Source organism: Kitasatospora sp. NPDC127116, assembly GCF_042677365.1.
Taxonomy (GTDB): domain Bacteria; phylum Actinomycetota; class Actinomycetes; order Streptomycetales; family Streptomycetaceae; genus Kitasatospora; species Kitasatospora lactacystinica.
Map to the genome: position 1 here is coordinate 15,324 of NZ_JBHXTL010000033.1, position 55,758 is coordinate 71,081.

49 protein-coding genes, 3 tRNA genes and 1 pseudogene (1 of these 53 cut by a window edge) are annotated in these 55,758 nt (G+C 71.6%); 28 read left to right on the plus strand and 25 right to left on the minus strand.

Annotated elements, in window-relative coordinates; translation table 11 throughout:
• Positions 1–131: 131 nt before the first annotated feature.
• Positions 132–1,838 carry a proline--tRNA ligase gene (locus ACFVHV_RS15840; RefSeq protein WP_380351631.1) on the minus strand — a complete coding sequence of 569 codons (1,707 nt, stop codon included), beginning with the start codon at positions 1,836–1,838 and terminating at the stop codon, positions 132–134.
• 181 nt (positions 1,839–2,019) lie between these two features.
• Between ACFVHV_RS15840 and ACFVHV_RS15845 the strand changes: the two genes are divergently transcribed.
• The gene (locus ACFVHV_RS15845; protein WP_380351632.1) at positions 2,020–2,880 is read left to right on the plus strand and encodes a class I SAM-dependent methyltransferase; all 861 of its coding nucleotides are present in this window, start codon (positions 2,020–2,022) and stop codon (positions 2,878–2,880) included.
• Positions 2,881–3,126: 246 nt separating this feature from the next.
• Entirely contained in the window at positions 3,127–3,429 is a 303-nt protein-coding gene (locus tag ACFVHV_RS15850; RefSeq protein ID WP_380351634.1) for a hypothetical protein, read from the plus strand.
• 21 nt (positions 3,430–3,450) lie between these two features.
• On the opposite strand, the gene ACFVHV_RS15855 is transcribed toward ACFVHV_RS15850, so the two are convergent.
• The gene (locus ACFVHV_RS15855) at positions 3,451–4,005 is read right to left on the minus strand and encodes an NUDIX hydrolase (protein WP_380351636.1); all 555 of its coding nucleotides are present in this window, start codon (positions 4,003–4,005) and stop codon (positions 3,451–3,453) included.
• A gap of 508 nt (positions 4,006–4,513) precedes the next feature.
• Here ACFVHV_RS15855 and ACFVHV_RS15860 point away from each other — a divergent pair.
• The 3 genes from ACFVHV_RS15860 to ACFVHV_RS15870 all read left to right on the plus strand — a co-directional run bounded on the left by ACFVHV_RS15860 (position 4,514) and on the right by ACFVHV_RS15870 (position 10,359).
• Complete coding sequence (locus tag ACFVHV_RS15860) at positions 4,514–6,088, plus strand: N-6 DNA methylase (protein ID WP_380351638.1); 1,575 nt, start codon at positions 4,514–4,516, stop codon at positions 6,086–6,088.
• A 31-nt stretch (positions 6,089–6,119) separates the two neighbouring features.
• Positions 6,120–7,250 carry a restriction endonuclease subunit S gene (locus ACFVHV_RS15865; protein ID WP_380351639.1) on the plus strand — a complete coding sequence of 377 codons (1,131 nt, stop codon included), beginning with the start codon at positions 6,120–6,122 and terminating at the stop codon, positions 7,248–7,250.
• Between the two features lie 70 nt (positions 7,251–7,320).
• The gene (locus ACFVHV_RS15870; protein ID WP_380351676.1) at positions 7,321–10,359 is read left to right on the plus strand and encodes a type I restriction endonuclease subunit R; all 3,039 of its coding nucleotides are present in this window, start codon (positions 7,321–7,323) and stop codon (positions 10,357–10,359) included.
• Positions 10,360–10,539: 180 nt separating this feature from the next.
• Here the strand turns inward: ACFVHV_RS15870 and ACFVHV_RS15875 are convergent, their stop codons facing one another.
• From ACFVHV_RS15875 to ACFVHV_RS15885, 3 genes and pseudogenes are all read right to left on the minus strand, one after another.
• Positions 10,540–11,505, minus strand: coding sequence for a pirin family protein (locus tag ACFVHV_RS15875; protein WP_380351640.1), 966 nt, complete (start codon positions 11,503–11,505; stop codon positions 10,540–10,542).
• A gap of 108 nt (positions 11,506–11,613) precedes the next feature.
• Positions 11,614–11,829, minus strand: a pseudogene (locus tag ACFVHV_RS15880) (pirin family protein); the annotation flags it as partial.
• A 123-nt stretch (positions 11,830–11,952) separates the two neighbouring features.
• Entirely contained in the window at positions 11,953–12,456 is a 504-nt protein-coding gene (locus ACFVHV_RS15885) for an SseB family protein (RefSeq protein ID WP_380351642.1), read from the minus strand.
• 213 nt (positions 12,457–12,669) lie between these two features.
• Between ACFVHV_RS15885 and ACFVHV_RS15890 the strand changes: the two genes are divergently transcribed.
• Positions 12,670–14,499, plus strand: coding sequence for an acyl-CoA dehydrogenase (locus ACFVHV_RS15890; protein WP_359898008.1), 1,830 nt, complete (start codon positions 12,670–12,672; stop codon positions 14,497–14,499).
• A gap of 282 nt (positions 14,500–14,781) precedes the next feature.
• Positions 14,782–16,089 (plus strand): M18 family aminopeptidase, encoded by a 1,308-nt coding sequence (locus ACFVHV_RS15895; RefSeq protein WP_380351644.1) that lies wholly within the window; start codon positions 14,782–14,784, stop codon positions 16,087–16,089.
• Positions 16,090–16,177: 88 nt separating this feature from the next.
• On the opposite strand, the gene ACFVHV_RS15900 is transcribed toward ACFVHV_RS15895, so the two are convergent.
• Entirely contained in the window at positions 16,178–18,013 is a 1,836-nt protein-coding gene (locus ACFVHV_RS15900; protein ID WP_380351646.1) for an NHL domain-containing thioredoxin family protein, read from the minus strand.
• Between the two features lie 7 nt (positions 18,014–18,020).
• Positions 18,021–18,617, minus strand: a complete 597-nt coding sequence (locus ACFVHV_RS15905; RefSeq protein WP_380351647.1) for a GNAT family N-acetyltransferase — start codon at positions 18,615–18,617, stop codon at positions 18,021–18,023.
• Between the two features lie 128 nt (positions 18,618–18,745).
• On the opposite strand from ACFVHV_RS15905, the gene ACFVHV_RS15910 reads away from it, so the two are divergent.
• Together ACFVHV_RS15910 and ACFVHV_RS15915 are read left to right on the plus strand one after the other, a co-directional pair.
• On the plus strand, positions 18,746–19,234 hold the full coding sequence (locus ACFVHV_RS15910) for an LURP-one-related family protein (protein WP_359898003.1): 489 nt from the start codon (positions 18,746–18,748) through the stop codon (positions 19,232–19,234).
• Between the two features lie 140 nt (positions 19,235–19,374).
• On the plus strand, positions 19,375–19,797 hold the full coding sequence (locus tag ACFVHV_RS15915; protein ID WP_359898002.1) for a DUF350 domain-containing protein: 423 nt from the start codon (positions 19,375–19,377) through the stop codon (positions 19,795–19,797).
• Positions 19,798–19,839: 42 nt separating this feature from the next.
• Here the strand turns inward: ACFVHV_RS15915 and ACFVHV_RS15920 are convergent, their stop codons facing one another.
• Positions 19,840–20,187, minus strand: coding sequence for a helix-turn-helix domain-containing protein (locus ACFVHV_RS15920; RefSeq protein ID WP_359898000.1), 348 nt, complete (start codon positions 20,185–20,187; stop codon positions 19,840–19,842).
• Between the two features lie 106 nt (positions 20,188–20,293).
• Here ACFVHV_RS15920 and ACFVHV_RS15925 point away from each other — a divergent pair, with 106 nt between their 5' ends.
• Both ACFVHV_RS15925 and ACFVHV_RS15930 read left to right on the plus strand, forming a co-directional pair.
• The gene (locus tag ACFVHV_RS15925) at positions 20,294–21,184 is read left to right on the plus strand and encodes an NAD(P)-dependent oxidoreductase (protein WP_380351650.1); all 891 of its coding nucleotides are present in this window, start codon (positions 20,294–20,296) and stop codon (positions 21,182–21,184) included.
• A 23-nt stretch (positions 21,185–21,207) separates the two neighbouring features.
• Positions 21,208–21,777 (plus strand): GNAT family N-acetyltransferase, encoded by a 570-nt coding sequence (locus ACFVHV_RS15930; RefSeq protein WP_359897996.1) that lies wholly within the window; start codon positions 21,208–21,210, stop codon positions 21,775–21,777.
• Positions 21,778–21,870: 93 nt separating this feature from the next.
• On the opposite strand, the gene ACFVHV_RS15935 is transcribed toward ACFVHV_RS15930, so the two are convergent.
• Positions 21,871–22,926 carry an aldo/keto reductase gene (locus tag ACFVHV_RS15935; protein ID WP_359897994.1) on the minus strand — a complete coding sequence of 352 codons (1,056 nt, stop codon included), beginning with the start codon at positions 22,924–22,926 and terminating at the stop codon, positions 21,871–21,873.
• Positions 22,927–23,079: 153 nt separating this feature from the next.
• Between ACFVHV_RS15935 and ACFVHV_RS15940 the strand changes: the two genes are divergently transcribed.
• From ACFVHV_RS15940 to ACFVHV_RS15950, 3 genes are all read left to right on the plus strand, one after another.
• Positions 23,080–24,033, plus strand: coding sequence for a hypothetical protein (locus tag ACFVHV_RS15940; RefSeq protein WP_380351652.1), 954 nt, complete (start codon positions 23,080–23,082; stop codon positions 24,031–24,033).
• Positions 24,034–24,115: 82 nt separating this feature from the next.
• Positions 24,116–25,192: an NAD(P)/FAD-dependent oxidoreductase gene (locus ACFVHV_RS15945; protein WP_380351654.1), complete on the plus strand. Its 1,077-nt coding sequence runs from the start codon at positions 24,116–24,118 to the stop codon at positions 25,190–25,192.
• Between the two features lie 42 nt (positions 25,193–25,234).
• A complete protein-coding gene (locus ACFVHV_RS15950) occupies positions 25,235–26,149 on the plus strand; it encodes a class I SAM-dependent methyltransferase (RefSeq protein ID WP_359897989.1) in 915 nt (304 codons plus the stop codon).
• Positions 26,150–26,249: 100 nt separating this feature from the next.
• Here ACFVHV_RS15950 and ACFVHV_RS15955 read toward each other — a convergent pair whose 3' ends face one another.
• From ACFVHV_RS15955 to ACFVHV_RS15970, 4 genes are all read right to left on the minus strand, one after another.
• Positions 26,250–27,089 carry an alpha/beta fold hydrolase gene (locus tag ACFVHV_RS15955; RefSeq protein ID WP_380351656.1) on the minus strand — a complete coding sequence of 280 codons (840 nt, stop codon included), beginning with the start codon at positions 27,087–27,089 and terminating at the stop codon, positions 26,250–26,252.
• Positions 27,090–27,170: 81 nt separating this feature from the next.
• Complete coding sequence (gene metG, locus ACFVHV_RS15960; RefSeq protein ID WP_359897987.1) at positions 27,171–28,904, minus strand: methionine--tRNA ligase; 1,734 nt, start codon at positions 28,902–28,904, stop codon at positions 27,171–27,173.
• A 265-nt stretch (positions 28,905–29,169) separates the two neighbouring features.
• Positions 29,170–29,370: a DUF397 domain-containing protein gene (locus ACFVHV_RS15965; RefSeq protein WP_359897985.1), complete on the minus strand. Its 201-nt coding sequence runs from the start codon at positions 29,368–29,370 to the stop codon at positions 29,170–29,172.
• Entirely contained in the window at positions 29,367–30,215 is an 849-nt protein-coding gene (locus ACFVHV_RS15970) for a helix-turn-helix transcriptional regulator (RefSeq protein WP_359897983.1), read from the minus strand. Before ACFVHV_RS15970 ends, ACFVHV_RS15965 begins: the two co-directional genes overlap by 4 nt.
• Positions 30,216–30,560: 345 nt before the next feature.
• Between ACFVHV_RS15970 and ACFVHV_RS15975 the strand changes: the two genes are divergently transcribed.
• The gene (locus ACFVHV_RS15975) at positions 30,561–30,716 is read left to right on the plus strand and encodes a hypothetical protein (protein ID WP_359897981.1); all 156 of its coding nucleotides are present in this window, start codon (positions 30,561–30,563) and stop codon (positions 30,714–30,716) included.
• A gap of 24 nt (positions 30,717–30,740) precedes the next feature.
• Here the strand turns inward: ACFVHV_RS15975 and ACFVHV_RS15980 are convergent, their stop codons facing one another.
• Positions 30,741–31,343 (minus strand): GNAT family protein, encoded by a 603-nt coding sequence (locus ACFVHV_RS15980; RefSeq protein ID WP_359897979.1) that lies wholly within the window; start codon positions 31,341–31,343, stop codon positions 30,741–30,743.
• A 171-nt stretch (positions 31,344–31,514) separates the two neighbouring features.
• On the minus strand, positions 31,515–32,798 hold the full coding sequence (locus tag ACFVHV_RS15985; RefSeq protein ID WP_359897977.1) for an adenylosuccinate synthase: 1,284 nt from the start codon (positions 32,796–32,798) through the stop codon (positions 31,515–31,517).
• Positions 32,799–32,924: 126 nt separating this feature from the next.
• Here ACFVHV_RS15985 and ACFVHV_RS15990 point away from each other — a divergent pair, with 126 nt between their 5' ends.
• The 3 genes from ACFVHV_RS15990 (at position 32,925) to purM (ending at position 36,860) form a co-directional block, all read left to right on the plus strand.
• Positions 32,925–33,770: a diacylglycerol kinase gene (locus tag ACFVHV_RS15990; protein WP_380351659.1), complete on the plus strand. Its 846-nt coding sequence runs from the start codon at positions 32,925–32,927 to the stop codon at positions 33,768–33,770.
• A 320-nt stretch (positions 33,771–34,090) separates the two neighbouring features.
• A complete protein-coding gene (gene purF, locus ACFVHV_RS15995; RefSeq protein ID WP_359897974.1) occupies positions 34,091–35,674 on the plus strand; it encodes an amidophosphoribosyltransferase in 1,584 nt (527 codons plus the stop codon).
• 100 nt (positions 35,675–35,774) lie between these two features.
• Positions 35,775–36,860 carry a phosphoribosylformylglycinamidine cyclo-ligase gene (gene purM, locus ACFVHV_RS16000; RefSeq protein WP_359897972.1) on the plus strand — a complete coding sequence of 362 codons (1,086 nt, stop codon included), beginning with the start codon at positions 35,775–35,777 and terminating at the stop codon, positions 36,858–36,860.
• Positions 36,861–37,039: 179 nt separating this feature from the next.
• Here purM and ACFVHV_RS16005 read toward each other — a convergent pair whose 3' ends face one another.
• Entirely contained in the window at positions 37,040–37,294 is a 255-nt protein-coding gene (locus ACFVHV_RS16005; RefSeq protein ID WP_380351661.1) for a DUF3073 domain-containing protein, read from the minus strand.
• A 384-nt stretch (positions 37,295–37,678) separates the two neighbouring features.
• On the minus strand, positions 37,679–38,836 hold the full coding sequence (locus ACFVHV_RS16010; RefSeq protein WP_359897969.1) for a Glu/Leu/Phe/Val dehydrogenase dimerization domain-containing protein: 1,158 nt from the start codon (positions 38,834–38,836) through the stop codon (positions 37,679–37,681).
• 199 nt (positions 38,837–39,035) lie between these two features.
• Between ACFVHV_RS16010 and ACFVHV_RS16015 the strand changes: the two genes are divergently transcribed.
• Positions 39,036–39,980: a hypothetical protein gene (locus ACFVHV_RS16015; RefSeq protein WP_380351663.1), complete on the plus strand. Its 945-nt coding sequence runs from the start codon at positions 39,036–39,038 to the stop codon at positions 39,978–39,980.
• Between the two features lie 487 nt (positions 39,981–40,467).
• Positions 40,468–40,674 carry a developmental transcriptional regulator BldC gene (gene bldC, locus ACFVHV_RS16020; RefSeq protein WP_014137253.1) on the plus strand — a complete coding sequence of 69 codons (207 nt, stop codon included), beginning with the start codon at positions 40,468–40,470 and terminating at the stop codon, positions 40,672–40,674.
• A 556-nt stretch (positions 40,675–41,230) separates the two neighbouring features.
• Here bldC and hrpA read toward each other — a convergent pair.
• Positions 41,231–45,211, minus strand: a complete 3,981-nt coding sequence (gene hrpA / locus ACFVHV_RS16025; protein WP_380351665.1) for an ATP-dependent RNA helicase HrpA — start codon at positions 45,209–45,211, stop codon at positions 41,231–41,233.
• 141 nt (positions 45,212–45,352) lie between these two features.
• Here hrpA and ACFVHV_RS16030 point away from each other — a divergent pair, with 141 nt between their 5' ends.
• Positions 45,353–45,871 carry a SigE family RNA polymerase sigma factor gene (locus ACFVHV_RS16030; RefSeq protein ID WP_359897967.1) on the plus strand — a complete coding sequence of 173 codons (519 nt, stop codon included), beginning with the start codon at positions 45,353–45,355 and terminating at the stop codon, positions 45,869–45,871.
• Positions 45,868–46,746, plus strand: coding sequence for a hypothetical protein (locus ACFVHV_RS16035; RefSeq protein WP_359897966.1), 879 nt, complete (start codon positions 45,868–45,870; stop codon positions 46,744–46,746). The genes ACFVHV_RS16030 and ACFVHV_RS16035 overlap by 4 nt, the downstream gene beginning before the upstream one ends.
• 127 nt (positions 46,747–46,873) lie before the next feature.
• On the opposite strand, the gene ACFVHV_RS16040 is transcribed toward ACFVHV_RS16035, so the two are convergent.
• On the minus strand, positions 46,874–47,830 hold the full coding sequence (locus ACFVHV_RS16040; RefSeq protein ID WP_359897965.1) for a LysR family transcriptional regulator: 957 nt from the start codon (positions 47,828–47,830) through the stop codon (positions 46,874–46,876).
• Between the two features lie 264 nt (positions 47,831–48,094).
• Here ACFVHV_RS16040 and ACFVHV_RS16045 point away from each other — a divergent pair, with 264 nt between their 5' ends.
• Positions 48,095–49,015, plus strand: a complete 921-nt coding sequence (locus tag ACFVHV_RS16045; protein WP_359897964.1) for a zinc-binding dehydrogenase — start codon at positions 48,095–48,097, stop codon at positions 49,013–49,015.
• Between the two features lie 98 nt (positions 49,016–49,113).
• On the plus strand, positions 49,114–50,190 hold the full coding sequence (locus tag ACFVHV_RS16050) for an alpha/beta hydrolase family protein (protein WP_380351667.1): 1,077 nt from the start codon (positions 49,114–49,116) through the stop codon (positions 50,188–50,190).
• Positions 50,191–50,215: 25 nt separating this feature from the next.
• Here ACFVHV_RS16050 and ACFVHV_RS16055 read toward each other — a convergent pair whose 3' ends face one another.
• From ACFVHV_RS16055 to ACFVHV_RS16080, 6 genes are all read right to left on the minus strand, one after another.
• Positions 50,216–50,719 carry a DUF3995 domain-containing protein gene (locus tag ACFVHV_RS16055; RefSeq protein WP_380351669.1) on the minus strand — a complete coding sequence of 168 codons (504 nt, stop codon included), beginning with the start codon at positions 50,717–50,719 and terminating at the stop codon, positions 50,216–50,218.
• 96 nt (positions 50,720–50,815) lie between these two features.
• A complete protein-coding gene (locus ACFVHV_RS16060) occupies positions 50,816–51,361 on the minus strand; it encodes a Uma2 family endonuclease (protein WP_380351670.1) in 546 nt (181 codons plus the stop codon).
• A 126-nt stretch (positions 51,362–51,487) separates the two neighbouring features.
• Positions 51,488–51,561: transfer RNA gene (locus ACFVHV_RS16065), tRNA-Phe, on the minus strand.
• A 27-nt stretch (positions 51,562–51,588) separates the two neighbouring features.
• Positions 51,589–51,662 (minus strand) — tRNA-Asp (locus tag ACFVHV_RS16070).
• 63 nt (positions 51,663–51,725) lie between these two features.
• Positions 51,726–51,798: transfer RNA gene (locus ACFVHV_RS16075), tRNA-Glu, on the minus strand.
• Between the two features lie 125 nt (positions 51,799–51,923).
• The gene (locus ACFVHV_RS16080) at positions 51,924–52,265 is read right to left on the minus strand and encodes a metallopeptidase family protein (protein ID WP_359897958.1); all 342 of its coding nucleotides are present in this window, start codon (positions 52,263–52,265) and stop codon (positions 51,924–51,926) included.
• A 70-nt stretch (positions 52,266–52,335) separates the two neighbouring features.
• Between ACFVHV_RS16080 and crcB (ACFVHV_RS16085) the strand changes: the two genes are divergently transcribed.
• The 4 genes from crcB (ACFVHV_RS16085) to ACFVHV_RS16100 all read left to right on the plus strand — a co-directional run.
• A complete protein-coding gene (gene crcB / locus ACFVHV_RS16085; protein ID WP_380351672.1) occupies positions 52,336–52,887 on the plus strand; it encodes a fluoride efflux transporter CrcB in 552 nt (183 codons plus the stop codon).
• Positions 52,884–53,282 carry a DUF190 domain-containing protein gene (locus ACFVHV_RS16090; RefSeq protein WP_359897955.1) on the plus strand — a complete coding sequence of 133 codons (399 nt, stop codon included), beginning with the start codon at positions 52,884–52,886 and terminating at the stop codon, positions 53,280–53,282. Before crcB (ACFVHV_RS16085) ends, ACFVHV_RS16090 begins: the two co-directional genes overlap by 4 nt.
• Positions 53,279–53,653, plus strand: coding sequence for a fluoride efflux transporter CrcB (gene crcB / locus ACFVHV_RS16095; protein WP_359897953.1), 375 nt, complete (start codon positions 53,279–53,281; stop codon positions 53,651–53,653). The genes ACFVHV_RS16090 and crcB (ACFVHV_RS16095) overlap by 4 nt, the downstream gene beginning before the upstream one ends.
• Positions 53,654–54,812: 1,159 nt before the next feature.
• Positions 54,813–55,758: part of a DEAD/DEAH box helicase coding region (locus tag ACFVHV_RS16100; protein WP_380351674.1), annotated on the plus strand (this coding region is incomplete at its 3' end). 874 nt of the annotated region lie beyond the right edge of the window; the window shows 946 of its 1,820 annotated nt.

The window sequence follows — 55,758 nt, forward strand, 5'->3', positions numbered from 1 at the left end:
CCCAACCCCGCCGGCCGCCCCCCCACAAAACAACACCGCGGCCTCAACCCGCCCTTATTCAGGCTCCTCCCGTGTTTGGGGGGGGGGGGGGGGGCCCCCCCCCCCCCACCCCGACGCTTTCGAGTCGAACCTCAATCGGCGGTGGTCAGCAGCTTGCGGACGTGCTCCACCGCCTGAGCTACCGGCACCAGTTGCGTCTCGCCGGTGGCCCGGCTGGTGACCTCGACGGTCCCCTCGGCGAGGCCGCGGGCACCGACCGTGATCCGGTACGGGATGCCGATCAGCTCGACGTCGCTGAACTTCACCCCGGGCCGCTCGTTGCGGTCGTCCAGCAGCACGTCCACCCGATCGGCCTGCAGCTGCCGGTACAGGTCCTCGGCGGCCTCGGCCACCGTCGCGTCGGTGACCCCCAGGACCACGACCGCGACCTCGAACGGGGCCACCGAAACCGGCCAGACGATGCCCTTCTCGTCGTGGTGCGTCTCCACGATCGACGCCATCGCCCGCTCGACGCCGATGCCGTAGCTGCCCATGGTCGGGACGACCCGGTCGCCGTTCGGGCCGAGCACGGTGACACCCAGCAGTTCGGTGTACTTGCGGCCGAGCTTGAAGATGTGGCCAACCTCGATGGTGACCACCACGTCGAGGGGTTCGCCGCAGGTGGGGCAGGGCTCGCCGGAGACGACCTCGCGCAGGTCCGCCCACCGCTGCACCGTGATGTCCCGTTCCACCGAGAGGCCCCGCAGGTGGACGCCGTCGGTGTTGGCGCCGGTGGTCATGTCGGTGCGCCCGCGCAGGGCCTCGTCCGCGAGGATCGGCAGGCCGGTGACGCCGACCGCCCCGAGGCTGCCGGGGGAGGCACCGAGCGCCGCCTGGATCTCCTCGGCGGTCGCCGGCCGCACAGCGGTGGCGGCCAGGGTGTCGATGAGCTTCTGCTCGACCAGGCTGTGGTCGCCGCGCAGGAGGACCAGGGTCAGCTGGTCGTCGACCACGTACACCAGCGTCTTGATCTGGCGATTGGCCGGGACGTCGTGGAGGCGCGTCAGCTCGTCGATGGTCCGGGCCTCGGGGGTGTCGAACCGATCGGGCACGTCCAGGCCGGGGCCGTCCACCACAGCGGCCAGGGCGGAGGTGGCCTTCTCGGTGTTCGCGGCGTAGCCGCAGCCGAGGCAGCGGACCACCAGGTCCTCACCGGCGGCGGAGGGGCTCATGAACTCCACCGACGCATTGCCGCCCATGCTCCCGCTGGACGCCTGCACCGCGATGGCGGGCAGCCCGAGCCGCTCGAAGATCCGCTCGTACGCGCCCCGGTGCAGGTCGAACGAGTGGTCCAGGCCCTCGTCGGCCGCGTCGAAGCTGTATGAGTCCTTCATGGTGAACTCGCGCACCCGCAGCAGGCCGCTCTTGGGCCGTGCCTCGTCGCGGAACTTGGTCTGGAACTGGTACCAGATCTGCGGTAGATCCCGGTACGAGCGCAGTTCCTGGGACAGGGCGGTGAAGATCTCCTCGTGCGTCATGCCGAGGGCCAGGTCCGCACCCTTGCGGTCCTTGAGCCGGAACATCTCCTCGCCCATCACCTCCCAGCGGCCGGTCCGCTGCCAGATCTCCGCCGGGTGCATGGCCGGCAGGACGAACTCCTGGGCACCGATCGCGGTCATCTCCTCGCGGATGATGTCCACGATCTTGGCGCGGACGCGCACGGCCAGCGGCAGCAGGGAGTAGTGGCCGGCCATGAGCTGCCGGACGAACCCTCCTCTCACCAGCAGGCGGTGACTCGCCGCATCCGCGTCCGCCGGGTCCTCCCGGAGAGTGGGCACGTACAGCTGGGACCATCGCATAGGACCGGAGACCGTCCTCTCGGTGAAGCTGCGGAGTGTCGCGGCGGCGCTCACGCCGACATCACGACGGGGAACGGATCCTAGTGGCGGAGCCCTGCCCGAATCACCCCATTTTGAGAAGCCCAGGTGAGAGGCGCCGTCAGGGTTGCACCTCGACACGTGACAGCCCGAACGGAGGCAGATGGCCGACAGCACAGCCGACCTGCCCAGCAGCGATCGGTCCGTCGAAGCCATCCGCCGCTACTACGACGCCCTCGCCGAGGGCGAAGAGGACCGGCTCAACAAGGACGTCGCCGGCAGAGTCTCCTTCGAGATCCACCGACGCTTCCTGCGCCCCTACCTGAGCGAAGGGCAGCGCGTGCTCGAGATCGGAGCCGGCCCCGGCCGGTTCACCACCGTGCTCGCCGAGCACGGCGCCCGCGTGGTGGTCACTGACATCTCACCCGTCCAGCTCCGCCTCAACGAAGCCAACGTGTCCGCCGCAGGAGCCGAGTACGCAGTCGAAGCCCGCCACACCCTGGACATTCGCGACACCACCCGCTTCCCCGACGACGCGTTCGACCTCGTCCTCGCCTACGGCGGCCCCCTGTCCTACGCCTTCGACCAGGAGCACCAGGCACTCGCCGGCCTCCTCCGGATCCTGAAGCCCGACGGCGTCCTAGTGGCCTCGGTGATGTCCTTGTGGGGGAGCTGGCGGGCCCGCCTCGCCGGTGCCACCCAGGTCGCGATCCGCCATGGCATCGACGTCGCCGACGCCGTGATCCGTACCGGCGACCTACGCCACGTGCCCGACGCGACCCACGTCTGCCACATGTTCACCTGGGAACAGATCGTCACTCTCATCACCGAGTGCGGCGGCACTGTCCTGGCAGGGTCAGCGAGCAACTGGGCGAGCCTCGAAGACCCAAACGTTCTGGCCGACATCGAACGATCTCCACAGCGCTGGGAGCGGTTCCTTGCCTACGAGACCGTTGCCTGTGCCAGCCTCGGTGCCCGCGATGGAGGCACCCATATCCTCGTTGCGGCACGGCCACGCGGCTGAGCTCCGGGACGGGACAGCCACCGTGGCATGTGTCGGCCGAGGACTTCTACGGCACGGCTCAGGCGCACAGCATGCTGCATCGGAAAGACGATCAACAAGCAGGGGAGTCTGGGCCTGCTGGCTGCATGGCTGCCCGCTGCCGAGGCCGAACTCCTGGCTCAAGCCGGCCAGGCAGAAGCCTGCCGACGGGCCCTGGACCTGGCAGCGACGACTCTCCCCGCCGGAGGAGCAGACCGAGATCCGGACATGTTGAGCATCTTCCTCAACGACGGTCACCTTGCCCGGTGGCGAGGTAACGTCCTCGCCCGCCTGGGCGACGACGCCGCGATGAGCGACCTGTACGACGCGCTCGGCAAAATGGACGCAACCTTCACGAGGGCGACGGCCGGCCTGCACTGCGATCTCGCCCAGGCCCACCTCGCCCGAGAGGAACAGAACGAGGCCATGAACCACAGACGCCAGGCGCGGCTCCTGGCCAACCGCACGGGGTCAGCCCGCCAACGCGCCCGAATCGACCAACTGGTCGGAAAGCTCAAAGCATCGCGGTGAGGGCGGCGATCTCCCGAGCTGTCACTGCCTACGGGAAGCCAGGACGTGCAGGAGCGCCACCAAGGTTCCCGAACCCATGAGCTTCCCCTCCGCCATGAGCATCGGGATCTCGGACATCGGCACCCACGCGACGTGGCCGGCCTCCTCACCGTCCTCGGGCGCGCCCACGAGAGTCGCCCCGTGACCGACGAATACCTCGTGCGGCGAGTCCACCATGCCGACCATCGGCTGGAAGGTGACCACGTGGTCGAGGTGACCCGGTCGCCAGCCGGTTTCCTCCTCGACCTCGCGCAGAGCAGCCCCCAGACCGTCCTCGCCGGGATCGACGATGCCACCAGGAAGCTCCCAGCCCCAGGACTGCGGTACGAAGCGGTACCGCCAGAGCATCAACACGCGGTCATCGGCATTCAGCACCGCGGCGATGGCCACACGCTTCAACCGCACGACGTGATGCTCGAAGCGCGCCACACCAGGCGGCTCAACGTCCACGAGCGCCAGCTGTACCCATGGGTTGTCATAGACCACGCGGTCGCCGTAGATCTTCCACGGCTCGAGCCCATCGGCCTGAGTGCTCATCAGCAATCACATCCTGGGAAAGCGGCAGCGGCCATAGTTGACCACACCTGCCGAGCGGGCGGCGCACGTTGAGCGCATGTGAAGCAGCCTCGTTCGTGGATGGTCGCGTGTCCGCCGCAGGAGCCGAGCACACAGTCGAAGCCCGCCACACCCTGGACATCCACCCGCTTCCCCGACGACGCGGCTGAGCTCCCAGACGGGACAGCCACCATGGCACGTGCCTGGCCGAGGAGTCCGACAGCGCGGTTCGGGCAGGCAGTGTCCTGGACCAGGAAGAAGATCAACAAGCGGGGGAACCTGGCCGCTGCTCGCTTGCGCCGTTTCTTTGTCCCAGGGGACGGATATCGTTGGCGAGTCGTTCCGCACAGGGGATACGACGCCCCGCGCAGGTTCACCCGGCAGGACACGCCCGGCGAGTACATGTCGAGCGCGCCCGAATCGGGTGACCAGCAGGAACACCACGGCCTTCGGGCCGCCGCCCTTTGACGAGCAAGGACACCCCCGACTGATGGCAGTGACCCAGCAGGAGATCGAGAACCGGCTGTGGGACGCCGCCGACGAGCTGCGTGTGGCGATGCCTGAATCGCAGTACTCCTCGGTCGTCTTCCCGCTGATGTTCTGGAAGTACCTGTCGGACACCTGGGAGCACCGCCGCCAGGAGTTCCAGGCCGAGAACCAGGGCCTGGACTACTCCGCTGAGGAAGCCCACGAGATCGAGTACCGCGACTACCAGTCGTTCGAGATCCCATTCATCCACCCCGGCACCGTCCACGAGCGTCGTTCCTCTTGGACGTCCATCCTCGCCACCGTCACCCGACCCGGCCTCGGCCAGCGGGTCCGCGCCTCCCTGCAGGCCATCGAAACGGCCAACCCTGACAAGTTCTCCCGCATCTTCGGGGCCATGACCTGGACGGCCGAAGAGGTGCTGCCGGGGGACGTCCTGGCAGCGGTCATGCAGGCGATGGACAGAGTCCCGAAGATGCACGAGGGCAACATGTCCTACGACGTGCTCGGTGGGGCGTACGAGTACCTGCTGAAGCGCTTCTCCGACGGGTCCGGCACCCGTGCCGGCCAGTTCTTCACCCCGCGCGAGGTCGTCGAGCTGCTCGTCGAGGTCCTGGACCCCCAAAACCGCGAATCGGTGTACGACCCGACGTGTGGGTCGGGCGGCATGCTCATCGCCTCCGCGAACCTCCTGAAGGCACACAACAAGCGTGGCTACACGCTCAAGCTGCACGGGCAGGAGGCCGTAGCGGACACCGCGGGTGTGGCACGCATGAACCTCTTCATGCACAACCTCACCGACTTCAAGGTTGAGGTTGGCGACACCCTGAAGGACCCGCGCTTCAAGAAGAAGTCGGACGGATCCGTCGAGCAGTTCGACGTAATCGTCGCCAACCCGCCTTACAGCCTGAAGTGGAAGCCCTGGACCAAGGACCCGCGTGCCATCGGCGGAGTCGCACCCCAGTCGTCGGCGGACTGGGCGTTCGTGCAGCACATGATCGCCAGCATGGACCCGATGAAGGGCCGTGCAGGCGTCGTCCTGCCTCACGGCGTCCTCTTCCGCGGCGGCCAGGAAGCAGCTATCCGCCAGCGAGTCCTGGACGACGACCTCCTGGAAGCCGTGATCGGGCTGCCGACGAATCTCTTCTACTCGACGGCCATCCCCACGGCGATCCTGGTGTTTCGAGCGTCCGGTACCAAGCCCCCGGAGCGCAAGGGCGGCGTGCTGTTCATCGATGCCTCCAAGCGGTTCACCAAGGCCAAGAACCGCAATGTCCTCACCAAGGTCGACATCGCCGACATGGTGCGCGCCTACCAGGCGGACTTCGACGCCGACGGCAACCCGGTGGACCTCGCCGTAGAAGCTGCTCTGCCAGCACGGTTCGTGTCCACCACGGAGATCGTGGCGAACGGGCACGACCTCAATATTGGTCGTTACATCAAGCAGTCCGCCGCCGAGCAAGAAGACCTCGGCACCCTCATCGATGCCTACAACGTCGCCCGCGCCGAACGGCAGAAGACCGAGGCTCGCATGCTCGCCGTGCTCGCCGACGCTGGGATCGAGGGTTTCGATGAGTAACGGTTACCCGCTTCGTCCGCTCGGATCGCTGATGCGCCTCGACATCCAGCGCACGCCGATGATTCCTTCAACCACCTACCGTCTGGCCGGGGTCCTGAACGCGGGACAGGGACTTGTTGCTAAAGGCGAACTCGACGGCGGAGACACAGAGTATTCGGCAATGAACGTGCTGCGCGTCGACCAGGTCGTGATGCGAAAGCTGACCGCGTGGGAAGGTCCGATCACCGTAGTACCTGCCGAGTTCGACGGATTCGTCGTCAGCAACGAGTTCCCGACATTCACGCTTGGCCCGGAACTGGTACCCGACTGGTTTAGGCACGTCTGCCGCTCACCGCGACTGTGGACAGAAATGAAGAATCGGGTGAGTGGGACAGTTCAACGACGCAAGCGCCTTAACCCAGAGCAACTGTTGCAGATCGAGCTCCCGATCCCACCCCGCGAGGTGCAAGCGGGGATCGTCCAGGTACTCGACTCAGTTGACGACCAGATCACCGCACTCGACGAAGAGGCCGATGCGCTGGACCGCGTATCGATGGCCGTTGCCGAGGACCTGCTCTCCAACGAAGCAATCGTGGCGCTCGGAACGATGCTCGACGACATTCAAGGGGGCAGGAGTCCCCAAGCAAACACAAGGCCCCCGCGCGCTGATGAGCTTGGCGTGTTGAAGGTCAGCGCGGTCACACCTTTCCGGTTCCTCGCGGAAGAGTCCAAAGCCCTTCTTCCTGGCACGTCCATGCCCCCGTCCGCGGTTGTCCAGCCCGGCGACGTACTCATCACGCGAGCGAACACGCCTGTTCGAGTCGGGGCCGTCGCGCGAGTCCCTGGCGATGTTCGGAACGGCCTCTACCTTGCCGACAAGACTCTTCGACTCATCCCGTCGTCAAAATTGGACCCGGACTTCCTCGTAGTGGCGATGGCGCTGAAGCTGGCCAGGACCCATCTCACGGATTCGGCTTCAGGCACCAGCGCCTCAATGGTCAACGTCAGCCAGGATCGCATCCGTGAGACACCGATCCCGCTTCCAGACCTGGACCGGCAGCGGGAGGTTTCCTCCGCCGTCCTGTCCGTTCGTGCGAACGCCGATGCGGTCCGTACTGAGACCGCACGCCTCCTGAATACACGATCCAGCCTGCTGGCGGGGCTGCTGGACCGCACCATCTAAATTTGAGTCTGCCGAACTGGGGGTCTGAGCTGTGGCGAAGGGCATTCGGGAGCGCGAGTTCCAGAACTTGATGATCCGGTGGTCCCTCCCTATGGGCTGGGGCTTCACCGCGGGGCGGGCGTTGCCGCGTGAGACGACGCAGACAGTAATTGCCTCTCAGCTGCGAGATGCCATCGTCAGGTTGAACCCCGGGGTGATCGGGGGGTTCGACGTGGACGCCGTGGTCGAGGAAATCGTCGCGACGGTCAATGCTGTCGAAGGCGGACTGGTTCGGGCCAACGAGCAGGTACTGCGCCTGCTGCGCGGCCACAAGGAGTTCCGGGACGCCGATGGCGTGTGGCACGCCCTGAAGGTCATCGACCTCGAGCACCCGACCGCCAACACGCTGGTCGTGTCCGACGAGGTGACCATAACCGTCCCCGGCAAGACCTCCCGCCGCTTCGACCTCGTGTACTGGGTCAACGGCCTGCCCCTCGTCGTGGTCGAGGTGAAGTCACCGACCGCAAAGTCCGGGTGGGTCGACGCCGCCAACGAGATCAACAACGTGTATGCCACCGAGTACCCCTGGTTCTTCACGCCCAACGTGTTCGCCGTCGCATCCGATGGGCTGAAGCTGCGGTTCGGTGCCGCCGGCTCGCCCACGAACCTGTGGCAGCCGTTCCGGTCCACCGCCGACGACGAGAACCTGTCCGGGCAGGCCGACGTGAAGCGCTCCGTCGAGCTGCTCATGAATCCGGCCACGATCCTGGACATGCTCGCCAACTTCGTCCTCTTCGACACGGCAGGGGGTGGGGCCGACATCAAGTACCTGCCCCGCTATCCGCAGATGGAGGCCGCCCACCTGATCCACGAGCGGGTTCTGGAGGGCGGGTCGAAAGGTCTGGTCTGGCACCACCAAGGGTCGGGGAAGACGCTGCTGATGGTCTTCGCCGCCTCGCTGCTGCTGGCCGACACCCGCACCGATTCACCCACGATCATCCTGCTCTCGGACCGGACCCACCTCGTGCGGCACACCGCCGGAGTGTTCACCTCCGCCATGGGGGATGCCTACTTCCACCGGCCCAAGACCAGCCAGAAGCTGCGTTCCCTGCTGGCCGGCGACGTGCGCGGTGTCATCTCCACGACCGTCCACAAGTTCGCCGACGCCGGCGAGAAACTGTCGACCAGGGCCAACATCATCGTGCTGGTCGACGAGGCACACCGCACCCAGTCCGACAAGGAGAAGTCCCTGGCCGGGCAGATGCGCGCAGCGCTGCCGAACGCGAAGTTCTTCGGCATGACCGGCACCCCCGTACGGAACCTCGCCACTGACACCTTCGCCCTCTTCGGCGAGGAGGCCGACCCGGGCAGGGTGCTGCACCGCTACTCGGTGTCCCGGTCTCTGCTGGACGAGGCGACCGTGCCGGTCGTGCTGGACCCGCGCCCGGTCGTCTTCGAGATGAACGACCAGGAGTTGCAGGCCGAGTTCGACCAGTTCGCCGACGACTTCGATCTCGATGACCCCGACCGTGAGACGCTGTCCCGCAAGTTCGGCCGTCTCACCTCGGTCTTCGCCAACCCCGACCGCATCCACGCGGTCTGCCAGGACATCGTGGACCACTACCTGGCCGGCGCCTACCGCAACGGCCTCAAGGCCCAGGTCGTCGCCTTCAACCGCGAGCTGGCCGTGGCATACATGGAGAAGATCAACGAGCTGCTGGCCGGCTTCGAGGCGTCACAGGTGCTCGCCAAAGTAGGGAAGCACGCCAGGATCACCGCCGAGGTGAACATCTCCGTCTCGGATGCCAAGGACGAAGTCGCCGCCATGAAGCCGTTCCAGCTCTCGGAGGCCGAGGAGGAGGAGCAGAAGCGGCGGTTCCTCTCCCCGGACGACCCGCTGTGCTTCCTGGTGGTGACCGCAAAGCTGATGACGGGCTTCGACGCCCCGAACGAGGGCGTGCTCTACCTGGACAAGCCCTTGAAGGCCCACAGCCTGTTCCAGACCATCACCCGCCCGAACCGCACCTGGGTGTCCCCGACGGGGTTCGTGAAGACCCGCGGCGTGGTCGTGGACTACATCGGCCTGGCCGAAGAGGTCCAGCGGGCCGTCGTCGACCCCACCTCGAAGGGAGCCGGCAAGGGCGGCGGATTCGTCACTGACTTGTCCGAGCTGGTCGCCGAGTTCCGCACCACCTTCGCCCGCATCGAAGACCTCCTCGCGGACGTGGACGGCCTCGACCTCACAGTCCACGGTTACGAGTCCGTACGGGCCATCAACGTCTTCCTGGACGCCAACCCTGACGCGGCCGAGGTGTTCACGAAGGACTACCGGCTCCTGGCCCGCCTGTACCCGCTCATCAACACCGACAAGCGGGTCGCCAAGTACCAGGACGGCTTCGGGCTGTTCGGATCCGTGTACACGACTCTGTTCAAGAAGTCCTCCGACGAGGAGAGGAAGGAACGGCTGGGCGAGCTGGGGCCGATGGTTCTGGAGATCATCAACGCTCACGTCCACTCCTTCTCCGTGGCCGCCTCCCAGGAGGAAGCCCTCGTCCTGGACGCCCAGGGCATTGTCATCCTGAAGGAGCTGCTGGCCCTCGTCCGCCCCAAGCCCGACAAGGGTGACGGTGAGGAAAAGACGCCGCCGTCCGCGGCGGAGATCCTGGAGCACATCAAGGCCGCCCTCGACAAGGGCGTCGAACCGGGGTCCGCGAAGTACACCGCCCTCGCGGAGCGGATAAGGCTGCTGCGCGACCGGATCATCCAGAACGCCCAGGACGCCCTGGACTTCCTGTCCGAAGCACTCCGAATCGCCCGCGCCATCGTGGACGCCGAGAAGCACCCCAACACGGCCGTCGTCGTGCTGGACGACGACCACGTGGGTGTCCTGTCACGGATCATCCACGACCACGCACCGGCCGGCCTCACAGTCACCGAGAGGAACCTGGCCGAGGAGATCGACCAGGTGGTCACCCGCACCCTCGCCCGGTCATGGGACAACGCCGACGCTCGTAACCGGGGCGCCCGCCGCGCCACCGCCGCAGTCTTCCGCCGGTACATGCTGAAGCCGGTAGGGGAGCCATATGACTCCACCGTCGCCTACATCGAGGCCCACTACCTCGTCGACTGACGAAAGCACGGCCGCCAGGAGGGCGTGGCCCACGTCATCGCCTTCCTGGTGGAGAACACCTACACCACCGGCACCGGCGTCAGCTTGATCGTGGACTGCGGAGCGTGGCTGCAGACGGCCTGAGCCGGACGTGCGAAGGGTCCGGGCCGGGTACGTCGGTCCGGACCCTTCGCTGCGGCGTCAGCGTCCCAGGTTGGTGTCGGCGGGGATGGTGCCGAGGCGGCCAGCCTGGAAGTCCTCCATGGCCTGCTGGAGCTCGCGGTGACTGTTCATCACGAACGGGCCGTAGTGGGCGACCGGCTCGCGGATCGGCAGTCCGCCGAGCAACACCAGCTCGAAGTTGGCGCTGCGCGAGTCCTGCTGCTCGTCGGCGCGGATGGTGAGCGAGTCACCCTCGCCGAAAACCACGGCCTGGCCCATGTGGAACGGCCGCCGCTCCTCGCCGGCCGAGCCGCTGCCGGCCAGCCCGTAGGCCAGCGCGTTGAAGTCGGCCCGCCACGGCAGGGTGACCTGGGCGCCGGGGTTCACCGACACGTGGATCATCGTGATCGGGGTGTGGGTGGCACCGGGGCCCTGGTGGCCGTCGATATCGCCGGCAATCAGCCGGACCAGCGCGCCGCCGTCCGAGGAGCCCAGCAGCTTGACACTGGTGCCGCGGATGTCCTGGTACTTGGGCGCGATCATCTTGTCGGCGGCGGGCAGGTTGACCCAGAGCTGCAGCCCGTGGAAGAGGCCGCCGGACAGCACCAGCGACTCTGGCGGGGTCTCGATGTGGAGCAGCCCGGAGCCGGCGGTCATCCACTGGGTGTCGCCGTCGGTGATCACCCCGCCGCCGCCGTGCGAGTCCTGGTGGATGAAGGTGCCGTCGATGATGTACGTGACGGTCTCGAAGCCCCGGTGCGGATGCCAGGGAGTCCCCTTCGGCTCGCCAGCCTGATAGTCCACCTCGCCCATCTGGTCCATCATGATGAACGGGTCGAGGTACTTGGTGTTGATCTTGGCGAAGGCGCGGCGGACGGGGAAGCCTTCACCCTCGAAGCCCTCGGGGGCGGTGGAGACGGCCAGGACGGGGCGGGCGACGGAGCCCTCGGCGGGGGCCGCGATGCGCGGCAGGATCAGCGGGTTCTCAACGGTCACGGCAGGCATGCCGGCCTCCTCAGTTGGGTTGGAATGCGATGTTCGTCCTGCGTCGCCGCAGGTCAGAGCCCTCTTGCGACTAGTCCCCCAACTGGACTAGCTTTTCGGCTCGCCGGCCGCATAATCCACCTCGCCCATCTGGTCCATCATGATGAACGGGTCGAGGTACTTCTGGTTGATCTTGGCGAAGGCGCGGCGGACGGGGAAGCCCTCGCCTTCGAAGCCCTCGGGGGCGGTCGCCACGGTGAGGACCGGCCGTGCGCTCGTGACGGCGGGGTCCGGCGTGGCGACGCGCGGGAGGGTCAGCGGGTTGTCGACGGTCACGGCGGGCATGTCGGCCTCCTTCGGGGGGTGTCTGGCCTACGTGCACGAGGTTAGTTCAATTCTCAACAACAAGCAAGTTGAAAATTGAACTAAGTAGTGACGGAGGAGCGGGGGCTCCTCTTCCAGGATGGGTCAGCCGTACATCCGGCGCATCGTGAAGTCGACCATCTGCTCGACGGCCTTGGCGTCGAACACCATCCGGTGCTCGCCCTCCATGTCCAGTGCGAAGCCGTAGCCGGTCGGCAGCAGGTCCAGGACCTCGGCGCCGGTCACGGTGAAGTGCTTGGACTCCTTGCCCGCGTAACGGCGCAGCTCCTTCAGCGAGCTGAACATCGGGATCACCGGCGTCGGGGTGTTGTGCAGCGCCAGGAAGCCGGGGCGGTCGCCGCGGGGGCAGTGCACCTTCGAGGTGATGAAGATCGCCTGGAAGTCCTCGACCGCCATCGAGCCGGTGGTGAAGGCCCGCACGGCGTCCGCGAGTGAGGGCGGCGAGGGTTCGGGGTACAGGGACTGCTGGGGGGGCTGCGACTGCCCGCCGTAGGCGTCGGGTCCGGGCATGCCGTTCATGCCCTGCTGCGGTTCCGCCTGCTGCTGGTAGGGGTCGCCCGGGTATGTGTTCTGGTCATATCCGTACACACGGACAGGCTAGCGGGAGCGCACCCTCTTGTGCTGGCATCGATCCTGACAAGGAGTGGTCGCCCCGACTGTGGGACGTGACCACGTTCATAGCGGATTCACCGGCGGGGGCTTGCCCAAGTTACCGCTGGGTAGCATCATGATGCCTACTGGTGGGTACGGGACGCCGGAACGCGGCGGTCTCCCGGAAGCGACGAACCGGAGATAACGGCCATGGGTCACTACAAGTCCAACCTGCGGGACGTGGAGTTCAACCTCTTCGAGGTGTTCGGCCGCGAGCAGGTGTACGGCACCGGACCGTTCGCGGACATGGACGTCGAGACCGCGAAGAACATCCTCAGCGAGATCGCACGCCTCGCCGAGAACGACCTCGCGGCGTCCTTCGCCGACACCGACCGCAACCCGCCGGTGTTCGACCCGGAGACCAACACCGCGCCGGTCCCGGCCACCTTCAAGAAGAGCTACCAGACCTTCATGGACGCCGAGTGGTGGCGTCTGGGCATCCCGGAGTCGATCGGTGGCCAGGTCACCCCGAACTCGCTGATCTGGGCCTTCGCCGAGCAGATCCTGGGCTCCAACCCGGCCATCTGGATGTACTCCTCCGGCCCGGCCTTCGCCGGCGTCATCGCCGAGGAGGGCACCGAGGAGCAGCTCGAGGTCGCCAAGCGGATGACCGACCGCCTGTGGGGCTCCACCATGGTCCTCACCGAGCCCGACGCGGGCTCCGACGTGGGCGCCGGCCGCACCAAGGCGATCCAGCAGGAGGACGGCTCCTGGCACATCGAGGGCGTGAAGCGCTTCATCACCTCGGGCGAGCACGACATGTCCGAGAACATCATCCACATGGTGCTGGCCCGCCCCGAGGGCGGCAAGCCGGGCACCAAGGGCCTGGGCCTGTTCATCGTCCCCAAGTTCGACTTCGACTGGGAGACCGGCGAGCTGGGCGAGCGCAACGGCGTCTACGCCACCAACGTCGAGCACAAGATGGGCCTCAAGGCCTCGAACACCTGCGAGATGACCTTCGGTGCCAAGCACCCGGCCAAGGGCTGGCTGCTCGGCGAGAAGGTCGACGGCATCCGCCAGATGTTCAAGATCATCGAGTTCGCCCGCATGATGGTCGGCACGAAGGCCATCGCCACCCTCTCCACCGGCTACCTGAACGCCCTGGAGTACGCCAAGGAGCGCGTGCAGGGCGCCGACATATCGCAGTTCCTGGACAAGACCGCCCCGCGCGTCACCATCACCCACCACCCGGACGTGCGCCGCTCGCTGCTGACCCAGAAGGCCTACGCCGAGGGCATGCGCGCGCTGGTCCTGTTCACCGCGTCCACCCAGGACGACATGATGGCCGCCAAGCTGCGCGGCGAGAGCGACGAGGCCGCCGAGCGCCTCAACGACCTGCTGCTGCCGATCGTCAAGGGCTACGGCTCGGAGAAGTCCTACGAGCAGCTCGCCCAGTCGCTCCAGACCTTCGGCGGCTCCGGGTACCTCCAGGAGTACCCGATCGAGCAGTACATCCGGGACGCCAAGATCGACACCCTGTACGAGGGCACCACGGCGATCCAGGGCCAGGACTTCTTCTTCCGCAAGATCGTCAAGGACGGCGGCCAGGCGCTCACCGCGCTGAACGAGCAGATCCAGAAGTTCATCGGCTCCGCCGAGGGCGGCGACGCCCTGGCCGCCGAGCGCGACCTGCTCGCCAAGGCCGCGGGCGACCTGGAGGCCATCGTCGGCAAGCTGATCGCCGACCTGACCTCGGTCGAGCAGGACGTCAAGAACATGTACAAGGTGGGCCTCAACACCACCCGCCTGCTGATGGTCTCCGGCGACGTCGTGGTCGGCTGGCTGCTGCTGCGCCAGGCCGCGGTGGCCCTGGCCAAGCTGGAGGCCGGCGCCTCGGAGAAGGACGTCCCCTTCTACCAGGGCAAGGTCGCGGCGGCCCGCTTCTTCGCCAAGAACGTCCTGCCGACCGTCGCCCCGCAGCGACTGATCGCCGAGGGCATCGACAACGAGATCATGGAGCTGGCGGAGGAGGCCTTCTAGGCCACCCGTCCCGGGGCCACCCGCCACCGCCCTTCCCGGGGCGCGCCGTGCGGGACGCCTCCCGGCATTCGAACCGCCTGACACACCCTCGCACCGAAGGGCCCGGCTGCCACCGGGCCCTTCGGTGTGTCCGCGGCCGCGGTCCGGAGGACGGAAACCACCGGCCGCGCGGGCCGGTTCGCGGTTGAGGCGTTCCGAATGCCGTGTCCGTGTACGGGCATATGCTCAGGTGCGAAGTCGACTCCCCATCCGGCTTCGGCCCTCACTCGACCCAGGAGCAGTATGTCGACCGCCGCCCGCCAGGCATTTTTCGACCGGACGCACAGCGACGACCTGATCGCGTTCCTCGGCACCTCGCCCTCGCCGTACCACGCGGTGGCGAGCGCCGCGGAGCGGCTGGAGAAGGCGGGCTTCCGGCAGGTCGCCGAGACGGACGCGTGGGACGACGCGGCCGGCGGGCGCTACCTGATCCGCGGGGGCGCGCTGATCGCCTGGTACCTGCCGCAGGGGGCGGGCCCCGAGACCCCGTTCCGGATCGTCGGCACCCACACCGACTCGCCCAACCTGCGGGTCAAGCCCGTCCCGGACACCGGTTCCGAGGGCTGGCGGCAGGTCGCGGTGGAGATCTACGGCGGCGTCCCGCTGAACACCTGGCTGGACCGCGACCTCGGTCTCTCCGGCCGGCTCGCGCTCAAGGACGGCACCGTCCGGCTGGTCCAGCTGGACGAGCCGCTGCTGCGCGTCCCGCAGCTCGCCATCCACCTGGACCGCCAGGTCAACGAGGGCATGAAGCTCGACAAGCAGCGCCACCTCACCCCGATCTGGGGCCTCGGCCCGGTCGACGAGGGCGCGCTGATCTCCTACGTCGCCGGGCGGGCCGGTCTGGCCGCCGCCGACGTGGTCGGCTGGGACCTCATGACCCACGACGTCCAGCCCGCCTCCTACCTGGGCCGCGACCGCGAGCTGCTGGCCGCCCCGCGCCTGGACAACCTGCTCTCGGTGCACGCGGCCACCGCCGCGCTCGCCGCCGTCGCCACCGCCGACGGCGCCGCCGACCTGCCGTACATCCCGGTGCTGGCCGCCTTCGACCACGAGGAGACCGGCAGCGAGTCCGACACCGGCGCGCAGAGCCCCCTGCTCGGCAACGTCATGGACCGGACGATCCACGCGCGCGGCGGCACCACCGAGGACCGGGCCCGGGCGCTCGCCGGCACCGTCTGCCTCTCCTCGGACATGGGCCACGCCGTCCACCCGAACTACAGCGAGCGGCACGAGCCGGGCCACCACCCGATGCCGAACGGCGGGCCGATCCTCAAGGTCAACGTCAACAACCGCTACGCGACCGACGGCGTCGGCCGGGCGGTGTTCGCCGCCGCCTGCGAGAAGGCCGGCGTGCCGTGGCAGAGCTTCGTCTCCAACAACGCCATGCCCTGCGGGACGACGATCGGCCCGATCACGGCGGCGCGACTGGGCATCAGGACGGTGGACTGCGGCATCGCGGCGCTCTCCATGCACTCGGCGCGCGAGCTGTGCGGGGCGGAGGACCCGTACCTGCTGGCGAGCGCGCTCAAGGCCTTCCTGGAGGGCTGAGAACGGCGGCGAGCGGGGCCCGGCGGTCGTCCGCCGGGCCCCTTCGCGTCGTTCCGCGCCGTTCCGCGAAGCCGCGCGTCGTCCGGTGTTACTCCATCCCGGCGAGGACCAGCGGCAGGCGGCGGGCGCCGTCGGCCACCAGCGTCACCGGCACGCCCCAGTCCTGCTGGTGCACGTGGCAGGCCGGGTACTCGATCTCCGGGTCGTCGTCGCAGGAGGCGGCCATCGCCGAGACGTGCAGCACGCCCTCGGTGACCTCGGCGGAGAGCACCAGTTCACGGGAGAGGTCGGTGTCCGCGCCCGCGCCGGAGACCAGCAGCTCGGGCGGGGTCGCGCTGACCAGCAGCCGGGTGGAGGGGCCGTAGCGCTCGTCCAGCTTCTGGCCGTTCGGCGCCTCGAAGACCACGTCCAGCCGGAAGGCGCCCGGGGCGACCTCGGTGGCCGCGCGCCGGGTGCGGTGCGCCACCGACTCGACCTGCACCGCCTCCTCCGGCAGCCGCAGCCTGGTCAGCCGGTGCCGGGCCGACTCGACCACCACGATGTCCCCGTCCACCAGGACCGCCCCGGAGGGCTCGCGCAGGTCGGTGGCCAGGGTGCTGACCTCGCCGCTCGCCGGGTCGTAGCGGCGCAGCGCGTGGTTGTAGGTGTCGGCGACGGCCACCGAGCCGTCCGGCAGCACGGTGACGCCCAGCGGGTGCTGGAACAGTGCCTGACCGGCCGCGCCGTCGCGGTGGCCGAAGTCGAACAGGCCGCTGCCGACGGCGGTGCGGACCGCCTTTGTTTCACGTGAAACCCAGCGCAGCGAGGAGGTCTCGGAGTCGGCGACCCAGAGCCGCTCGCCGTCCGCCGACACCGCGAGGCCGGACGGCTGGGCGAACCAGGCCTCGGCGGCGGGCCCGTCCACCAGGCCCTCGTTGGTGGTGCCGGCCGCGACCGCGACGGTGCCGGCGGCCGGGTCGTACGACCACAGCTGGTGCACGCCGGCCATCGCGATCCACACCCGGCCGTCGAACCAGGCGACGTCCCACGGCGAGGAGAGGTCCACCTCGCGGGCCGTGCCCTCGGTGGCCGAGCCCTGCCACCACTGGCGGCCGGTGCCGGCCAGGGTGGTCACCCGGCCGTCGGCGAGACGGACACCGCGCAGGGCGTGGTTGACGGTGTCGGCCACGACCACGTCGTAGTCGTACGGGTGGCCCTCGGGGAGCAGCGCGAGGCCCTGCGGCTCGCTGAACCGCGGGCCGGCGCCGTCCGCGCCGTCGCCGTTCACCAGGCCGCGCTGCCCGTCGCCGATCCGGCGCACCACCGTCTCGCCGTCCTCGGCCAGCTCGACCAGCGAGTGGTGGCCGGAGTCGGCGACCAGGAAGTGGCCGTTCGGCAGCCGGACCGCCTTGCCGGGGAACTTGAGGTCCCCGGCGCTCGGCTCCGGCGCCACGTACGGGCCGTCGCCGCGGCGCAGCGTGCCCTTCGCGGCGTGCTCGGCCTCCAGCTCCTCGACCCGCCGGGCGAGCGCGTGGGCGTGGCCCTCGCCGGCGTGCTGGGCGACCACGTAGCCCTCCGGGTCGATCACCACCAGCGTCGGCCAGGCCCGGACGGCGTACTGCTTCCAGGTCACCAGCGCCGGGTCGTCCAGTACCGGGTGGTGCACCTCGTAGCGGGCGACGGCGTCGACGACCGCCTGGTGGTCGGCCTCGTGCACGAACTTCGGCGAGTGCACCCCGACGATCACCACGGTGTCGCGGTGCTTCTCCTCCAGCTCCCGCAGCTCGTCCAGGACGTGCAGACAGTTGATGCAGCAGAAGGTCCAGAAGTCCAGGATGGTGATCTTGCCCCGGAAGTCGGCGAGCGCTAGCTCCTTGCCGCCGGTGTTCAGCCAACCGCCTGCCCCGACCAGCTCGGGGGCGCGTACACGTGCACGAGATGCCATGCGTCAATCAAACCGCACGCCGGGTGCCCGCATTCCGGGCGTGCCGGGTGAGATCGGACTGCCAGCGGGTCTCGCCGTCCTGGGTGCGGGCGGTGGGGCGCAGGCCGAGGGCGCGGGCGACGGCGGCGGAGGCGTGGTGGTCGGGGTGGATGTGGGCGGCGGCGGTGGTGACGCCGGCGGCGGCGAGGTGGGCGAGCAGGGCGCGGGCGGCCTCGGTGGCCAGGCCGCGGCGCTGCCAGGGGGTGCCGACCACCCAGGCGACCTCGGCCTCGGAGGCGTCGGGGCGGACGGTGGCCTGCACGTAGCCGGTGAGGGCGCCGTCGGCGCGCAGCCGCAGCACCCAGTTGCCCCAGGCCTCGGCCGGGTCGGGGGAGCCGGCGGCGAGCCGGGCGCAGCGGGCGCGCTGCTCCTCGACGGTGGCCGGGCGGCCGCCGGTGAAGGCGTGCAGGGCCGGGTCGGCGAGCGCGGCCGCCAGCTCCTCGGCGTGCCCGGGGGCGATCGGCAGCAGGTCGAGGCGCTCGCTGCGCAGCTCGGCGGTGGTGAGGCCGCTGGTGAGGCCGCTGGTGAGGCCGTTGGTGAGGCCGTTGGTGAGGTCGGGGTGCATGGCGGTATTGAAGGGGATCGGGGGCCGCCGTGCGACGGGGTTTTCGGCCGGTGCTCCGTGGCGGTGCTTCTCCGCGGCCGGGCGCTCGGGGTCGAATGGGGCGACGTCAACACGGAGGAGGTCGCACGGTGCGGTATCTGGTCAGGGAGAAGCTGTTCGCGGTCGGCGACGACTACTGGATCGAGGACGACCGGGGGCACAAGGCGTTCCTGGTGGACGGCAAGGTCCTGCGGCTGCGGGACACCTTCGAGCTGAAGGACGCGCACGGGCGGGTGGTCGCGGTGGTGAGGGAGAAGATGCTCGCCGTCCGCGACGCGATGAGGATCGAGGACGCCGACGGCGAGGTGGTCGCCACCGTCCGGGAGAAGCTGTTCACCCCGTTCCGGGACAAGTACCTGGTGGAGCTGGCCTCCGGCGGCGAGCTGAAGATCCACGGCAACCTGATCGACAAGGACTACCGGATCGAGAACCGGCACGGCGACGAGCTGGCCCGGATCAGCCGCAAGTGGTTCCGGATCCGGGACACCTACGGGGTGGAGATCGCCGACGGTGCGGACGCCGGTCTGCTGCTGGCCGTCGCGGCCTGCGTCGACCACCTGGTGCGGGAGGAGGACTGACCCGTCCCCGGTTTCCCGGCCCCCGGTCCGCCCCTCACCCGGGTGGGGTATCTTTTGCCAACCCTTGACCAGGCAGGTCGGGGGCCCCGACCGGCACGGTCGCGGGGGACGGCGTGAGCGGACCGGGGGCTGGAACCACGATGAACGACATCCTGCACGGGCTCGGTGCGGCGGCGGCCTACGGCACCCTCGGCGTGGTGCTGCTGCTCCTCGGCATCGGCCTGGTCGACCTGCTGACGCCCGGCAAGCTCGGCCGGCAGATCTGGGTCGAGCGCAACCGCAACGCCGCCGTCCTGCTCAGCTCCGCCCTGCTCGGCATCGGCGGCATCGTCTTCACCGCGATCATGTACACCTATGCCGACTTCGCCAAGGGCCTGGTGTCGACGGCCTGCTACGGCCTGCTCGGGCTGGTGCTGATGGCCGTCGCGTTCTGGCTGGTGGACCTGCTGACGCCGGGCAGGCTCGGCGAGATCCTGGTCGATCCGGAGCCGCACCCGGCGGTGTGGGTGTCCGCGGCCTGCAACATCGCGGTGGCGGCGGTGGTGTCGGCCGCGATCGCGTAGGCCGCGATCGCGTAGGCCGGGGCCGCGCTGCGCCGGGCGAGGCTACGCCGGGCGGGGCGCCTCGCCCAGGACGTGCTCCCGGCCCCAGTCCCCCAGCGGCCCCAGCGCCGTGTTCAGGCGGTGCCCCGCCCCGGTCAGCGCGTACTCGACCCGGGGCGGCACCTCGTCGTACGCCTCCCGGTGCACGATGCCGTGCGCCTCCATCTCGCGCAGGTGCGCGGCCAGCACCTTCTCGGTGATCCCCGGCAGCAGCCGGCGCAGCTCGCCGAAGCGGCAGTGCGGGCGTTCGCCCAGGGCCCAGAGGATCGACACCTTCCACTTGCCGCCGATCACGTCCATCGCGGCGTCGGTCCCGCAGACGTGCGCCCCAGGCCTCGACACGATCGCCATGCCCACCCCTTCCGGCCCCTGCCAGCTCGATGCTCACCCCAGGGTAACCACCCACTTCGAAGTGCGTACTTGATCGTTTCCGGGGCCGGCGCGGAGGCTGACTGCCATGGCAACCAACCCCGTTGAGAACACCCCCAGGACCCCGCTCACCCTGCTCGGCCTCGGCGCTATGGGCACCGCGCTGGCCGAGGCCTGGCTCGCCGCCGGGCACCCGCTGACCGTCTGGAACCGCACCGCCGCCCGTGCCGACGGACTCGCCGCCCGCGGCGCCACCGTCGCCGCCACCGTCGCGCGGGCCGTCGCCGCGAACCGGCTGGTCGTCGTCTGCCTGCTCGACGACGCCTCCGTGCCGGCGGCGCTGGACGGCGTCGACCTGACCGGCAAGGACCTGGTCAACCTGGTCACGGGCACTCCCGGGCAGGCCCGTGCCCGGGCCGCCTGGGCCGAGGAGCGCGGCGCCCGCTACCTGGACGGCGGGATCATGGCCGTCCCGCCGATGATCGGCGTCCCGGCGGCCGGGGCGTACGTGTTCTACAGCGGCTCGTCCGAGCTGTTCGAGGAGCACGGGGGCGCCCTCGCCGTCCCGGCCGGCACCCGCTACGTGGGCGCCGACGCCGGGTACGCGGCGCTGCACGACGTGGCGCTGCTCAGCGGGATGTACGGGATGTTCGCCGGGATCGCGCACGCCTTCGCGCTGGTCCGCGGCGAGGCCGTGGCGCCGAGCGGGCTGGCGCCGCTGCTGGGCGACTGGCTGGCCGCGATGTCCGGCTCGGTGGCCAGGACGGCGGCGCAGCTGGAGAGCGGCGACTACGCCCGGGACGTGGTGTCCAACCTGGCGATGCAGGTGGCCGGCAAGGAGACGCTGCTGCGCACCGCCGAGGAGCAGCGGGTGAGCGCCGAACTCCTCGAACCGTACTTCCGGTTGATGGAGCGCCGACTGGAGGTCGGTGGCGGCGGCGAGGACCTGACCGGGGTCGTCGACCTGCTGCGACGGTGAGGGCCGGCCGGTAACGTACCGGCATGGCAGACCTCGAAGAACGCGCCACCGTCGTCGCGTCCGAACCAGGGCAGGCCGGGGCGGGGGTGGTCGTCAGACCGCGCCGCGCCGACGACCTCGCCGACTGCGTCCGGGTGCTGGGCGACGTCCACACCGTCGACGGCTATCCCGCCGACTGGCCCGACCGCCCCGCCGCCTGGCTGACCCCGGACGGCCTGCTCGCCGCCTGGATCGCCGAGTCGGACGGCCGGCTCAGCGGGCACGTCGGCCTGGCCCGCAGCGCCCCGGGCGACCTCGCCCCCGTCCTGTGGAGCGGGCGCACCGGCGGCCGCCCGGAGCTCACCGCCGTGATCGGCCGGCTCTACGTCGCCCCCGGGGCGCGCGGCCACCTGGTCGGCGCCCGGCTGCTGGCCTGCGCCGTGGCGCACGGGCGGGCGCTCGGCCTGCACCCCGTCCTCGACGTGCTCGCCACCGACACCGCCGCCGTGGCCCTCTACCGCCGCCTCGGCTGGACCCACCTCGGCGGCGGAGACCAGCAGTGGGCCTCCGGACGCACCGTCACCGTCCACTGCTTCGCCGCCCCGAGGGGGTGAGTTCCGGCCCGCCCGGCCGTCGTGGCCGGGCGGACGGGCGGACGGGCGAAGGCCGGGCAGGCGGGCAGAGACGGGGAGGGGGAGGGCCGGGGCTCAGGCCGCGGGGCGGTCGGACACCGGGCGGCGGCGCAGGGCCGGCGTGGTGAGGGCCGGGGGCTGCCAGACGCCGTCGGCCCGGTAGAGGTCGGTGCCGGGCGGGACGATGGCGTCGATGCGGTCGAGGGTGGCGTCGTCCAGGACCAGGTCGGCGGCCTTGAGGGCCGATTCGAGCTGCGCCGCGGTGCGCGGGCCGATGATCACCGACGTGACGGCCGGGTGGGCCGCCGGGAAGGCGGTGGCCAGCTCGGGGAGGGTGCGGCCGAGCTCCTCGGCGAGGGCGGTGAGGGCCTCGACGGCCTCCAGCTTGGCCGCCGTGGTGGGCAGCTCCGGGTCGAAGCGGTGCGGGTGGAGGGCGGCCCGGCCCCGGCTGAGGTCGATCGGGCGGTCCTTGCGGTAGCGGCCGGTCAGGAAGCCACCGGCGAGCGGGCCCCAGGTCAGCGCGCCCATGCCCAGCCGCTGGACGACGGGCAGCACCTCGCGCTCCACGCCCCGGGCGAGCAGCGAGTACGGCGGCTGCTCGGTGCGGAAGCGCTGCAGGCCGCGGCGCTCGGCGACGTGGTGGGCGTCCACGATCTGCTCGGCGGGGAAGGTGGAGCAGCCGAAGGCGCGGATCTTGCCCGCCCGGACGAGGTCGCCGAGGACGGAGAGGGTTTCCTCGATGTCGGTGGTGTGGTCCGGTCGGTGGACCTGGTACAGGTCGATCCACTCGGTCCGCAGCCGACGCAGGCTCTCCTCGACCTCGCGGACGATCCAGCGCCGCGAGTTGCCGCCCCGGTTGTGGCCCTCGCCCATCGGGAAGTGCACCTTGGTGGCGAGCACGATCTCGTCGCGGTCGCCACGGGCGGCCAGTGCCTTGCCGACGATCTCCTCGGACTCGCCGGCCGAGTACATGTCCGCGGTGTCGATGAAGTTGATGCCCCGGTCGACCGCGGTGCCGATCATCCGGGCGCAGTCGTCGTGGTCGGAGTTGCCGACGGAGCCGAACATCATGGTGCCGAGGCAGTAGGTGCTCACCTCGATGCCGGTGCCGCCGAGAACGCGGTAGCGCATGGCCGTTCCCCCTGGTTGGCGATCAGTTGCGTGTCAGAGATTAGGAGTTGGAGTGCACTCCAGCGCAAACGCGGCTCGGCTCCCTCGGGTGGGGGAGCCGGATCACCGCACCGGGGGAGGAGCGGCGGGGGTGGCGCGGGCGAGCCTGTCGGCATGGTGAGGAACGGGTGGGCGGTGACCGGCTGGGGCCTCGGGTACGCCGGGTTCGGGCTGGGGTGCGCGCTGGGCGGGACGCGGCTGCTGGGGGCGGACTGGCCGGGGTGGGTGGTGGCCGCCGTGGGGGTCGCCTCGGCGGCCGCCGGCGTGGCGGTGGTGCGGCGAACGCCGGTGCGGGGGCTGTGGTGGCTGCTGTGGCTGGTGTGCGGGGCGGCCGCGGTCGGGGCCTGGGGCCTGCTGATGGACCTGGTGACGCTGCTGTTCGGCCAGCGGGTGGACAGCGTCCCCGACGCGGTGGAGCGCACCCTGGCGGCGGTGGGGGCGGTGCTGCTGGCCCGCACCGCCCCGGGGCTGCGGCCCGGTGCCCGCGGCGGCCCGGGCGGCCGGGCCGAACGGGTGGCGCCGGCTCCCGCAGCGGCCCCGCCGATCGTCCAACTCGCCGCCTGGGCAGGCACGCTGGCGTTCGTTCCGTACGTGCTGATGAAGCTGATCTGGGCGTTCGGCGGCAGCTTCGCCGGGATCAGCGGCGACCAGATGTACGCGAGCTACGTGCGCAACGGCTCCTCCGGGCTCTGGCTCGCCCTGGAACGCCGGGGCCTCGACGGCACCGTGCTGCTGGCGTTGCTCGGGGTGTTCCTGCTCTGGGGACTGGTCCGCCCGTGGGGGCAGGTCTTCCCGCGCTGGACCCTGCCGCTGCGCGGCCGCCGGGTGCCGCGCTGGCTGCCGCTCACCCCGGCCCTGCTGGGCGCGGCTTCGCTGGCGCCGTACGGGGTGGTCGGGATCGGCTACCTGACGCTGTGCACCGCCGGGGTGACGCGGATCAGGCTGGGGGAGTTCGCCAGTGAGCAGAGCGCGCTGGAGATCTCCTGGGTCGGGATGTGCGGGTTCGCCGGGTACGGGGTCGCGCTGGCGGTGGCCGCCCGGTCGTACTGGCGGCGGACGAGGGGGTGACCTCGCAGTGGTTTGCTGAGGCGGCAACAAAGCTTGCCGATGCTGTAGGGCGGCCCGCAGCCTGGCGGTGGAGGTGAGCGCCATGGGCGAGACGGCAGGGACGGCAGGAACGACCGGGACACCCGGGACGACCGGGATCGGGGAACGCGAGCGCTACGACGTGGTGGTGGTCGGCGCCGGAGCGGTGGGGCTGAACGCCGCGCTGGTGCTGGGCCGGGCCCGTCGCCGGGTCGCCGTGGTGGACGCCGGCGAGCCGCGCAACGCGCCCGCCGCCCACATGCACGGCTACCTGAGCCGGGACGGCATGCCCCCGGCGGCGCTGCTGGCGGTCGGGCGGGAGGAGGTCGCCCGGTACGGGGTGGACCTGATCGACGCCCGGGTCGAGCACATCGAGTCCGTCGAGCACAGCGATCACATCGAGTCGGCCGAGCAGAGCGATCGGATCGAGTCCGCCGAGCCGGCCGGGTCCGCCGGGTCGGGCTTCGTGGTCCACCTGGCCGGCGGGCCGGTGCTGCACGCGCGCCGGGTGGTCGTCGCCACCGGGCTGCGGGACGGGCTGCCGGAGCTGCCGGGCCTGGTCGAGCGGTGGGGCCACGACGTGCTGCACTGCCCGTACTGCCACGCCTGGGAGGTCCGCGACCGACCGCTCGGAGTGCTCGGCACCGGCCCGGGGGCGGTCAACCAGGCGCTGCTGCTGCGGCAGTGGTCGGCGGACGTGGTGCTGCTCGCGCACACCCTGGCGCTGACGGACGCCGAGCGGGAACGGCTCGCGGCCCGGGACGTCGGGGTGGTCGAGGGCCGGATCGTCCGCCTGGTGTCCGACGACGGGCGGCTGCGCGGCGTCGAACTCGCCACCGGGCAGGTGGTGCCGCGCGAGGCGGTGTTCGTCTTCCCGCGGCCGGTGCCCCGGGACGCGCTGCTCTTCGGCCTCGACTGCGCCCGGGACGACAACGGCTGGGTCACCACCGACCGGACCGGCCGCACCAGCCTCCCCGGCGTCTGGGCGGTCGGCAACGTCGCCGACCCGCGTGCCCAGGTGGTCACCGCCGCCGGGATGGGCGCGGCGGCGGCCTTCGCGCTCGACCACGACCTCGTGGCCGAGGAGCTCGACCGGGCGGTGCGGACGTACCGCGCGTCCGGCGCCGCCCTGCCCGCCTGAGCGGGAAGCTTTCGTCAACCCACCCACGATCGGAGAATCCGGATGTCAGCGCAGCAGCACGGCCACTCCCACGGGCACGGCCACTCCCACTCCCATGGGCACTCCCACGGCCACGGGCACGTTCCCGCCGCCGACTTCGACTGGGACGCGCTCGCCGCGCACCTGGAGCTGGAGGCCGACCTGCGGGCCGGCGCCGTCACCGAGGCCGGGCGCTGGCTGCTCGGCCTGCACGGGGAGGGCGAGGTGCGGCGGGTCCTCGACGTCGGCAGCGGCCCCGGGGTGATCGCCGGACTGCTGGCGGAGGTCTTCCCGGCGGCCGAGGTGGTGGCGGTCGACCAGTCGGCCGCCCTGCTGGAGCGCGCCCGGACCCGCTCCGGCGGTCGGCTCGGCACCCAACAGGCCGACCTGCCCGAGGAGTTCGGCAAGCTCGGCGAGGCCGACCTGATCTGGTCCGGCAACGCCGTCCACCACCTGGGCGACCAGCAGGCCGCGCTCACCTCGCTCGCCGGGGTGCTGCGGCCCGGCGGTCTGCTCGCCGTCGCGGAGAGCGGCCTGCCGGCGCGCTACCTGCCGCGCGACTTCGGCCTCGGCCGGCCCGGCTTCCAGGCCCGGATGGACGCCGCCCACGAGGACGGCTTCAGCGCCATGCGGGCCGAACTGCCCGGCAGCACCCAGGAGATCGAGGACTGGCCGGCCATGCTGCGGCGGGCCGGACTGACCCCGACCGGCACCCGCACCTTCCTGGTCGACCACCCCGCCCCGCTCGCCGGGCCCGTCCGCGGCTACCTGCACACCCAGCTGACCCGGCGCCACGACCAGCTCGCCGAGCAGCTCGACGCCGAGGACCGGGCCACCCTGGAGGCACTGCTCGCCGAGGACGCCCCCACCGGCATCCTGCACCGTCCGGACGCCTTCTACCTCTCCGCGATGACCGTCCACACGGCCCGCCGGGACTGATCCGGCGGCCGCGGGGTCCTCGACCGTACAGCTGGCGACCGTACGGCCCGCGACCGTACGGCCCGCGACCGTACGGCCGGAGACCCGACGGCCCGCCGCGTCAGCCCGCGAGGAAGGCGGCCACCGTACGGGTGAAGGCGGCCGGATCGTCGAGCCACGGGTAGTGGCCGGCGCCGGGCTGGACGGCGGCACGGGCGTGGCGGAACAGCGCGGCCGCGGAGCGGACCGCCCCGGGGCGCGGGTCGGGGTCGTACTCGCCGGCCAACAGCAGCGTCGGCACCGGGAGTTCGGCGACGGCGGCGCGGACGGCGGCGGGCCGGAAGCCGCCGGCGTGGTACGCCGCGGCGGCCTCCGGGTGGCTCTGGACGGCGCAGTCGGCCTCGTGGGCGCGGGCGGTGGCGTTCCAGTCGCCGTGGAAGAGCGGTGCCACGGCGCCGGGGTCGGCGGTGCCGCCGGCGAAGGCGGCGCGGACGGCGGCCCGGGCGGCCGGGTACCACTCCTCGTCGGCGAGGCCGCGGGCCTCGGCCGCCTCGCGGTAGTCGTCCTCGGTGGCGGTGCCGCCGAGGATCCGGAGGCTGGGCGTGACCAGCACCAGCCGGCCGGTGCGCCCGGGGTGCCGCAGCGCGTACAGGGTGGCGAGCGAGCAGCCGGCGGAGTGGGCGAGGAGGTCGGCCCGGTCGAGCCCGAGGTGCGCCCGGAACGCCTCGACGTCGGCCACCTGCCGGTCGACCCGGTAGCCCGCCGGGTCGGCCGGGCGCGCCGATCGGCCCGTGCCGCGCAGGTCGAGGACGTGCAGGGCGCGGTGCGCGCCGAGGCCGCCGAGGTCGCCGAGGTACGCGGCGTCGCGCATCGGGCCGCCGGCGAGGACGAGCAGCGGCTCGCCCTCGCCGAGGACGCGGTAGCCGAGTGGGGTGCCGTCGGGGCCGGTGAAGGTCGTCATCGAAGGATCGTGGCAACCGCAGACCGGCCGGGGCAACGGGAAATCGGCCGGGCCCCGCCGCCGCGGGGCCGTTCACACCGGTCAGCCCGCCGAGCCGCCGAAGCGCGCCGTCCAGGCCGCCAGGTCCTCGTCCGTGATCTTGGCGAACAGCACCGGCGGCACCGTGAACGCCGTCCCGGCCGGCACCAGGTCCAGCGCCCGCGCCTCCTGCGGGGCGATCCAGTCCCGGGTGGCGGCCGGGGAGTCCTCGGGCAGCGCGAAGGCCCCGCGCATCGCCGCCGCGGTGGCCGGGATGAACGGTTCGGAGACCACCGCGTACAGGTGGATCAGGTTCATCGCGGTGCGCAGGGTCAGCGCCGCCGCCTCCGGGTCGGTCTTCACCTGCAGCCAGGGCGCCTTCTCGTCCAGGTACGCGTTGCCCGCGCTCCACAGCGCGCGCAGGGCCTGCGCCGCCTTGCGGAAGTTGAGCGAGTCCAGCTGGGCCTCGTACTCGGCGAGCAGCGCGGCGACCTGCTCGCCGAGGCGCTGCTCGGCCTGCCCCGGCGCGTGCCCGCCCGGGACGTCGTCGCCGAAGCGCTTGCGGCTGAAGGAGAGCACCCGGTTGACGAAGTTGCCGAGGGTGTCGGCGAGGTCCTTGTTGACCACCGAGGCGAACAGGTCCCAGGTGAAGCTGGAGTCGTCCGACTCGGGCGCGTGCGCCATCAGGAAGTAGCGCCAGTAGTCGGCGGGCAGCAGCTCCAGCGCGACGTCGGTGAAGACGCCGCGCTTCTGGCTGGTGGAGAACTTCCCGCCGTAGTACGTCAGCCAGTTGAAGGCCTTGACGTAGTCGACCTTCTTCCACGGTCGGCGCGAGCCGAGCAGCGTGGCCGGGAACATCACGGTGTGGAACGGGACGTTGTCCTTGGCCATGAACTCGGTGTAGCGGACGGTCTCGTCGACCTCGTACCACCAGGACTTCCAGTCCCGCAGCTGCCCGGCCGGGGCCGCGTCCGCCCATTCCTTGGTGGCGCCGATGTACTCGATCGGGGCGTCGAACCAGACGTAGAACACCTTGCCCTCGGCGGCCAGTTCGGGCCACACGTCGGCGGGCACCGGGACTCCCCACTCCAGGTCGCGGGTGATCGAGCGGTCCTGGAGGCCCTCGGTCAGCCACTTGCGGGCGATCGAGGAGGCCAGCACCGGCCAGTCGTCGGCGTGGGCGGCGACCCAGTCCTCGACCTCCTCGGTGAGCTTGGACTGGAGCAGGAACAGGTGGCGGGTCTCCCGGACCTCCAGGTCGGAGCTGCCGCTGATCGCCGAGCGCGGCTCCAGCAGGTCGGTCGGGTCGAGCACCCGGGTGCAGTTCTCGCACTGGTCGCCGCGGGCCTTGTCGTAGCCGCAGTGCGGGCAGGTGCCGACGATGTAGCGGTCCGGCAGGAAGCGGCCGTCGGCGTTGGAGTACACCTGGCGGATCGCGCGCTCCTCGATGAAGCCGTTGCGCTGCAGTTCGCGGGCGATCTCCTGGGTGATCTCCCGGTTCTGCGGCGAGGAGCTGCGGCCGAAGTGGTCGAAGGAGAGCCCGAAGCCCTCGTACACCGCCCGCTGCGCGTCGTGCGCCCGGGCGCAGAACTCCGCGACGGGCAACCCGGCTTCCTGGGCGGCCAGTTCGGCGGGCGTGCCGTGCTCGTCGGTGGCGCAGATGAACAGCACCTCGTGCCCTCGTCGGCGCAGGTACCGGGCGTGGACGTCCGCCGGGAGCATGGACCCGACCATGTTGCCCAGGTGCTTGATCCCGTTGATGTACGGAAGGGCGCTGGTGATCAGGTGCCGAGCCATCCTCGGATGCTCCGATTTCTCCCGCACGCGCACCCCACCCGGAGTGCCGTGTCAGGCGCAGGGGTCCACTGTGGGCTGCAAGCCTAGGGCAAGCGGGGGGTCCTGGCGCACGCGGCGGGCCGGGGCGGACCGCACTTCCGGAGTGGGGCGGACCGGGCTTCCGGAGCGGGGTGGACCGCAGGTCCGGAGCGGGTCGGACCGTGCTTCCGGGCCCGGGGCGGACGGCACTTCCGGGGCGGCGTGGACGGCACGTCCGGGCCGGGCGTCACGGCCGGCTGAAGTCGCCGTACCGGTCGAACTCCCCGGACTTCACCCCGCGGACGAAGGCGGCCCACTTGCGGGGGGTGGTCTGCACGACGACCTCGGGCCGGTCGGACTCTCGGATCTCCACCAGCTCGCCCGCCGATCTGACCTCGACGCAGTCGGTGCTCTCGCCGCTGGCCGAGGCCTTGCGCCAGGTACTCATGCGAAGTCTTTCAGCAAGGCCCGGATGAAGTCCCGGGACTCGTCCGGCCCGAGCGCGATGGCCGCGGTCTCCTCCTTGATCCGGCGGTAGGAGGCCAATTCGGCCTGGGTGTGCACGAATTTCGGCCCGTGGGAGAGATCGATCTGGACGGTGTCGAGTTCCGGGACGGGTCCGCGGGCGAGGTACAGGCTCTCTCCGGAGCCGGTGTAGGTGGGCACGCTGAACGGGATCACCCGGATCTCCACACCGGGCCGTTCGGAATTCTCCAACAGGCTCCGCAACTGGTCGCGCAGTACTTCCGGACCGCCGAACTGCATGCGCAGCGCGGACTCGTGCAGGAATGCGCTGTACGGCTTCGGGTGGTCGACGAAGATCTGCTGGCGCCGAATCCGGAATGCCTTCCGGACGTCGGCCTCCTGCCGGTACTGCGGGGGGAGCCGCTCGAACACCGCGGCGGCGTACTCCGGGGTCTGCAGCAGTCCGGGGATGAAGGTGCTGTTCAGGATGGAGAGGGAGGACGCGTGGTGCTCCATCTCCGCGATGTCGATGATCGCGTTCGGCAGCCGGCCGCGGTAGCCGTCCCACCAGTACTTGCGCCGGTCCTGAGTCATCGTCAGCAGCGCGTCCAGGTAGGGGCCGTCCGCGCAACCGCAGGTGAGTGCCCAGATCCGGAGCCGCTCGGCGCTGATGCCCGACTTCCCGTTCTCCATCTGGGAGATCTTGGGCAGGTCGGTGCCGATGGTGGCGGCCAGGCTCTTGGGCGTGACGCCCACGAGCTCGCGCATCCTGCGCAACTCGATCCCGAGGCGCTGCTGGCGCACGGTCGGCGACAAGCGGGGTGGCATGACTCTCTTCTCCGGGTCGCGGCTGGCGTCGATGCTTCCGGTGAAGTGTGCCGCGCGTGCCGGGCCCTAGCTACCGAAATGGGGGATACCCCACGATGGAGTGAACGTCCTTCCGCTCGGTAGCAACTCTGGCACCTTGACCCTATGGTCATCCGTGTCACTCGCTGACTTGTTGCCGCCTAAACAGTCGTCAAACAGTCGTCAATCGGCCGTAATGACACATCAGATGCATGGTCGCGGCGCCCGAAATCATCGACCGGAGACAGCCATGCCCCTCCCCTCCGTACTCGGCCTTCCCCATCGGCCCCACCGGCCCCACCCGTCCCGGCGCATTTCCGCATCCCGGTGAATGCGCTTCTCGTCGCCGGATTGTCGGCGCTCCTGCTCGCCGTCCTGTTCGTCGGCTGGCTGGTCTGGCTGGTGAACGTCAAGCCCTCCGAACTCCGTGCGGTGAAGCGCGAGTTGGCGGCCGGCCATGCCGCCGCGGGGGACCGGAAGTAGCCGCGCGGCCGGCCGGGGCGCGGCTCAGCCCCGGGAGAGCCGTTCCGTCAGCCGGGACTCGGCCGCCGGCCACTCGTCGGCGAGCATCGAGAAGTAGACGCTGTCCCGCCAGCTGCCGTCGGGGCGCAGCCGGTGGCGGCGCAGGGTCCCCTCGTACTGGGCGCCGAGGCGCAGGACCGCGGCGCGGGAGCGCTCGTTGCGGGCGTCGGTCTTCCAGAAGACCCGGCCCATGCCGAGGTCCTCGAAGGCGTGGCGCAGGAGCAGCAGCTTGGCCTCGGTGTTGACCGCCGTGCGCCAGACCGAGCGGGCGTACCAGGTGCCGCCGATCTCCACGGACTCGTCCGGCGCGCTGTGGTCGTGGTAGCCGGTGACGCCGACGGCCCGGCCGCTCGCGAGGTCGACGGCGGCGAAGTTCACCGACTCGCCCGCGGCCGCCTCCGCGATCCGGGTGTCGAGGATCGCGCCGAGCTCCTCCTGCGAGCCGGGCTGCGGCGACATGGTCCAGCGCCAGACGTCGGGGTCGGGGCCGATGGCGGTCCAGAGGTCGGCGAGGTGGCGGCGCTCCAGCGGCTCCAGGCGGATGTGGCGGCCGGTGAGGGTGACGGGTGCGGGCTGCTTCGCGGTCATGATCCGAACGTAGCCCGATTGTGCACTAGAGGCAATAGGTGTTTGAACTAGTGCAAAAGCCTGAGTGCAGAAGATCCAGCGCGGAGGATCCAGCGCGGAGGATCCGGGACGACGAAGGGCCCCGCAGGACGGTGCGTCCTGCGGGGCCCTCGGTGAAGAGCGGGTTCCGACTCAGATGAACGAGTTGATCTGGATCGTCTCGTCGCGGCCCGGGCCGACGCCGATGGCGGAGATCGGCGCGCCCGACATCTCCTCCAGCGCCTTCACGTACGCCTGGGCGTTCTTCGGCAGATCGGCGAAGGACTTCGCCTTGCTGATGTCCTCGGTCCAGCCCGGCAGCGTCTCGTAGATCGGCTTGGCGTGGTGGAAGTCCGACTGGTTGTAGGGGAGCTCCTCGACCCGCTTGCCGTCGATCTCGTACGCGACGCAGACCGGGATCTGCTCCCAGCCGGTCAGCACGTCCAGCTTGGTGAGGAAGAAGTCGGTGAGGCCGTTGACCCGGGTCGCGTAGCGCGCGATCACGGCGTCGAACCAGCCGCAGCGGCGGTCGCGGCCGGTGGTGACACCGCGCTCGCCGCCGATCCGGCGCAGCGCCTCGCCGTCCGCGTCGAGCAGCTCGGTCGGGAACGGGCCGGAGCCGACGCGGGTGGTGTAGGCCTTGAGGATGCCGATGACCCGGTCGATCTTGGTCGGGCCGATGCCGGCGCCGGTGCAGGCGCCGCCCGCGGTCGGGTTCGACGAGGTCACGAAGGGGTACGTGCCGTGGTCGACGTCGAGCAGGGTGCCCTGGCCGCCCTCCAGCAGGACGACCTTGTCCGCCTTCAGCGCCTCGTCCAGGACGAGGGTGGTGTCGGAGAGGAAGGGCTTGATCTTCTCCGCGTAGCCCAGGTACTCCTCGACCACCAGGTCGGCCGGGATGGTGCGGCGGTTGTACAGCTTGACCAGGATCTGGTTCTTGTCGTGCAGCGCCGCCTCGATCTTCTGGCGCAGGATCGACTCGTCGAACAGGTCCTGGACCCGGATGCCGACGCGGTTGATCTTGTCCGCGTAGGTCGGGCCGATGCCGCGGCCGGTGGTGCCGATCCGGCGCTTGCCGAGGAAGCGCTCGGTGACCTTGTCCAGGGTGCGGTGGTACGGCGTGATCAGGTGGGCGTTGCCCGAGATCAGCAGCTTGGAGGTGTCGATGCCGCGCTCGTTCAGGCCGGCCAGCTCGGAGAGCAGCACGGCCGGGTCGATCACGACGCCGTTGCCGATCACCGGCGTCACGTTCGGGCTGAGGATTCCGGAAGGGAGCAGGTGCAGGGCGTACTTCTGGTCGCCGATGACCACCGTGTGACCGGCGTTGTTGCCGCCCTGGTAGCGGACCACGTAGTCCACGGAGCCACCGAGGAGGTCGGTGGCCTTCCCCTTGCCCTCGTCTCCCCACTGAGCGCCAACGAGCACGAGTGCCGGCACAGGCGTACACCCCTTCCGGTTGGGGCATCCTGCGTAGGCCGCAGTCTGCCCCGAGATAGACGAAGCCCCTGGCGCAATGGCGCAAGGGGCTCTTGCACCGAGAGATTACCTGAGGAAGGACCGGTCGTGTCGTCCCTGTCCACGCCTGCTACCGGCGGCCCGGAGCCGCTCCTGCTGCTCCTCGACCCGGTGGCCCGGCAGACCGACGGCGAGTCGGTGCGGATCGCGAAGGACGTGCTCTGCGGGGGCGCGGACGTGAAGGTGGCCTTTCCGGAGAGCCCTTCCGAGCTCGACCGGGTGCTTTCGCACCGGGGCCGGAGGCGACCGGTGGTGATCGGTTCCGACCTCGCGCTGCAGCGGGTGCTCCAGGCCCTGCATCGCCAGCGTGAGCTGGGCACGGAACCGGTGGGGATGGTTCCGGTCGGCCGCTCGCAGGAGCTGGCGGCGGCCCGCGCGCTCGGCGTGCCGGGGGAGCCGGTCCGGGCCGCGCGGGCGGTGCTGTCGGGCGCGCCGCGCCGGCTGGACCTGCTGGTGGACGACGGTGGCGGGGTGGCGCTGGGCGGGGTGCGGATCACCGGCGGGGGTGCGCGGCGCATGGTGGGCCGTTCGGGTGGCTGGCGTTCGCTATGGGCGAAACTGGCTGCGGCCGAGCAGGCGAACGCACTCACCGAGGACGGCGCCGACCACAGCTCCCGGGTCCGGGTCGAGGCGGACGGCCGACTGCTCGCGGACGTCCACCGGCCGGTCCGGCTGGTCCAGGTCACGCTCCCGTCCGGTGCCTCGGACGGGACGGGCGAGATGGAGGTGGTGGTCGCCGCCTCCGGCGCCCTGGTGCGCGCCCGGGCGGCGAGCGTGTCGGTGGTGGGGCGGGGCTTCGACTACGAGGCGGACGGCCGCCCGGTCGGTCCGGTCCGGGCGCGGACCTGGACGGTGCACCCGGGAGCCTGGGGCCTGCTGCTGCCGGCCGCCTGAACGCCCGCCCGCCCGCCTGAACGCCCGCCCGCCCGCCCGACCGCCCGACCGCCCGACCGGTGGGCGACCGGCGGGCGACGGGTGGGGGAACGCCGGGTGAGCAGGCTCACGTTCGTCCGTGCCCGGACCCCCGCCGCCGCGCACCCGGAACTCCCCAACAGGCGCGAACCACAAGGCCAAGCGCCGCCCGCCGGAATTCCCCCCACCCGAAATCCCCGGCCGGTAAGGGGTTTTGTCTACGCGCATCAACTCGCGATCGCCGGACAAACCCGCAGTCCCGGGGTCCGACAGCCCGGGTCAACTGCCCTAGACTCGAAGGCGTGCCACGTGGTGACGGAAGACTCAACCACGATCTTCTTCCCGGTGAGAAAGGCCCCCAGGACGCTTGTGGCGTCTTCGGTGTCTGGGCTCCCGGCGAGGAGGTCGCCAAGCTCACGTTCTTCGGCCTTTACGCCCTGCAGCACCGCGGTCAGGAATCCGCGGGCATCGCAGTGAGCAACGGCTCCCAGATTCTCGTCTTCAAGGACATGGGCCTCGTTTCCCAGGTCTTCGACGAGGCATCGCTGGGGTCGTTGCACGGGCATATCGCCGTCGGACACGCCCGCTACTCGACCACCGGTTCCTCGGTCTGGGAGAACGCCCAGCCGACCTTCCGGGCGACCGTTCACGGTTCGCTGGCCCTCGGGCACAACGGAAACCTGGTGAACACCGCCGAACTGGCGGCCATGGTCGCCGAACTCCCCGGCGAGGAGCACGTCTCGCGCTCCGGCCGGAGCGCCGCGACCAATGACACCGACCTGGTGACGGCGCTGCTCGCCGGCCACCCGGACCTCTCCATCGAGGAGACGGCCAAGGTCGTGCTGCCCCAGGTCAAGGGCGCGTTCTCGCTCGTCTTCATGGACGAGCACACCCTCTACGCCGCCCGTGACCCGCAGGGCATCCGCCCGCTGGTGCTCGGCCGGCTGGAGCGCGGCTGGGTGGTCGCCTCCGAGACGGCGGCGCTGGACATCTGCGGCGCCTCCTTCATCCGCGAGGTCGAGCCCGGCGAGCTCATCGCCATCGACGAGAACGGGATGCGCAGCTCCCGGTTCGCCGAGGCCAAGCCCAAGGGCTGCGTCTTCGAGTACGTCTACCTGGCCCGCCCCGACACCTCCATCGCCGGCCGCAACGTGCACCTCTCCCGCGTGGAGATGGGCCGCCGGCTGGCCAAGGAGGCGCCCGTCGATGCCGACCTGGTGATAGCGACGCCCGAGTCCGGCACCCCCGCCGCGATCGGCTACGCCGAGGCCAGCGGCATCCCGTACGGCTCCGGCCTGGTGAAGAACGCCTACGTGGGCCGCACCTTCATCCAGCCCAGCCAGACGATCCGCCAGCTCGGCATCCGGCTCAAGCTCAACCCGCTGCGCGAGGTCATCGCGGGCAAGCGCCTGGTGGTCGTGGACGACTCGATCGTCCGCGGCAACACCCAGCGCGCGCTGGTGAAGATGCTCCGCGAGGCCGGCGCCGCCGAGGTGCACATCCGGATCTCCTCGCCTCCGGTGAAGTGGCCCTGCTTCTTCGGCATCGACTTCGCCACCCGCGCGGAGCTGATCGCCAACGGCATGACCATCGAGGAGATCGGCCGCACCCTCGGCGCGGACTCGCTCTCCTACATCTCGATCGACGGCATGATCGAGGCCACCGCGCAGCCGAAGGACCGGCTCTGCCGGGCCTGCTTCGACGGCGAGTACCCGATGGAGCTGCCGGACCCGGCGCTGCTCGGCAAGCTCCTGCTGGAGGCCGAGATCAAGGGCGGCCAGCAGCCGCCGGCCGTCCGCGGCAAGCCGACCAGCGGCAGCGACCTGGACGGCGTCCAGTCGCTGCTCGGCGGGGCGGGCGCGGCCGACGCGCTGCGCCGGCCGTAACGAACCGACGGTGGGGTCCCGTGAACCGGGGCCCCACCGCTGTTCCACCCCCTGCTGTTCCGTAGAACCACCCCCACCTGACCCGAAAGGGCCGCACGCAGTGACCAGCAACCAGAACGGTGCCACCTACGCCGCCGCCGGTGTCGACATCGAGGCGGGCGACCGCGCCGTCGAGCTCATGAAGCAGTGGGTGAAGAAGGCCAACCGCCCCGAGGTGGTCGGCGGTCTCGGCGGTTTCGCCGGCCTCTTCGACGCGTCCGCCTTCAAGAACTACGAGCGGCCGCTGCTGGCCTCGGCCACCGACGGCGTGGGGACCAAGGTGGCCATCGCCGCCGCCATGGACAAGCACGACACCATCGGCCACGACCTGGTCGGCATGGTCGTCGACGACCTGGTGGTGTGCGGCGCCGAGCCGCTGTTCATGACCGACTACATCTGCGTCGGCAAGGTCGTCCCGGAGCGGGTCGCCGCGATCGTCAAGGGCATCGCCGAGGGCTGCGCGCTGGCCGGCTGCGCCCTGGTCGGCGGCGAGACCGCCGAGCACCCGGGCCTGCTGGGCCCGGACGAGTACGACGTCGCGGGCGCCGGCACCGGTGTGGTGGAGGCCGACGCGCTGCTCGGCGCGGACCGGGTCCGGGCCGGCGACGTGGTGATCGCGATGGCCGCCTCCGGCCTGCACTCCAACGGCTACTCGCTGGTCCGCCACGTGCTGCTGAACGAGGCCGGCTGGAAGCTGGACCGCAAGGTCGAGGAGTTCGGCCGCACCCTCGGCGAGGAGCTGCTGGAGCCGACCCGGATCTACTCGCTGGACTGCCTGGCGCTCACCCGCGCCACCGAGGTGCACGCCTTCTCGCACGTCACCGGCGGCGGCCTGGCGGCCAACCTGGCCCGGGTCGTCCCGGACGGCCTGCACGCCCGCCTGGACCGCGGCACCTGGACCCCGCTGCCGGTCTTCCAGACCGTCGCCGAGGTCGGCAAGGTGGCCACCCTGGAGATCGAGAAGACGCTGAACATGGGCGTCGGCATGGTCGCGGTCGTCCCGCCGCACTCGGTGGACGTCGTGCTGTCGATCCTGGAGGACCGCGGCGTGGAGGCCTGGCTGCTCGGCGACATCGTCGAGCGCGGCGACGGGCACGAGGGCGGCGCGGCCCTCTACAACGCCTACGAGGGCTTCCGGGCGAGCTGACCCCGGCGTGACGACGAGAGGGCCCCTCCGGAGCACCGGAGGGGCCCTCTCGCGTGCGGTGGAGGCGGTCGGCGGGCCGTACGGGGGAACGCCGGGCGGGGCGGTCCGGCGCGAGGGAACGCCGAAGACCGGTCCGGCGCCCTGGCGGGTGCCCGAACCGGTCGGCGGGACTGCTGTGGCTACGAGCGGCGGGAGGCCTGGGACGCCCCGGTGCCTGGCCCGTTGTCGTCCTCGTCGTCGAGGTCGGCGTAGCGGGCTGCGTACTCCGCGTACGGGTCGTCCTCCTCCTCCTCGATCGGCTCCGGCTCGATCGAGGCGGTGGACGGAGATACGCCCAGCTCGTTGGACAGACGGTTAGCGTCGAACCCGCCGCTGTTGTACTTCAGCTCGCGGGCGACCTTCGTCTGCTTGGCCTTGGCCCGGCCGCGCCCCATGGGTCGACCCCCTCAACGATGGGGCTCACGGCCCCGAGTCTGACACGTGTTCATGATCAGGACCGGCCTGCCCGAATGGGAGGACCGTCCCTTGGAGCATTAACGGTACCTGTTTCCGCCGCTGGACGGTACGTCGTCGGTGTGACGTGGCGCGCACCGACCGCACCCGCGACCAGGTCTTCCCAGGTCAAGGGAGGTTTTGCGGCGTTTTGCGCGCTGTCCAGAGGTGTCTGAGGTCCGTCGTTCCAGGACTGATTATCCCCCCTAGGGGGGCCTCGGATCACCCGTTCGGCGGGAGAAGTGAGAATCCGGTTCCACATCGTGATGCGCGGGGGGACCGTCCCCACGGCCCCCCCGCGCATCACCGGGTCGGTTGTCGACCCGTCAGGCGCGGCGGGCGCCGGGCAGCAGCACCGTGCGCAGGGCGCTGATCTCGCGCATCCGCTTCTCGGCCAGGCGGTCGGCGGCGACCGCGGGCGGGATGCCGTCGGCCGTCGCCCGGGTGAAGATCTCCAGGGTGGTGTCGAAGATCTTCGTGGCCTTGTTCTTGGCCCGATCGAAGTTGAAGCCGTCGATCTCGTCGGCGACCTGGATGACGCCGCCGGAGTTCACCAGGTAGTCCGGCGCGTAGAGGATGCCGCGGTCGGCCAGGTCCTTCTCGACGCCCGGGTGGGCCAGCTGGTTGTTGGCCGCGCCGCAGACGACGGAGGTGCCGAACTCGCCCAGCGCGGCGACCGTGGCGTCGGTCAGCGCGCCGCCGAGGGCGCAGGGGGCGTAGACGTCCAGCTTGGCCTGGAGCAGGGCGGTGGTGTCGGCGACGACCTCCACCTCCGGGTGGGCGGCGCGCACCCGGTTGACCGCGGCCTCGAAGGGGTCGGTGACGACGACCGTGGCGCCGTCCGCGACCAGGTGGCCGACCAGGTAGTGGCCGACCTTGCCGACGCCCGCGACGCCGACCCGCTTGCCGCGCAGGGTCGGCTGGCCCCAGCGTGCCTGGGCGCTGGCGCGCATGCCCTGGAAGACGCCGAAGGCGGTCAGGATGGACGAGTCGCCGGCGCCGCCGTGCTCGGGCGAGCGGCCGGTCACGAACTCGGTCTCGCGGGCGATGACGTCCATGTCCTGGACGTAGGTGCCCACGTCGCAGGCGGTGATGTAGCGGCCGCGCAGGGACTCGACGAAGCGGCCGTAGGCCCGGAGCATCGCCTCGTTCTTGTCCTTGTTCGGGTCGCCGATGATGACGGCCTTGCCGCCACCGAGGTCCAGGCCGGCCAGCGCGTTCTTGTAGGACATTCCGCGGGACAGGTTCAGCGCGTCCTCCAGCGCCGCCTCCTCGGAGGCGTACGGGAAGAAGCGGGTGCCGCCGAGGGCCGGGCCCAGGGCGGTCGAGTGGATGGCGATGATCGCCTTCAGGCCCGAGCTGCGGTCGTGGCAGAGGACGACCTGCTCGTGACCGTCGCCGGGGGCGCCGTCCTGTTCGGTACGGAAGATCCTGCTGAGCACGCCGGGTGCGGAGTGCGTGGCGGGGGTCTGTACGTCGGTCACTGTGGTGACTCCAGTATCGAAGGCCCGCTGCTGTGGTGCGGGCGTCTGAGGCGAAGCGTAGCCGCGCCCGTGCCGCCGATCGGCCGTCTTGTCCGAGCTGGGGCCGGTCGTCCGAGGAGTGAGACGGGAAGGCGGACGGGGTGCGGGCGCGAACGGGTTCGGGGGCGCGCCCTCCCGGGGCCGGGCGGTGCGTGCGACCATGCAGGACGTGACCGTCGTACGTACTTCCGTACAACCGCCCTACGCCGCCCACCTGCGGGTCTACGAGCCGCTGGCCGCCTATCCGGAGCCCGAGCGGGCGCACTGGCAGGCCTGTGCGGCGGAGCGCGGTCCGGACGCCGCCGAGCCGTCGCAGCCGGTGGCGGCGGCGGTGCTGGAGGAGCAGCGGGAGGCGCTCGCCGGGCTGGCCGCCCGCACGCCCCGGGCGCTGCCCGAGCGGGAGAGCGGGCGGGCGTACCTGCGGGTGGTGGACGGCGTACTGTACGTCTGCCCGTGGGCGACCCGACTGCGCAGCTGGCAGGCGCTGGAGGAGCTGCGGGCCGGGGCGCCGGTGGCGCTGCTGGACACCGCGCTGCCGCCGGTGACCCGGGCGGCCGCCGAGGCGGACCTGGAGCGCTGGCGGGCCGAGCACCCGGACGCCCGGCCGTGGATCCTGACCAGCCGGTGGGAGGTGCCGGTGCGCTGGTTCCTGCCGTTCGGGGACGAGGACCGCTGCTTCGTGCCGGGCGGGGACGGACCCGCGGACGGACCCGCGGACGGACCGGGAGGGGAAGGGGAGGAGGAGGGCCCCGGGGGCCGGCCGGCGGCGCTGTTCTACCTGGTGCCGATGGCGCAGGCGCGCCGGCGGGTGGCGCGGGCCTTCCGGGCGCTGCGCGAGGCGGTGCCGGACGGGGAGCTGGTGCAGGGGGCGGAGCGGGTCGGGCGCTGGCTGGAGGAGTTCCATCCGCGCTCGCTGGTGGAACTGGACTACGGGGGCCTGGTGCATCTGCTGGGCCCGGAGCGGTTGCTGGCGGACCGTTCGGCGGGGGAACTGGAGGAGGGGCTGCGGGCGCTGCGGTCGGGGGACACCGCCGAGGCGCTGCGCGTGTACGGGGAGCTGACGGTGCGGTGGCGCCGGGTGCTGGCGCTGCGGCACGCGAACTGATGTCCGACCGCGCGTGTATGACTGTAAGAGTCCTAAGCACTGCACGTCCGATGACCAAGGTCCTGGTTCGGGTCAATAGCTGCCGAACGTGACACTACTCACCGTTGACGCGAACTTACCCCTATGTGCAAAAATGGGACAACCAGCCCAACTTCACGTGAGCGTGCCCACTTTTGGGTGGTTCTGGAGTCGATGCGTGCTTTGCGGGGAAACGGAGGGTCTGGTCCCTTCGTAACCGGATGTCATCGCTATGTGACTGTCCGTTATGGGGTGGTCCATCGCCATCCGTCGGCCTTGAACCCGTGAGGGGTCAATTTTGGCGGTTTGGTCGATAGGGCTGGACGGATGGTGTAGTTGTAGACACCAGGACAAGCCGTTCGTCCTATAACCGACTCGGCCCGTCTATGCCATTTCGGGCATCGCGGGCCAAGGTGCAGAATTTGAAGGATAGAACCGCCCTGGTTCGGTTCTCCCGAGGAGGCCGCTCATGACCGCTCGTACCCCTGATGCTGAGCCGCTGCTGACGCCGGCAGAGGTTGCCACCATGTTCCGCGTGGACCCGAAGACGGTCACTCGCTGGGCAAAGGCGGGCAAGCTGACGTCGATTCGCACGCTCGGCGGTCACCGCCGTTACCGTGAGGCGGAGGTGCGCGCTCTGCTTGCTGGGATTCCCGCCCAGCGCACTGAGGCCTGATAGGCCAAAGGCTCTTTAAAGGGGCCGCTTACCGGACTCCGCCGGGTCCGGTAAGCGGCCCCTTTGTCGTGCCCGCCCGAGGGTGTTCCGCGCCCGGGCGAGTGGTCGGAATGTTGAACTCCGGATAACGATTTGATGCGCGTGGGGCGGGGGGGATTTACAGTGAATAGCTGTACAATTTTACATATTAAATTAACGGGGTTCCGGGAAGGGTCGCGCGAGGCCGATTCCTGGGGAGGTTCCGTGACGACCGTCACACGGTCCGTCACTTGTGGTCTAGACCTGGCCGGGGTAGTGGGCCGAACGGTCAAAAGCGAGAGGCGGGGGACCAGACGGGTGCGGGGCGCCGGCACGGCGGCGGTGCCCACGGGGCGTTTACCCCCGCCCCCCCCCCAGACAGGGTGGCGAGCTAACCAACTGCTCCACGGGACCAGAGTGTTTCCTGATCTCGTTCACTCGCTTGCCGCGCTGCGAACAAGACAGACTGTAGCCCATGGTGGGCCCCCAGGTCGAACTGGCTCCTGAAGGCCCACCGCAGCTCACACGGCCACCCGGGTCAGAGCGTCGCCCGCGCCGCCGCCATCGCCTTCGTGATCCGCTTCTCCGACACCGGGCTCGGCGTGCCCAGCGACTGGGCGAAGAAGCTGACCCGCAGCTCCTCGATCATCCAGCGGATCGCCCGCACCTCCGCGGACGGCTGGTGCCCGGCCGGCACCGCCGCCAGCAGCTCCCCGTACTCCTGCTGGACCTGCTGCACCTTCAGCAGCTGCTGGGCGTCCCGCTGCGGGTGGTTGGGCAGCGCCTCCAGACGGCGGTCCACCGCCAGCAGGTAGCGCTTGAGGTCCGGCAGCCGCTGCCAGCCGGTGGCCGTCACGAAGCCCGGGTGCACCAGCGAGGCCAGGTGCAGCCGGACGTCGTTCACCGCGTTCAACAGCACCGGGCTGCTCACCGACTTCAGCCGGGTCGAGGCCTTGTGGAAGGCGATCAGCGCGGTGGCCGTCTTCAGCGTGGTGTCCGCGGACAGGTCGTACAGGTCCGTGCGCACCTTGTCGTGCAGCTTGCCGAAGGCCGCCTCGTCCCAGGCCGGCCCGCCGGCCAGGGTCATCAGCCGGTCCGTGGCGGCGGCCACGACGTCCTCGAACAGGGCGCCGATCGAGCCGTGCGGGCTGTGCGAGAGCGCCAGCTTCGCCTGGTTGCCCAGCCGGCCCTGGATGGACTTGGCCGGGGAGGTGGTGGTCAGCATCAGCAGCCGCCGCGTCCCCTCCCACATCGACCGGGCCTGCGCCTCCGGGGTGTCGAACAGCTTGACGCCGACCGACGGGCCCTCGTCCACCAGGGCCGGGTAGGCGCGCATCGAGTGGCCGCGCGAACGCTGCTCGAAGGTGCGCTGGAGCACCGGCAGCGAGGCCGGCCAGGCGGTCAGCCCGCTCTGCTCGATGCCCTGGCCGGACGCGGCCGAGGAGAGCGTCTCCTTCAGCTTGGGCTCGAGCCGGAGCCGCAGCTCCTCCAGGTCCTTGGACTCGGCGAGCTTCTTGCGGCCGTCCACCACCCGGAAGGTCACCTTGAGGTGATCGGGCACCCGGTCGTCGTCCCAGGCCTCCGGGGGCACGGTGACCGCCGTCAGGCGCTTCAGGGCGTGCTCCAGGGCCGGGAGCAGGGGCTCCTGGCGGTCCTTCACTGCACGCAGCGCCGCCCTGGCGAAGTCCGGCGCCGGAACGAAGTTGCGCCGGATCGCCTTCGGCAGCGACTTGATGTACGCGGTGACCAGCTCCTCCCGCAGACCGGGGATCTGCCAGTCGAAGCCCTCCGCGGTCACCTGGTTCAGCACCGGCAGCGGGATGTGCACGGTCACGCCGTCCGCGTCGCTGCCCGGCTCGAACTGGTACGTCAGCTTGAAGCGGAGCTTGCCCTGCTGCCAGTGGTCCGGGTAGTCGGCCTCGGTGACGCCGTCCGCGGCGTCGTTGATCAGCATCGACTTCTCGAAGTTCAGCAGGTCCGGCTGCTCGTGCCGGGCCTTCTTCCACCAGGAGTCGAAGTGCCGGGTGGAGACGATCTCGTCGGGCAGCCGGGCGTCGTAGAAGTCGAACAGGGTCTGGTCGTCCACCAGGATGTCCCGGCGGCGGGCCCGGTTCTCCAGCTCCTCGACCTCGCCGAGCAGCTTGCGGTTCTCCGCGAAGAACCGGTGGTGGGTCTCCCAGTCGCCCTCGACCAGCGCGTTGCGGATGAACAGCTCGCGACAGAGCTCCGGGTCGATCCTCCCGTAGTTGACCTTGCGCTGGGCGACGACCGGCATCCCGTAGAGGGTCACCTTCTCGTACGCCATGACGGCGCCGGCCTTCTTCTCCCAGTGCGGCTCGCTGTGGCTGCGCTTGATCAGGTGGCCGGCCAGCGGCTCGACCCACTCCGGCTCGATCTTCGCGTTGATCCGCGCCCAGAGCCGGGAGGTCTCCACCAGCTCCGCCGACATCACCCAGCGCGGCGGCTTCTTGAACAGGCCGGAGCCCGGGAACACCGCGAAGCGGGCGCCGCGCGCACCGCCGTACTCGCGCTTCTCCACGTCGAACAGACCGATGTGGGAGAGCAGGCCGGCCAGCAGCGACTGGTGGATCCGGTCGGCGTCCGGCTCGGCGTCGGGGTGCGGCTCCTCGATCGTCACGCCCAACTGCTTGGCGACGGTGCGCAGCTGGACGTAGATGTCCTGCCACTCCCGTATCCGCAGGTAGTTGAGGAACTCCGCCTTGCACATCCGGCGGAACGCCGAGGAGGAGAGCTCGCTCTGCTGCTCCCGGACGTAGCGCCACATCGCCAGGTAGGACAGGAAGTCGGAGGTCTCCGAGTTGAACCGCTTGTGCCGCTCGTCGGCGGCCTGGCGCTTCTCGGCCGGGCGCTCGCGCGGGTCCTGGATGGAGAGCGCGGCGGCGATCACCATGACGTCGCGGACGCAGCCGTTGCGGTCCGCCTCCAGCACCATGCGGGCCATCCGCGGGTCCACCGGGAGCTGGGCGAGCTTGCGGCCCAGCTGGGTCAGGCGCTTGCGCGGATCCTTCTCCTCCGGGTCGAGCGCGCCCAGCTCGTGCAGCAGGGCGACGCCGTCCTTGATGTTGCGCGAGTCCGGCGGGTCCAGGAACGGGAAGGCGGCGATGTCGCCGAGGCCGGCCGCCGTCATCTGGAGGATCACCGAGGCCAGGTTGGTGCGCAGGATCTCGGCGTCGGTGAACTCGGGGCGGGAGAGGAAGTCCTCCTCCGAGTAGAGCCGGATGCAGATGCCGTCCGAGGTACGGCCGCAGCGGCCCTTGCGCTGGTTGGCGCTGGCCTGGCTGATCGCCTCGATCGGCAGCCGCTGCACCTTGGTGCGGTGGCTGTAGCGGGAGATCCGGGCGCTGCCCGGGTCGATCACGTACTTGATGCCGGGGACGGTCAGCGAGGTCTCGGCCACGTTGGTGGCCAGCACGATCCGGCGGCTGCGGGAGCGCTGGAAGACCTTGTGCTGCTCGGCCGAGCTGAGCCGCGCGTACAGCGGCAGGATCTCGGTGTTCTTCAGCTTCAGCTTCCCGAGGGCGTCCGCGGTGTCGCGGATCTCGCGCTCGCCGGAGAGGAAGACCAGGATGTCGCCGGGGCCCTCGGCCTGGAGCTCCTCGGCGGCGTCGCAGATCGCCTGGACCTGGTCCCGGTCGCGGTCGGCCTCGTCCGCCTCGTCGTCGGCCTCGTCGACGATCGGCCGGTAGCGGACCTCGACCGGGTAGGTGCGGCCGGAGACCTCGATGATCGGGGCGTCGCCGAAGTGCCGGGCGAAGCGCTCCGGGTCGATGGTCGCGGAGGTGATCACGACCTTGAGGTCCGGGCGGCGGGGGAGCAGCTGCTTGACGTAGCCGAGGATGAAGTCGATGTTGAGGCTGCGCTCGTGCGCCTCGTCGATGATCAGGGTGTCGTACTGGTGCAGGTCGCGGTCGGTCTGGATCTCCGCGAGCAGGATGCCGTCCGTCATCAGCTTGACCAGGGTGTCCTGGCCGACCTGGTCGGTGAACCGGACCTTCCAGCCGACCGCCTCGCCGAGCGGGCTGTCCAGCTCCTCCGCGACCCGCTCGGCCACCGTGCGGGCGGCGATCCGGCGCGGCTGGGTGTGGCCGACCAGGCCGCGCACGCCACGGCCGAGCTCCAGGCAGATCTTCGGGATCTGGGTCGTCTTGCCGGAGCCGGTCTCGCCCGCGACGATCACCACCTGGTGGTCCCGGATCGCCGCCAGGATCTCGTCCTTCTTCTGGCTGACCGGGAGCTCGGCGGGATAGCCGATCCTCGGGACGGCGCGCCGGCGCCGCTCGACGACCGCCTCGGCGCGGTCGATCTCGGCGGCGATCTCGGCGGCGACCTTCTGCCGGGCCTCGGGCTTGCGGACCCGGCGGGCCCCCTCCAGCCGGCGCCCGATCCGCACCTGGTCGCGCAGGGTCAGCTCGGGCAGACGGGCGGCCAGCCCGCCGATTCCGGGGCCCTCGGCGGGGACGGTGGCGGACTGGACTGCGGGAGAACTCACTGCGGGCATCCCTCTAGGTTCGCAAGGAGGCACGGCGGAGCGCACCTCGGTTTTCGAGCTCCTCCAGTGTCACAGCCGTCGGCGGCGAATCGCGAACGGCGGGCAACGGTCCGAGGCCGTCCCGGGCTCCGGGAGGTTGAGGAGGTGCTCATGGGAGCCCACAAGACCGCCCGGGACGAGGAGTTCCGGACGTTCGTCGGCAGCGCGTGGTCACGGCTGCTCAGGACGGCGTTCCTGCTCGCGGGAGACCGGCACGGCGCCGAGGACCTGGTCCAGCAGGCGCTGGAGCGGGCGTACGCGGCGTGGAACCGGGTGCGTGCCGCGGACGACCCGTACGCCTACGTGCGCCGGATCGTGATCAACGAGCACGCCAGACGGTTCCGGCGGCGGCTGGTCGAGTACCCGGTCACCGAGTTCCCGGACCGGCCCGCACCGGCCGGCGCCGACCCGGACGACCGGGCCGTGCTGCTCGCCGCACTCGGCACCCTGCCGCCGCGCCAGCGCCAGGCCGTGGTGCTGCGGTACTGGGAGGACCTCAGCGAGACCCAGACCGCGGTGGCGATGGGCTGCTCGGTCGGCACGGTCAAGAGCCAGGCGGCCAGAGGCCTGGCCAAGCTCCGCGGGGCCTCCTCACTCATCGGACTGACCAGCATCGGAGGGGCAAGATGAGCAACGAGTTCCTGCCCGGGAACACGGCGACCGGAGACGAGACGGCGGCCGTGCGGGCCCTGGGCGAACTGGCCGGGAGCGTCGAGACCGGGACGGTCCCGTACGACCGGCTGGTCGCCGGCGGCCGGCGGCGACTGCGGCACCGGCGGCTGCTGACCGCCGGGGTGGCGGCGGTGCTGGTCGCCGGCATCGCCGGGGGCACGGCGGTGCTCGGCGAGCGCGGCCGGCAGGCCGTCTCGACCGTGGTTGCGGCCTCGGCCGCGGCCTCGGCCACCGCGGTGAGCACCACGGGCGCGCCCACCACCCGGGACCCGTTCAACCCCGTCCGGGTCAAGGTCGCCGAAGGCAGCGCGAACGGCCACACCTGGCAGGCCTGGACCGCGCTGTGGCCGGCCGTCCCCGACAAGGAGGCGTTCGCCAAGCAGGCCCGGATGATCCAGGCGGAGCGGCACGAAGCCAACCCGGCGGCGAAGCCGGTCACCCAGAAGGACATCGACGACAACTGGAACACGCGCATCGACAGGGTGAACTACTACTACACCGTGGACGGCAAGCGGCAGGCGGACGACACCCTGCACGCGGTCTCCGCGCCGGGCGGGTTCCCCGGCGTCAGCGGCGGCTCGTCGCTCGGCCTCAACGACGGCGCGGGCGTCCCGCCGGTGGTGATCGAGGGGGTCCAGGCCGACATCACGAAGGTCGTGGTCGCCTGGAAGAGCGGCGGCACCACCGAGGCGGTGCCGGTCGTGGTCGGGGACTCCCCGTTCCGCTACTACGGCATCCTGGCGAAGCCGGGCACCGACGCGGCGACCGTCACCTACTACGCGGCGGACGGCTCGGTGGATCGGGTCAAGGACACCTGGCTCCGGACCTCCTGAGCCGGTGGCCGCCGGTGGCCGCCGGTGGCCGCCGGGCCGCTGGGGCGGCGGGGTGGCGGCGGGGTGGCGGCGGGTGGCCGGGGTGGCCGTCGGGTAGCCGGGGCGGTCGGGGCGGTCGGGGCGCCCGTCACGGGCGGAGCGCGGCCTGGTCGGCGTCCGGGAGCCAGTCGCGGGCCGGGTCGTACTCCAGCCACCGGTGGCGGGCCGCCCCGGTGGTGAACGCCCGCAGCAGGTCGTCCAGTCGGGGGTGCGGGTCGGTGTCCGGACCGGTGCGCCAGAGCAGCGACCAGGCGTAGAGCGGGGTCGGGTCCGCCAGCGGGACGGTGCGGACACCCGGGCGCCCGGGCGGCGGGCCGTCGGCGGGGACGAGGGAGAAGCACGCCGGGTCGGCGCGGACCTGGTCCACGAAGTGCTCCAGGCCCAGGTTGGTCGAGCCGACCCGGCGGGCGATCCCGAAGCGCTCGGCGAAGCGGGTCAGGAAGTCCAGCCGGTCCACCGCCGCCGGGTAGCGCAGCACACTGTCCCGCAGGTCGTCCGGGCGCAGGACGTCCCGGCCGGCCAGCGGATGGCCGGTGCTCAGCAGGACGTCCACCGGCTCCAGCCGGACCAGCCGGTGCGTCAACTCGCCCCCGCCGCCCGGCAGCCGGTGCACCCGGCCGAACCCGGCGTCCGACTCCCCGCGCAGCACGGCCGCCGCGACGGACGGCAGGTCCCGGCCGGGCACCGGCTCCACCTGCAGCCCCGGCGCCGCGTCCACCGCCTGCGCGAGCGTACGCATCGGGGCGTACAGGTGCCCCCACACGTCGATCCGCAGCGGCCGCGCCGCGCACCCCGCGGCCGCCACCGCCCGCTCCCCCTGCGTCAGCGCCCGCCGGGCCGGCTCCAGGAACCGCAGCCCCGCCCCGGTCAGCCCCACCCCGCGCGCGTCCCGGTCCAGCAGCCGCACCCCCAGCACCGCCTCCAGCCGCGCCACCCGCTTCGACAGCCCCTGCTGGCTGATCCCCAACCGCCCGGCCGCCCGACCGAAGTGCAACTCCTCGGCCGCCACGACGAACGCCCGCACCTGCGCCAGATCAAGATCCACCCGGGCACCTTAGGGCCTGCCCGCGCACTCCCGCGGGGCACCCGACCCCGCCCTGGCCCCGGTCGCGGTCGCGGTCGCGGCGCGGTCGGGTGGGTCGTCGCCGCCCCGCGGCCGGGCGCTTCGCTCCGCCGTGCCGTGTGCTGCCGCCCCGCGGCCCGTCGCTCCCGGCCGGACAACCGGTGGTTGTCGACGTCGTCCCGCGGTTGTTGGACCGGCCGGGGCGGCGCGCGGTGGGGTGAGGGGGTTACCGACGGAGGAGCGGGGATGAAGGCGCTGGTGGCGACGGGGCGGGCGGCGGAGCCGGTGCGGTTCGCGGAGGTGGAACAGCCGCGGCCGGGGCCCGGGGAGGCGCTGGTGAAGGTGGAGGCGTTCTCGGTGAACCGGGGCGAGACCTTCCAGCTGGAGGCGCCCCGGGCCGGGTGGCGGCCGGGGAAGGACGTGGCCGGGCTGGTGGTGCAGGCCGCCGCCGACGGGTCGGGCCCGGCCGTCTGCCGCCGGGTGGTCGGGCATCCGCCCGCCGCCGGGTGGGCCGAGTACGTGTGCGTCCCGACCTCCTCCCTCGCCGAACTGCCCGACGGCCTGGACACCGTACGGGCCGCCGCGCTGCCGCTGGCCGGCCTCACCGCGCTGCGGCTGCTCCGGGCGGCGGGGCCGCTGGCCGGACGGCGGGTGCTGCTCACCGGGGCCTCCGGGGGCGTCGGGCACTACGTCACAGAGCTGGCCGCCGCGGCCGGGGCCGAGCTGACCGCCGTCACCGCCTCCCCGGAGCGCGGCCGGCGGCTGGTCGAGCTGGGAGCGGCCGAGGTGGTCCACGAGCCGGGCGAGGCGCGCGGTCCGTACGACCTGGTGCTGGAGTCCACCGGCGGCGCCGCGCTGCCGCTCGCGCTGGCCCGGCTGGCCCGGCGCGGCACCCTGATCTGGTTCGGCCAGGCCTCCCGGACGCCCGTCACGCTCGACTTCTTCGACTTCTTCGCGGGCCCGGAGTCGGCGGTCGTCCGGCACTTCCACTACGCGGACTCGGACGTCCCGGACGGCGCCGACCTGGCCACCCTGGTGCGCCTCACCCGGGAGGGGCGGCTGACCCCGGAGCTCGGCCGGGTCGCGCCCTGGGCGGAGACCGCCGCCGTGCTCACCGACCTGCGCGAGCGCCGGATCCGCGGCAAGGCCGTCCTGACCCTCGCCTGACGCCCGCCCGATGCCCGCCCGGCACCCGCCCGACGCCTGCCCGACGCCTGCTCCGAACGACGCGAACGACGCGAACGACTTCGAAGGGAACCCCCGCCGTGCCCGACCTCTCCTTCCTCGACACCCCCGGCCTGCTGCCCGCCTTCGTCGAGGAGAACCGGCCGCGCGCCCACGGCGCCGGCCTGGACCCGTACGAGTACGCCCGGGTCACCGCCCCGCTGACCTCCCCGCACGACTGGCCGGCCGCCTGCCGGGCGGCCGGCCACCGGCACGCCGGGGCGGCGGAGCGGGCCGCCGCCGAGGGCCGCACCGTCACCGCCGGCGAGCGGTACCGGAGCGCCGCCCGCTGGTACCACTTCGCCGGGCTGCTCCCGCACCCCGACCGGGCGGCCGCGGCCCGGGCCGCCGCGGAGGCCGACGAGGCGATGCGGCGGGCGCTGGCCCTGCTCGACCCGGAGGCGGAGCGGGTCGAGGGGGAGGGCTTCGCGGGCTGGCTGCGCCGCCCGGCGGCCGGCGGGGCGGCCGACGGGAGCGGCGGCCGGGCCCCGGTGGTCCTGGTGGTGCCGGGGATGGACTCGGGCAAGGAGGAGTTCCACGCGGTCGCCGACGCCCTGCTCGCCCGGGGCGTCGCGGTGCTCGCCGTCGACGGGCCCGGACAGGGCGTGCTGGCCGCCGGCAGCGCGCCGGAGCCGGAGTACCACCGGGTGGTCGGCCGCGCCCTCGACGCGCTGACCGGCCGTGCGGGGCTGGACCCGGACCGGACCGCCGTGATCGGCCTCAGCCTGGGCGGCCACTACGCGGCCGTGGCCGCCGCCCGCGAGCCGCGGCTGCGCGCCGCCGCCATGGTCAGCGGCCCGTACCGGCTGGACTGGGAGGGCCTGGTCCCGTTCGTCACCGCGACCCTGGCGCAGCGCTGCGGCGGGTACCAGGCGGCCCGCGCCTTCGTCGAGCGGATCGACCTGACCGCCCTCGCGCCGGCGATCACCGTCCCGCTGCTGGTGGTCGAGGGCGGCGAGGACCGCATCCCGGGCGTCACCGCCGCCACCGCCCTCGCCGAGCACGTCCCGGACGCCGAACTGCTCCTCGTGCCGCACGGCAACCACCTGCTCGGCACCGCCCTGCCGGACTGGCTCCCCGCCACCGCCGACTGGCTCACCGCCCGGCTGACCGGCTGACCGGGCGACCGGCTCACCGCCCGGCTCACCGGGTCGCTGACCGGCTCACCACGGCCGACCGGCCGGGCACCCGGTGCCCGAGCGAGGCGGCGGCGAACAGCAGGCCGCCGGCCAGGAAGAACGGCTCGTAGCCGAAGGTCGCGAACCGGGCCGGCGCGTCCAGCTCGGCACCCGAGCGGCTGCCGACGGCCAGCGCGATCCAGTCCGGCACGGACGGCGCGGCGTGCAGCACCAGCAGCGCGGTGGTGCCCCACAGCGCCGTGCCCAGCAGCCGGGCCGGCACCCGTGCGCCCCACCGCCGCAGCGGCGCCAGCGCCACCGCGGCGGCCACCGCGCACAACGGGATCGCGATCACGTCGATCACCAGCAGCGGCGTGCTGCTCCACACCGACCGCCCGTCCGGCAGCCCCAGCCGTCCGTCCGCCAGCCAGTACAGATGCACCAGTGCGAAGGCCGCGGCCCACCCCGCCGCCGCGTACCCGGCTCCCCGCACCACCCGGTTCCAGCCCGTGTCCCGTGTCGTCTCCATGCCGTCCACGGTCCCGCGCCGCCCCCGCCCGCCGGATCGTCCCTCGGACGGGTCCCCCTCCCCCTCCAGGGGTAACCGGGTGGTCGTCCCGAGGGATCAGTACGGCAGCAGGTCGCCGGTGACCAGGTCGAAGCCGAAGGGCTCGGGGACGTGCAGGGTCTCGCCGAAGGCGACGTCCTCCCGCCGGTGGTACCGGGTGGCGTCCGGCCTGCTGAACAGGGTGACGGTCTTCTCCCGGGCGTCGATCAGGAGGTACAGCGGGATGGCCATCAGCGGATAGTCGCGCAGCTTCCCGACCCAGTCGTTCTCGGGGTTGGAGGGCGAGACCAGCTCGACCGCGATCGCGGCCAGCTCGGCGGGCACCTGGTTGTCGGTCGTGGCCAGCGCCTCGTCCGGAACGTACGTCAGGTCGGGGTTGCGGCTCTTGCCGACGTTCGGTGAGACCAGGTCGGTGTTCTCACTCGGCAGCATCCCGGCCGGAGTGTGCGCGTCGAACTGGCGACGCACCACCAGCAGGTTGCGCTGATGGATCCCCGAGGGGCTCACCATCATCGTGATGGTGTCGCCGGAGATCTCGACCTTGAAGCCGTCAGGCAGGCTCCTGCGGGCTTCCTCAAGGAGTTCGAAGTGTTCCGGGGTCATGAGCGCGAAGCCTCCTGAACCGAGTGAACCGAATCCGCCGGTACCGGACACCCAGCGTAGTCGGCCGGCGCGGCGGCGGAACGACGAAGCCCCCGTAGCGAATTCGCTACGGGGGCTTCCCGGTTGTGGCCAGGGCCGGGGTCGAACCGGCGACCTTCCGCTTTTCAGGCGGACGCTCGTACCAACTGAGCTACCTGGCCGTACTGCACCGTCTCTTGCGAGACGAGCGATCCCGACGGGACTTGAACCCGCGACCTCCACCTTGACAGGGTGGCGAGCTAACCAACTGCTCCACGGGACCTAGAAGTGGCGAACCACTCAGGGTCTTGCGGTCTTGCGCACTGCACTTTACTACGGTACTGCGTGCCCCCAACGGGATTCGAACCCGTGCTACCGCCTTGAAAGGGCGGCGTCCTGGGCCACTAGACGATGAGGGCTTGCGGCCTGTCCCGCTGTTTCCAGCGTTCGGGGACGTCGAGAAGCATATGGGATGCAGGGCGGATCGCCAAAACGGGTTTCGCCCGGGTGGGGGTGCGGGGTGGGTGGGGCCGGTGGCCGGGGGTCAGGACCAGCCGAGTTCGTCGAGTTCGTGGTCGTCGAAACCGAAGTGGTGGGCGACCTCGTGGATGACGGTGGTGCGGACCTCCTCGACCACCTGCTCACGGGTCTCGCAGTGGCGCAGGGTGGGGCCGCGGTAGATCAGGATGCGGTCGGGCAGGACGCCCGCGTACCACTCGCCGCGCTCGGTGAGCGGGGTGCCCTCGTAGAGCCCGAGGAGCTCCGGGTCGCTCGGGTCGGGCTCGTCCTCGACGAAGACCGCGACGTTGTCCATCATGGCCGCGAGGTGCGGGGGGATCTGGTCGAGGGCGTCGCCGACCAGCGTCTCGAACTCTTCCCGGGTCATCTCCACCGGATCATTGTCCGGTGTCGGATGACGGTGTGCCAGGTGGCGGAGCCCGGTGTTTGATGGGGCTATGACGACCTCGGAGGGCGCCGTGGACGACGCCGCGGGCGGCACCGCGGGCGGCACCGTGGACGGCGCCGCGGCGCGGGCCCGCCGGCCCGGCCGGCCGCCGGTGCTGCGCGGGCAGGGGCGGGCGGTGGCGGTGGTCGCGGCGGGCGGAGCGATCGGCGCGTCCGCGCGGTACGCGGCCGGGCTCGGCTGGCAGACCGGCCCGACGGCCTTCCCCTGGACGACGTTGCTGGTCAACGTGGTCGGCTGCGCGGTGATCGGGGTGTTCCTGGTGGTGATCACCGAGGGGCGCCAGGCGCATCCGCTGGTGCGGCCGTTCTTCGGCACCGGCGTGCTGGGCGGGTTCACCACCTTCTCGACGTACGCGGTGGACATCCGCCGGCTGCTGGAGGGCGGCCGGACCGGGCCCGCCCTCGCGTACCTGGGGCTGACCCTGGTGGGCGCGCTGCTCGCGGTCTGGGCGGCGGCCGGGCTGACCCGGCGTCTGATCCACCGGGTCGTCCGCCGCGGGGCCGGGCGGGGCGCCGCGGAGCGGGCCGGGGGTGCGCGATGAGCCGACTGAGCGGGCCGGCGCTGCGGCTGACCGTGCTGATCGGGGAGAGCGACCGCTGGCACCACCGGCCGCTGTACAGCGAGATCGTGCACCGGGCCCGGGAGGCCGGGCTGGCCGGGGCGAGCGTGTTCCGGGGCATCGAGGGGTTCGGGGCCTCGTCGCTGGTGCACACCACGCGGCTGCTGTCGCTGAGCGAGGACCTGCCGGTGGCGGTGGTGATCGTGGACGAGGAGGAGCGGGTGCGGGCGTTCCTGCCGCAGCTGGACGGGATGGTGGCGGAGGGGCTGGTGCTGCTGGACCGCTGCGAGGTGGTCACCTACGCGGGGCGCGGGGCGGAGGCGGGTTCGGGCCGTGGGCCGGGCCGGGAAGCGGGCCCGGGGGAGGCGGCGGAGTGAACTGGCTGCTGGTGGTGGCGGGCGCGGTGGTCGGCGCGCCGCTGCGGTACCTGACCGACCGGGCGGTGCAGTCCCGGCACGACTCGGTGTTCCCGTGGGGGACGTTCACGGTGAACGTGGTCGGCTGCCTGGTCCTCGGGCTGGTGACCGGCGCGGTGGCGGTGGGCGCGGCCTCCTCGAAGGTCCAGCTGCTGCTGGGGACGGGGCTCTGCGGGGCGCTGACCACCTATTCGACCTTCTCGTACGAGACCCTGCGGCTGACCGAGACCGGCGCCGGGCGGTACGCGCTGGCCAACGTGGCCGGCAGCGTGCTGGCCGGGCTGGCCGCGGTCTACGGGGGCGCGGAGCTGGCCTCGGCGCTCTGGGGCTGAGCCGCGGACACCGGAGGGGCGCCGGTGGGTGCCGAGGGGCGCCGGACGGGCCCTGAGCGGCCCCTGGACGGCCCTGGACGGCCCCGGGGCGGGCCCCTGAGCGCCGGCCCCGCCGGGCGAGCTTGCGCGCTGCCCGTGTCCCGCCGGGCCGGGCGCGCGTTGGGCACCGAAAGCGGCCGCGCGCGAGTGGGCGGCCCGGGTGGGGCGGTAGAGAGGGACCTCAGTGGCTTCGGTGCGGGCGGCGCGGACGGTGCGGGCGGTACGGGCGGTGCGGGTGCGGCTGGCCGCGGCGCGTCCGGCTCCGGGGCGGGTGGCGGCGGTCCCGCGCTCGCGCGCGGTGCGGGCGGCGGCGCTGCTGACGGTGGCCGGGCTCGGGCTGACCGGGTGCATGTCGGTGGGGCCGGCGGCGGAGGAGAAGCACGGCGTGGCGCCGGTCGGGCAGGCCGGGCCGGCGGTCCGGCCGGGGGCGACGGGCGGGCCCGCGGCCCCCCCGGGCCAGGGGCGCCCCGGGGGGGGCGCCGGGGCCCCCCCGCGGTCGGGGGGCCTCCAGGGCGACGGCGGGTCGAACGGGTCCTCGGCGGCGGCGCCCGGCGAGGCGGCCCCGGGGGCGAACGGCGTGGTGGCCGGGGTGGTCCCGGTGCCGGGGGCGGGCGCTCCCGACGGTGGTCCGGGCGGTGGTTCGGCGGGCGGTGTGAACACAAGTCCCGTTCCGCACCCGGGCGGTGGAGCGGGCGGATCCGGCGGTGCGGCGGGCTCCGGCGGTACCGGCGGGGCGGGCGGCACCGGGGAGGGCCGGTCCGGCGGCGGCTCGGCCGGGGGGCCCACGACCACCCCGAGCAGCCACCCGTCCGGCACGCCCGCGCCGGAGCACAGCTCGCCCGCCGCGACCGTCCCGCCGGCCCCGGACCCGTCCTCCGGCAGCTCCGGTTCCTCGGCACCGAGCCCGCGCGCGGCCGGGCATTAGCGGATTGAGCAGGGCATTTGCCTCCGATCCCCAGGCTCGTCTATGGTGGTAGATCGTTCGTTTGATCCATTTGACTGGCGCCCTATTCCCATCTGGCGCCCTTGGCGCGTTCCGGCGATCCGTGGCTGACCGCATAGAGGCGGTTGTGAAACAGAACCCCGGACTTTGGCGCGTGCCACTTCCGGAAGGTTTTGCATGTCTCTCGTTGACGACGCCCGCTTCGCCATGCCCGCGAACGAGGCCGCCGCCGATGTCACCGACTCCGACGACACCATCGACACCACCGCGGACGAGGTGATCGCCGAGGCCGAGGAGGCCACCGAGGAGGCGGCCGCCGAGCCCACCATCACCTTCGGCGACCTGGGCCTGCACGACGACGTCGTGCGCGCCCTCGCCAAGCGCGGTGTCACCACCCCGTTCCCGATCCAGGCCGCGACCATCCCGGACGCCCTGGCCGGCAAGGACGTGCTGGGCCGTGGCCGCACCGGCTCCGGCAAGACCCTGAGCTTCGGCCTGCCGCTGCTGACCCGCCTCGCCGACGGCGAGCGCACCAAGCCCAAGCACCCGCGCGGCCTGATCCTCGTCCCGACCCGCGAGCTGGCCATGCAGGTCGCCGACGCCCTGGAGCCGTTCGGCTCGGTGCTCGGCCTCAAGCTCAAGGTCGTCTGCGGCGGCACCTCGATGTCGAACCAGATCTACGCGCTGGAGCGCGGTGTCGACGTCCTGGTCGCCACCCCCGGCCGTCTGCGCGACCTGCTGAACCGTGGCAGCGCCAAGCTGGCCGACGTCCGGACCGTCGTGCTCGACGAGGCCGACCAGATGGCCGACATGGGCTTCCTGCCCGAGGTCACCGAGATCCTCGACCAGGTGCCGAGCGGCGGCCAGCGCCTGCTGTTCTCCGCCACCCTGGAGAACGAGATCGACACCCTGGTCAAGCGCTACCTGAAGAACCCGGTCACCCACGAGGTCGACCCGTCGGCCGGCGCGGTCACCACCATGACCCACCACATCCTCGTGGTGAAGCCCAAGGACAAGGCGCCGATCACCAACGCGATCGCCGCCCGCAAGGGCCGCACGATCATCTTCGTCCGCACCCAGATGGGCGCCGACCGCGTCGCCGAGCAGCTCATCGAGGCCGGCG

Excerpts from the sequence above, each read along its gene's own strand:
- ACFVHV_RS15840 (WP_380351631.1), bottom strand. The coding sequence starts at position 1,838 with ATGCGATGGTCCCAGCTGTACGTGCCCACTCTCCGGGAGGACCCGGCG.
- ACFVHV_RS15845 (WP_380351632.1), top strand. The coding sequence starts at position 2,020 with ATGGCCGACAGCACAGCCGACCTGCCCAGCAGCGATCGGTCCGTCGAA.
- ACFVHV_RS15850 (WP_380351634.1), top strand. The coding sequence starts at position 3,127 with ATGTTGAGCATCTTCCTCAACGACGGTCACCTTGCCCGGTGGCGAGGT.
- ACFVHV_RS15855 (WP_380351636.1), bottom strand. The coding sequence starts at position 4,005 with ATGAGCACTCAGGCCGATGGGCTCGAGCCGTGGAAGATCTACGGCGAC.
- ACFVHV_RS15860 (WP_380351638.1), top strand. The coding sequence starts at position 4,514 with ATGGCAGTGACCCAGCAGGAGATCGAGAACCGGCTGTGGGACGCCGCC.
- ACFVHV_RS15865 (WP_380351639.1), top strand. The coding sequence starts at position 6,120 with ATGCGCCTCGACATCCAGCGCACGCCGATGATTCCTTCAACCACCTAC.
- ACFVHV_RS15870 (WP_380351676.1), top strand. The coding sequence starts at position 7,321 with ATGATCCGGTGGTCCCTCCCTATGGGCTGGGGCTTCACCGCGGGGCGG.
- ACFVHV_RS15875 (WP_380351640.1), bottom strand. The coding sequence starts at position 11,505 with ATGCCTGCCGTGACCGTTGAGAACCCGCTGATCCTGCCGCGCATCGCG.
- ACFVHV_RS15890 (WP_359898008.1), top strand. The coding sequence starts at position 12,670 with ATGGGTCACTACAAGTCCAACCTGCGGGACGTGGAGTTCAACCTCTTC.
- ACFVHV_RS15895 (WP_380351644.1), top strand. The coding sequence starts at position 14,782 with ATGTCGACCGCCGCCCGCCAGGCATTTTTCGACCGGACGCACAGCGAC.
- ACFVHV_RS15900 (WP_380351646.1), bottom strand. The coding sequence starts at position 18,013 with ATGGCATCTCGTGCACGTGTACGCGCCCCCGAGCTGGTCGGGGCAGGC.
- ACFVHV_RS15905 (WP_380351647.1), bottom strand. The coding sequence starts at position 18,617 with ATGCACCCCGACCTCACCAACGGCCTCACCAACGGCCTCACCAGCGGC.
- ACFVHV_RS15915 (WP_359898002.1), top strand. The coding sequence starts at position 19,375 with ATGAACGACATCCTGCACGGGCTCGGTGCGGCGGCGGCCTACGGCACC.
- ACFVHV_RS15920 (WP_359898000.1), bottom strand. The coding sequence starts at position 20,187 with ATGGCGATCGTGTCGAGGCCTGGGGCGCACGTCTGCGGGACCGACGCC.
- ACFVHV_RS15925 (WP_380351650.1), top strand. The coding sequence starts at position 20,294 with ATGGCAACCAACCCCGTTGAGAACACCCCCAGGACCCCGCTCACCCTG.
- ACFVHV_RS15930 (WP_359897996.1), top strand. The coding sequence starts at position 21,208 with ATGGCAGACCTCGAAGAACGCGCCACCGTCGTCGCGTCCGAACCAGGG.
- ACFVHV_RS15935 (WP_359897994.1), bottom strand. The coding sequence starts at position 22,926 with ATGCGCTACCGCGTTCTCGGCGGCACCGGCATCGAGGTGAGCACCTAC.
- ACFVHV_RS15940 (WP_380351652.1), top strand. The coding sequence starts at position 23,080 with ATGGTGAGGAACGGGTGGGCGGTGACCGGCTGGGGCCTCGGGTACGCC.
- ACFVHV_RS15945 (WP_380351654.1), top strand. The coding sequence starts at position 24,116 with ATGGGCGAGACGGCAGGGACGGCAGGAACGACCGGGACACCCGGGACG.
- ACFVHV_RS15950 (WP_359897989.1), top strand. The coding sequence starts at position 25,235 with ATGTCAGCGCAGCAGCACGGCCACTCCCACGGGCACGGCCACTCCCAC.
- ACFVHV_RS15955 (WP_380351656.1), bottom strand. The coding sequence starts at position 27,089 with ATGACGACCTTCACCGGCCCCGACGGCACCCCACTCGGCTACCGCGTC.
- metG (WP_359897987.1), bottom strand. The coding sequence starts at position 28,904 with ATGGCTCGGCACCTGATCACCAGCGCCCTTCCGTACATCAACGGGATC.
- ACFVHV_RS15965 (WP_359897985.1), bottom strand. The coding sequence starts at position 29,370 with ATGAGTACCTGGCGCAAGGCCTCGGCCAGCGGCGAGAGCACCGACTGC.
- ACFVHV_RS15970 (WP_359897983.1), bottom strand. The coding sequence starts at position 30,215 with ATGCCACCCCGCTTGTCGCCGACCGTGCGCCAGCAGCGCCTCGGGATC.
- ACFVHV_RS15980 (WP_359897979.1), bottom strand. The coding sequence starts at position 31,343 with ATGACCGCGAAGCAGCCCGCACCCGTCACCCTCACCGGCCGCCACATC.
- ACFVHV_RS16005 (WP_380351661.1), bottom strand. The coding sequence starts at position 37,294 with ATGGGGCGCGGCCGGGCCAAGGCCAAGCAGACGAAGGTCGCCCGCGAG.
- ACFVHV_RS16015 (WP_380351663.1), top strand. The coding sequence starts at position 39,036 with ATGCAGGACGTGACCGTCGTACGTACTTCCGTACAACCGCCCTACGCC.
- bldC (WP_014137253.1), top strand. The coding sequence starts at position 40,468 with ATGACCGCTCGTACCCCTGATGCTGAGCCGCTGCTGACGCCGGCAGAG.
- hrpA (WP_380351665.1), bottom strand. The coding sequence starts at position 45,211 with ATGCCCGCAGTGAGTTCTCCCGCAGTCCAGTCCGCCACCGTCCCCGCC.
- ACFVHV_RS16030 (WP_359897967.1), top strand. The coding sequence starts at position 45,353 with ATGGGAGCCCACAAGACCGCCCGGGACGAGGAGTTCCGGACGTTCGTC.
- ACFVHV_RS16035 (WP_359897966.1), top strand. The coding sequence starts at position 45,868 with ATGAGCAACGAGTTCCTGCCCGGGAACACGGCGACCGGAGACGAGACG.
- ACFVHV_RS16045 (WP_359897964.1), top strand. The coding sequence starts at position 48,095 with ATGAAGGCGCTGGTGGCGACGGGGCGGGCGGCGGAGCCGGTGCGGTTC.
- ACFVHV_RS16055 (WP_380351669.1), bottom strand. The coding sequence starts at position 50,719 with ATGGAGACGACACGGGACACGGGCTGGAACCGGGTGGTGCGGGGAGCC.
- ACFVHV_RS16060 (WP_380351670.1), bottom strand. The coding sequence starts at position 51,361 with ATGACCCCGGAACACTTCGAACTCCTTGAGGAAGCCCGCAGGAGCCTG.
- ACFVHV_RS16080 (WP_359897958.1), bottom strand. The coding sequence starts at position 52,265 with ATGACCCGGGAAGAGTTCGAGACGCTGGTCGGCGACGCCCTCGACCAG.
- crcB (WP_380351672.1), top strand. The coding sequence starts at position 52,336 with ATGACGACCTCGGAGGGCGCCGTGGACGACGCCGCGGGCGGCACCGCG.
- ACFVHV_RS16090 (WP_359897955.1), top strand. The coding sequence starts at position 52,884 with ATGAGCCGACTGAGCGGGCCGGCGCTGCGGCTGACCGTGCTGATCGGG.